General features: G+C 71.1%; 42 protein-coding genes (2 of these 42 only partly in view). 7 read left to right on the top strand and 35 right to left on the bottom strand.

Annotated features, from left to right (window positions below; genetic code table 11):
* The 3 genes in view from ACFWUY_RS01700 to ACFWUY_RS01690 are tightly spaced (at most 51 nt apart) and all read right to left on the bottom strand, a layout consistent with a single transcriptional unit that may run on beyond the window.
* Nucleotides 1-1,419, bottom strand: the 5' portion of a protein-coding gene (locus tag ACFWUY_RS01700; RefSeq protein ID WP_384100797.1) for an LCP family protein. Its footprint begins 348 nt before the window's first position; only the first 1,419 of its 1,767 coding nucleotides appear in the window; its start codon is at nt 1,417-1,419; the stop codon falls past the left edge of the window.
* A gap of 19 nt (nt 1,420-1,438) precedes the next feature.
* Nucleotides 1,439-2,059: a nicotinate-nucleotide adenylyltransferase gene (gene nadD, locus ACFWUY_RS01695; protein ID WP_384100795.1), complete on the bottom strand. Its 621-nt coding sequence runs from the start codon at nt 2,057-2,059 to the stop codon at nt 1,439-1,441.
* A gap of 51 nt (nt 2,060-2,110) precedes the next feature.
* A complete protein-coding gene (locus ACFWUY_RS01690) occupies nt 2,111-2,272 on the bottom strand; it encodes a hypothetical protein (protein WP_030550482.1) in 162 nt (53 codons plus the stop codon).
* Between the two features lie 205 nt (nt 2,273-2,477).
* On the opposite strand from ACFWUY_RS01690, the gene ACFWUY_RS01685 reads away from it, so the two are divergent.
* The gene (locus ACFWUY_RS01685; RefSeq protein ID WP_384100791.1) at nt 2,478-3,614 is read left to right on the top strand and encodes a M48 family metallopeptidase; all 1,137 of its coding nucleotides are present in this window, start codon (nt 2,478-2,480) and stop codon (nt 3,612-3,614) included.
* Here ACFWUY_RS01685 and ACFWUY_RS01680 read toward each other — a convergent pair.
* From ACFWUY_RS01680 to ACFWUY_RS01650, 7 genes are all read right to left on the bottom strand, one after another.
* Nucleotides 3,599-4,684, bottom strand: a complete 1,086-nt coding sequence (locus tag ACFWUY_RS01680; RefSeq protein ID WP_384100789.1) for a hypothetical protein — start codon at nt 4,682-4,684, stop codon at nt 3,599-3,601. The genes ACFWUY_RS01685 and ACFWUY_RS01680 overlap by 16 nt on opposite strands.
* 135 nt (nt 4,685-4,819) lie before the next feature.
* The gene (locus ACFWUY_RS01675; RefSeq protein WP_384100787.1) at nt 4,820-5,380 is read right to left on the bottom strand and encodes a hypothetical protein; all 561 of its coding nucleotides are present in this window, start codon (nt 5,378-5,380) and stop codon (nt 4,820-4,822) included.
* A 76-nt stretch (nt 5,381-5,456) separates the two neighbouring features.
* Nucleotides 5,457-6,740, bottom strand: a complete 1,284-nt coding sequence (locus ACFWUY_RS01670) for a glutamate-5-semialdehyde dehydrogenase (protein WP_384100785.1) — start codon at nt 6,738-6,740, stop codon at nt 5,457-5,459.
* Nucleotides 6,741-6,845: 105 nt separating this feature from the next.
* A complete protein-coding gene (locus ACFWUY_RS01665) occupies nt 6,846-7,367 on the bottom strand; it encodes a hypothetical protein (RefSeq protein WP_384100783.1) in 522 nt (173 codons plus the stop codon).
* A gap of 155 nt (nt 7,368-7,522) precedes the next feature.
* Nucleotides 7,523-8,626 (bottom strand): glutamate 5-kinase, encoded by a 1,104-nt coding sequence (proB, locus tag ACFWUY_RS01660; protein ID WP_384100838.1) that lies wholly within the window; start codon nt 8,624-8,626, stop codon nt 7,523-7,525.
* Nucleotides 8,627-8,734: 108 nt separating this feature from the next.
* On the bottom strand, nt 8,735-9,262 hold the full coding sequence (locus ACFWUY_RS01655) for a GtrA family protein (protein ID WP_384100781.1): 528 nt from the start codon (nt 9,260-9,262) through the stop codon (nt 8,735-8,737).
* A complete protein-coding gene (locus tag ACFWUY_RS01650) occupies nt 9,262-10,257 on the bottom strand; it encodes a glycosyltransferase family 2 protein (protein ID WP_384100779.1) in 996 nt (331 codons plus the stop codon). The genes ACFWUY_RS01655 and ACFWUY_RS01650 overlap by 1 nt, the downstream gene beginning before the upstream one ends.
* 240 nt (nt 10,258-10,497) lie before the next feature.
* Between ACFWUY_RS01650 and ACFWUY_RS01645 the strand changes: the two genes are divergently transcribed.
* From ACFWUY_RS01645 to ACFWUY_RS01635, 3 genes are all read left to right on the top strand, one after another.
* Complete coding sequence (locus ACFWUY_RS01645) at nt 10,498-12,126, top strand: hypothetical protein (RefSeq protein WP_384100777.1); 1,629 nt, start codon at nt 10,498-10,500, stop codon at nt 12,124-12,126.
* 89 nt (nt 12,127-12,215) lie between these two features.
* Nucleotides 12,216-15,086 (top strand): CDP-glycerol glycerophosphotransferase family protein, encoded by a 2,871-nt coding sequence (locus ACFWUY_RS01640; RefSeq protein ID WP_384100775.1) that lies wholly within the window; start codon nt 12,216-12,218, stop codon nt 15,084-15,086.
* A gap of 62 nt (nt 15,087-15,148) precedes the next feature.
* Complete coding sequence (locus ACFWUY_RS01635; RefSeq protein WP_384100836.1) at nt 15,149-16,255, top strand: glycosyltransferase; 1,107 nt, start codon at nt 15,149-15,151, stop codon at nt 16,253-16,255.
* 118 nt (nt 16,256-16,373) lie between these two features.
* Here ACFWUY_RS01635 and galE read toward each other — a convergent pair whose 3' ends face one another.
* The 8 genes from galE to ACFWUY_RS01595 form a co-directional block, all read right to left on the bottom strand.
* Nucleotides 16,374-17,360, bottom strand: coding sequence for a UDP-glucose 4-epimerase GalE (galE, locus tag ACFWUY_RS01630; protein ID WP_384100773.1), 987 nt, complete (start codon nt 17,358-17,360; stop codon nt 16,374-16,376).
* A gap of 13 nt (nt 17,361-17,373) precedes the next feature.
* A complete protein-coding gene (locus tag ACFWUY_RS01625; RefSeq protein ID WP_384100771.1) occupies nt 17,374-18,957 on the bottom strand; it encodes a glycosyltransferase family 2 protein in 1,584 nt (527 codons plus the stop codon).
* Nucleotides 18,958-19,152: 195 nt separating this feature from the next.
* Nucleotides 19,153-20,592 (bottom strand): GTPase ObgE, encoded by a 1,440-nt coding sequence (gene obgE / locus ACFWUY_RS01620; protein WP_384100769.1) that lies wholly within the window; start codon nt 20,590-20,592, stop codon nt 19,153-19,155.
* 108 nt (nt 20,593-20,700) lie between these two features.
* Complete coding sequence (rpmA, locus tag ACFWUY_RS01615; protein ID WP_030317577.1) at nt 20,701-20,955, bottom strand: 50S ribosomal protein L27; 255 nt, start codon at nt 20,953-20,955, stop codon at nt 20,701-20,703.
* Between the two features lie 13 nt (nt 20,956-20,968).
* The gene (rplU, locus tag ACFWUY_RS01610; protein WP_015033583.1) at nt 20,969-21,289 is read right to left on the bottom strand and encodes a 50S ribosomal protein L21; all 321 of its coding nucleotides are present in this window, start codon (nt 21,287-21,289) and stop codon (nt 20,969-20,971) included.
* A 246-nt stretch (nt 21,290-21,535) separates the two neighbouring features.
* Complete coding sequence (locus tag ACFWUY_RS01605; RefSeq protein ID WP_384100766.1) at nt 21,536-25,438, bottom strand: Rne/Rng family ribonuclease; 3,903 nt, start codon at nt 25,436-25,438, stop codon at nt 21,536-21,538.
* Nucleotides 25,439-25,671: 233 nt separating this feature from the next.
* A complete protein-coding gene (locus ACFWUY_RS01600) occupies nt 25,672-26,463 on the bottom strand; it encodes a TIGR03936 family radical SAM-associated protein (RefSeq protein WP_384100764.1) in 792 nt (263 codons plus the stop codon).
* A gap of 124 nt (nt 26,464-26,587) precedes the next feature.
* On the bottom strand, nt 26,588-27,724 hold the full coding sequence (locus ACFWUY_RS01595; RefSeq protein WP_384100762.1) for a hypothetical protein: 1,137 nt from the start codon (nt 27,722-27,724) through the stop codon (nt 26,588-26,590).
* 156 nt (nt 27,725-27,880) lie between these two features.
* Between ACFWUY_RS01595 and ACFWUY_RS01590 the strand changes: the two genes are divergently transcribed.
* Nucleotides 27,881-29,890: a glycosyltransferase gene (locus tag ACFWUY_RS01590; protein ID WP_384100760.1), complete on the top strand. Its 2,010-nt coding sequence runs from the start codon at nt 27,881-27,883 to the stop codon at nt 29,888-29,890.
* A gap of 88 nt (nt 29,891-29,978) precedes the next feature.
* On the opposite strand, the gene ACFWUY_RS01585 is transcribed toward ACFWUY_RS01590, so the two are convergent.
* Complete coding sequence (locus tag ACFWUY_RS01585; protein WP_384100758.1) at nt 29,979-33,575, bottom strand: CDP-glycerol glycerophosphotransferase family protein; 3,597 nt, start codon at nt 33,573-33,575, stop codon at nt 29,979-29,981.
* A 365-nt stretch (nt 33,576-33,940) separates the two neighbouring features.
* Here ACFWUY_RS01585 and ACFWUY_RS01580 point away from each other — a divergent pair, with 365 nt between their 5' ends.
* Entirely contained in the window at nt 33,941-36,250 is a 2,310-nt protein-coding gene (locus ACFWUY_RS01580; RefSeq protein WP_384100756.1) for a CDP-glycerol glycerophosphotransferase family protein, read from the top strand.
* Nucleotides 36,251-36,322: 72 nt separating this feature from the next.
* On the opposite strand, the gene ACFWUY_RS01575 is transcribed toward ACFWUY_RS01580, so the two are convergent.
* The 12 genes from ACFWUY_RS01575 to ACFWUY_RS01520 form a co-directional block, all read right to left on the bottom strand.
* On the bottom strand, nt 36,323-38,251 hold the full coding sequence (locus ACFWUY_RS01575) for a TIGR03960 family B12-binding radical SAM protein (protein WP_384100754.1): 1,929 nt from the start codon (nt 38,249-38,251) through the stop codon (nt 36,323-36,325).
* 52 nt (nt 38,252-38,303) lie between these two features.
* Nucleotides 38,304-39,818, bottom strand: a complete 1,515-nt coding sequence (locus tag ACFWUY_RS01570; RefSeq protein ID WP_384100752.1) for a CHAD domain-containing protein — start codon at nt 39,816-39,818, stop codon at nt 38,304-38,306.
* Between the two features lie 19 nt (nt 39,819-39,837).
* A complete protein-coding gene (gene rodA, locus ACFWUY_RS01565; RefSeq protein WP_384100750.1) occupies nt 39,838-41,037 on the bottom strand; it encodes a rod shape-determining protein RodA in 1,200 nt (399 codons plus the stop codon).
* A gap of 4 nt (nt 41,038-41,041) precedes the next feature.
* Nucleotides 41,042-43,228, bottom strand: coding sequence for a penicillin-binding protein 2 (gene mrdA, locus ACFWUY_RS01560; protein ID WP_384100748.1), 2,187 nt, complete (start codon nt 43,226-43,228; stop codon nt 41,042-41,044).
* A 19-nt stretch (nt 43,229-43,247) separates the two neighbouring features.
* Nucleotides 43,248-43,916: a rod shape-determining protein MreD gene (mreD, locus tag ACFWUY_RS01555; protein ID WP_384100746.1), complete on the bottom strand. Its 669-nt coding sequence runs from the start codon at nt 43,914-43,916 to the stop codon at nt 43,248-43,250.
* Complete coding sequence (gene mreC / locus ACFWUY_RS01550; protein ID WP_384100744.1) at nt 43,913-44,941, bottom strand: rod shape-determining protein MreC; 1,029 nt, start codon at nt 44,939-44,941, stop codon at nt 43,913-43,915. The genes mreD and mreC overlap by 4 nt, the downstream gene beginning before the upstream one ends.
* An 86-nt stretch (nt 44,942-45,027) precedes the next feature.
* Entirely contained in the window at nt 45,028-46,047 is a 1,020-nt protein-coding gene (locus ACFWUY_RS01545; RefSeq protein WP_215065773.1) for a rod shape-determining protein, read from the bottom strand.
* A 224-nt stretch (nt 46,048-46,271) separates the two neighbouring features.
* A complete protein-coding gene (ndk, locus tag ACFWUY_RS01540) occupies nt 46,272-46,685 on the bottom strand; it encodes a nucleoside-diphosphate kinase (protein ID WP_384100741.1) in 414 nt (137 codons plus the stop codon).
* Nucleotides 46,686-46,751: 66 nt separating this feature from the next.
* Nucleotides 46,752-47,132 carry a DUF4233 domain-containing protein gene (locus tag ACFWUY_RS01535; RefSeq protein WP_384100739.1) on the bottom strand — a complete coding sequence of 127 codons (381 nt, stop codon included), beginning with the start codon at nt 47,130-47,132 and terminating at the stop codon, nt 46,752-46,754.
* A gap of 5 nt (nt 47,133-47,137) precedes the next feature.
* Nucleotides 47,138-48,637: a bifunctional folylpolyglutamate synthase/dihydrofolate synthase gene (locus tag ACFWUY_RS01530; RefSeq protein WP_384100737.1), complete on the bottom strand. Its 1,500-nt coding sequence runs from the start codon at nt 48,635-48,637 to the stop codon at nt 47,138-47,140.
* Nucleotides 48,638-48,734: 97 nt separating this feature from the next.
* The gene (locus tag ACFWUY_RS01525) at nt 48,735-49,880 is read right to left on the bottom strand and encodes a sensor histidine kinase (protein WP_384100735.1); all 1,146 of its coding nucleotides are present in this window, start codon (nt 49,878-49,880) and stop codon (nt 48,735-48,737) included.
* Between the two features lie 146 nt (nt 49,881-50,026).
* On the bottom strand, nt 50,027-52,648 hold the full coding sequence (locus ACFWUY_RS01520; RefSeq protein WP_384100733.1) for a valine--tRNA ligase: 2,622 nt from the start codon (nt 52,646-52,648) through the stop codon (nt 50,027-50,029).
* A gap of 137 nt (nt 52,649-52,785) precedes the next feature.
* Between ACFWUY_RS01520 and ACFWUY_RS01515 the strand changes: the two genes are divergently transcribed.
* Nucleotides 52,786-53,745 carry a hypothetical protein gene (locus tag ACFWUY_RS01515; RefSeq protein ID WP_384100731.1) on the top strand — a complete coding sequence of 320 codons (960 nt, stop codon included), beginning with the start codon at nt 52,786-52,788 and terminating at the stop codon, nt 53,743-53,745.
* A gap of 64 nt (nt 53,746-53,809) precedes the next feature.
* Here ACFWUY_RS01515 and clpX read toward each other — a convergent pair whose 3' ends face one another.
* The 4 genes from clpX to tig form a co-directional block, all read right to left on the bottom strand.
* Nucleotides 53,810-55,093 carry an ATP-dependent Clp protease ATP-binding subunit ClpX gene (gene clpX, locus ACFWUY_RS01510; protein WP_015033605.1) on the bottom strand — a complete coding sequence of 428 codons (1,284 nt, stop codon included), beginning with the start codon at nt 55,091-55,093 and terminating at the stop codon, nt 53,810-53,812.
* A 156-nt stretch (nt 55,094-55,249) separates the two neighbouring features.
* Nucleotides 55,250-55,912, bottom strand: a complete 663-nt coding sequence (locus ACFWUY_RS01505; protein ID WP_250763772.1) for an ATP-dependent Clp protease proteolytic subunit — start codon at nt 55,910-55,912, stop codon at nt 55,250-55,252.
* 62 nt (nt 55,913-55,974) lie between these two features.
* Entirely contained in the window at nt 55,975-56,592 is a 618-nt protein-coding gene (locus ACFWUY_RS01500) for an ATP-dependent Clp protease proteolytic subunit (RefSeq protein WP_384100728.1), read from the bottom strand.
* A 241-nt stretch (nt 56,593-56,833) separates the two neighbouring features.
* On the bottom strand, nt 56,834-57,671 hold the 3' portion of the coding sequence (gene tig, locus ACFWUY_RS01495) for a trigger factor (protein ID WP_384100726.1). It continues 548 nt past the right edge of the window; the window shows 838 of its 1,386 coding nt (coding positions 549-1,386); the start codon falls outside the window, past its right edge; the stop codon is at nt 56,834-56,836.

Raw genomic sequence — 57,671 nt, 5'->3', positions numbered from 1 at the left:
CTCGGTCAGCTCGCCGTCCTCGCCGACCGGGAGCAGGACCGTCTTGTGGTCGCCGATCTTGGCGTGCTCGGCGAGCCTGGCCAGGGAGGCCGCCAGGTCCTTCTCGGGGAGCGAGGGGTCGAGGATCTGCTGGAGGGTCTGGATGGTGACCGTGGCGGCCTCGGGGTCGGAGGAGATCTTGCGCAGCACGCCGTACATGACCTGCCCGAAGCGCTGGAGCTGCTCGGCCTCGGCCTCGCCGGGCGCCCGGTAGGTGGCGTAGGCGACGGCGGCGCGGCCGCTCAGCGTCTGCTTCTCGCCCTTTCTGACGAGCGGCTCGGCGCCCTTCTTGGTGTCGGGCACGTCCGTGTCGGTGTCGATCTCGATACCGCTGACGGTCTCGACGAGGTTCTCCAGGTACGGGGTGTCCAGGCGCCAGGTGCCGGTGATCCGGGTGCCGAGGAGGTTGTCGATCGCCTCCCGGGTGCCGCCCGCCCCGTCGTCCTCGACGGACTTGCCGAGGGTGGTCGCGGAGCCCTCGTCGTCGGCGACGACGACGGAGTTGGGGATGAGGACCGTGGTGCCCTGGCGGGTGGTCGCGTTGTCCACCAGCAGGGCGGTGGAGGTGCCGCCGTTCCTGGTGTCGTGGAGGTGGACGACGATCGTGTCGCGCTTCTGGGGGCCGGTCGCCGTGTTCCCCCCCTTCCGCTCCTCCTCGGACGCTCCCGGGAGGAGGCCCGCGGACCAGAGGTAGCCGACGCCTCCCACGACCGCGAGGACGAGCACGACGGCGAGCGCGACGACCCGGTTGCGGCCGCGCCGCCTGGCCTCCTCGCGCCGCTCGGAACGGCTCTCGGTGAACTTCAGCCAGTCGATGACGTCTTCGGAGTCCTCGTCGGGCTCCTCGATGAACGAGAACTGCTCGGTGCGGTACTCCCGGTCGTCGTCGGCCGGCCGGGCCGGGGCCGGCCGTTCGGACGCGGGGCGCTGCCCGGGAACACCTGCCGGGGCCGCGACGGGCGCCGCCGGAGCCTCGGGGGCGGCCGGCGCGGCCTGCGTCATGGGCCCGGGGGTGGAGGTGGGGCCGGGGGCCGGCTGGGTCTGAGTGGCCCACTGCTGCCCCGTGTCGTACGGGGAGGGATGGGCGTAGCCCTGCTGTCCGTACGGGTCGTACTGCGGTTCCTGGGGCTGCGGCGGCGGCTGCTGGGCGGCGTAGGGGTCGTAGCCGTACCCCTGCTGCGACTGCTGCTGCCCGCCGTACGGGTCGTACTGCTGCGGGTCGTAGCTCTGCGAGTCGTAGTGCTGCCCCTGCGTCTGCTGGGGCGGCTGCGCCTGCTGCGGCGCTTGCGGCTGCTGGTACACCGGCTGCCCGTACTCGTCGTAGCCGATGATCTGCGGCTGCGGATAGTACGGGTCGTACGGATGCTGCTGATCGTTCACCGGTGCCCCTCCCCGGAGCTCACTCGCCGCGGTACAACTGGCGCTTGTCGATGTAGCGCACCACGCCGTCCGGGACCAGGTACCAGACGGGATCCCCCTGCGCGACCCTCGCCCGGCAGTCGGTGGAGGAGATGGCGAGCGCGGGAACCTCGACCAGCGAGACGCCGCCCTTGGGCAGTCCGTCGTCGGTGAGGTCGTGGCCGGGCCGGGTGACGCCGATGAAGTGCGCGAGCGAGAAGAGCTCCTCGGCGTCGCGCCAGGTGAGGATCTGCGACAGCGCGTCGGCCCCGGTGATGAAGAAGAGGTCCGAGTCGGTGTTGAGGGCGCGCAGGTCCCTCAGGGTGTCGATGGTGTAGGTCGCGCCGCCGCGGTCGATGTCGATGCGGCTGACCGAGAACTGCGGGTTGGACGCCGTCGCGATGACCGTCATCAGATAGCGGTCCTCGGGCGCCGACACGGTCTTGTCGCTCTTCTGCCACGGCTGCCCGGTCGGTACGAACACCACCTCGTCCAGGTGGAACAGGGCGGCGACCTCGCTGGCCGCCACCAGGTGTCCGTGGTGGATCGGGTCGAAGGTTCCGCCCATCACGCCGAGTCGGCGCTTCCCGCGCCCGCCAGTAGGCATTTCCTGCTCTCCCATGCGTGCAGAGCCTACTGGCACGGCAGCGGACGCCTGATCAGGGTCGCCGGTTCAGCGGTCGCGGTTGAAGCGGGTGGTGATCCACAGCAGCAGCATCAGGGCGCCGAAGGCACCGAAGCCGGTGAGGTAGGGGCTGAGGCTTTCGTGGTTGCCGCCGTGCTCGGCGCCCTCGGCGAGAGAGACCAGGTTGGCGGCGGTGCTGTGGAGGCTCATCTTCGACAGACCTATCGATCGGGGATGGGAGCGGAGACTTCGCGCACATCGTATGCGGGCCGTTCCGGCACGCTCACGCCGACTCAGGCGTTGGCTCCGAGGAGACGGCCGAGTTATCCACAGGCTCCGGCACGCGGTAGCGCCAACGCCTAGGGTGGGGTGCGTCAGGGGGACGAGCACCGACTCGTACGAACAGGGGGCATCCATGACCGAGAACGACCAGGGGAACGTGCCGAGCAGGCAGCGCAGGCGGTTCCCCGGCATCTCCTCGCGGGCCTACGAGCATCCTGCCGATCGCTCGGCGCTGGTGGCGCTGCGCAAGCTCAGCGGCTTCGACACCGTCTTCAAGGCGCTCAGCGGGCTGCTGCCCGAGCGCAGCCTGCGACTCCTCTTCCTCTCGGACTCCGTCCGGGTGAGCGACGCGCAGTTCAACCATCTCAACGAGATGCTGCGGGACGCCTGTTACATCCTGGACCTGGAGAAGGTCCCGCCGATGTACGTGACGCAGGACCCGAAGCCCAACGCCATGTGCATCGGCCTCGACGAGCCGATCATCGTCGTCACCACCGGTCTGGTGGAGCTCCTCGACGAGGAGGAGATGCGGGCGGTCGTCGGCCACGAGGTCGGGCACGCCCTCTCCGGGCACTCCGTGTACCGCACGGTGCTGCTCTTCCTCACCAACCTGGCGCTCAAGGTCGCCTGGATCCCACTGGGGAACGTCGCGATCATGGCCATCGTGACGGCGCTGCGCGAGTGGTTCCGCAAGTCGGAGCTCTCCGCCGACCGGGCCGGGCTGCTCGTCGGGCAGGACGTGCGGGCCTCGATGCGCGGTCTGATGAAGATCGCCGGCGGCAACCACCTCCACGAGATGAACGTGGACGCGTTCCTCGCCCAGGCCGACGAGTACGAGAAGGCGGGGGACCTGCGGGACTCGGTCCTGAAGATCCTCAACCTGCTGCCGCGGACGCACCCCTTCACCACCGTCCGGGCGGCGGAGCTGAAGAAGTGGTCGGAGAGCCGGGACTTCCAGCGGATCATGGACGGTCACTACCCGAAGCGCTCGGAGGACAAGGACACCTCGGTCACCGACTCCTTCCGCGAGTCGGCGGGGCACTACGCCGACACGGTGCGGACCAGCAAGGATCCGCTGATGAAGCTGGTCGGGGACATAGCCGGAGGCGCCGGTGACCTCGCGGGCGACCTCGGTGGGCGGCTGCGCAACCGGTTCAGCGGCGGTCCCGGCCCGAAGACGGCGGACGACGGCGGGACGACGGCCGGGGGCGACAAGGGCACGGAGGGCGGCTCGGGCAGCGGCTCCGGTGGCGGTCAGAGCGAGGGCTGAGCGCTCGGCGCCAGCGCTCCGCACAGCGAGGGGGCGGCGGGTCGGTCCGTGGCGTACGGGTCGGTGACCGGGGGGCCGCCGCCGGTCTCGGGGGCCCGGGCTCCCGCCAGGAGCGGCTTCAGGGAGCCGGTGGTGTCCCCGCCGCACGCCTGCGGGCCGGCCTCGACGGTGCTGGTCACCAGCTCGGCGCGGTGCATGCGCAGGTCCTCGCGGTCGAAGCGGAAGTGCAGCTCGCGGTGGACGGTGAAGAGGGACGCCCCGGCGACCGGCCCCGTCCCCCGGACGGCCGGGCGGAGGGCGTAGGTGTACGTGTGGTCCGCGGTGACGTCCAGGGTGTCGGGGCCGGTCTCCTCGAAGCGGAGGGTGCCCTGGACCCGGACGGCGGGGTCGGCGAGGGCCACCTGGCGCGGGTCGAAGCGGACGAGCCAGCCGGCGAGGGCGTGTCGGCCGTCGTCGGCCGGTGCCTCGGCGCTGCGGTCGAACTGTGCCAGCTGGTCCGGGTCGATCAGCAGGCGCACGGGCCGGACGGTCGCCCCGGACAGGACGTCGGGTTCCAGGGCGGAGGCCACCAGGTAGTCCTTGGCGATGCCGAGGGCGGTGACGACCTGGCTCTCGGCGAAGTGGGTGGTGCGGCCGGTGACGGGCAGGTCGATGCCTGCGGCCCCGGTGCGGTGCTCGGCGGCGGGGCCGCGGTCGAAGAGCCGGGCCGGGACCCCGCCCACCACGGGGCCTCGGGGGGCGAGCGGGACCACGGTGGTCCGCAGCGGCTCGGCCGGCTGGTCGACGGGGGGCTGGTAGGGGTTGCGGACACCCAGGTAGATGGCGGTGCCGAAGGCGAGGAGGACCAGCAGGACCAGCAGGACGGCCTGGTGGGAACCGCTCCTGCCCTCCCAGGAGGAGGCGCGGCTGCGGACGGCCTGGGCGTGCTCCCCCATCCGTTCCTGGGCCGAGAACTCCTGGAGGTGGGCAGCACGGACGAACGCCTCGTCGAAGACGACGGATCGGTATTCGTCCTCACCGCCGGGGAGCCCCTCGGGCGTCCCCTCAGGCGGGTCGCCACGCCCTGCCATACCTTCAGGGTAGGTCCGCGGGAGCTTCGGTAAACGCCCAGGTACACGACAAGTTCCGAAGAATTCCGCCGTAGGGCGCGCCGGTGCCCGGTGGAGCCGGGGGCGGGGGTTCGGCCGCTCGGGGACGCCGAGCGGCTATTCGGGGGACGCCGACCGTGCCGCGGGGGCGTGGGCGGCGGGTGGGGCCGGATGCGGCTTGGGGGTGTCGACACCGGTCGTGGCCGGCGGAGGGACCTGGTCCTGGCGGTTGGCGGCGGCGCCCCGGTAGACGGCGCTGAAGGCCAGGGCGACCATGCCGACCCCCATGAGGACCGCGAGCAGCCAGGCGACGGGCCGGTGCCAGCGGGGGCTGCCCCGGTAGGGCCGCAGGGCGCCGCCGTGGCGGCCGTAGGGGCTGGCGTCGTCGCCGACGTCATCGGGCTCGTAGACGGGATCTGTGGGGTCGTGGAGGTCCTCGTAGGGGTCGTCATCGGCTGGTCCTCCGCCGGCGCGGGCGCGGGCCGCCTCGGCCTCGGCGCGGGCCTGGGCGGCTGCGAGGAGCCGCTCGACCGCGGTCGGCTCGTGCACGGCGGCCGCCCGTACGAAGTCCTCGTCGAACACCACGTCGGCGTAGACCTCGTCGGCGCCTCCGCGGTCGACAGAGTCCTCGGGGTCCCCGCCGTCCTGGAACGGCCTGCCCCCCACGTCGTCCGGCACGGATTCAGAGTAGACCGGGAAGGGGGTTTTGGGCAGGGAGAGTGCGAACCCTCCCCGCCCGTACCGAAAGGAGGGATTACCGCACGTGGCCGTCGCCGGTGACGATGTACTTGGTCGAGGTCAGCTCGGGAAGGCCCATGGGGCCCCGGGCGTGCAGCTTCTGGGTGGAGATGCCGATCTCGGCGCCGAAGCCGAACTCTCCGCCGTCCGTGAACCGGGTGGAGGCGTTCACGGCGACCGTGGTGGAGTCGACCAGCTGGGTGAAGCGGCGGGCGGCGGCCTGCGAGGTGGTGACGATCGCCTCGGTGTGACCGGAGGACCACGTCCGGATGTGCTCGACGGCCTTGTCGAGGGAGTCGACGACGGCGGCGGCGATGTCGTACGAGAGGTACTCGGTCTCCCAGTCCTCGGGCGTGGCGGGGACGACGGTGGCCTTGGAGCCCTCGGCGTGGGCGAGGACCCGCTCGTCGGCGTGGACGGTGACGCCGGCCTCCGCGAGGGCGTCGAGGGCCCGGGGCAGGAAGGCCTCGGCGACGTCCTGGTGGACGAGGAGGGTCTCGGCCGCGTTGCAGACGCTGACCCGGTGGGCCTTGGAGTTGAGCAGGATGTCGACGGCCATGTCGAGGTCGGTCTGCGCGTCGACGTAGACGTGGCAGTTGCCGGTGCCGGTCTCGATGACCGGGACGATGGACTCCTCGACGACCGTCCGGATCAGGGAGGCGCCGCCGCGCGGGATGAGGACGTCGACGAGGCCGCGGGCGCGCATCAGCTCGCGGACCGACTCGCGGGACTCGCCGGGGACGAGCTGGACGGCGTCGGCGGGCAGCCCGGCGCCGCCGACGGCGTCCCGCAGGACCTTCACCAAGGCGGTGTTGGAGGCGTACGCGGAGGACGAGCCGCGGAGCAGGACGGCGTTGCCGGACTTGAGGCAGAGGGCGGCCGCGTCGACGGTGACGTTGGGGCGGGCCTCGTAGATGATGCCGACGACGCCGAGCGGCACGCGGACCTGGCGCAGGTCGATGCCGTTGGGGAGGGTGGAACCGCGGACGACCTCGCCGACGGGGTCGGGCAGCGCGGCGACGTCGCGGACGTCCGCGGCGATGGCCCGGACGCGCTCCGGGGTGAGGGTGAGCCGGTCGATGATCGCCTCGCTGGTCCCGGCTTCGCGGGCCTTGGCGATGTCCTCGGCGTTGGCCTCGACGATCTCGGCGGTGCGGACTTCGAGGGCGTCCGCGATCGCCAGCAGAGCGTCGTCCTTGGCCGCGCGCGGGAGTGGCGCGATTTCGGCGGCGGCGCCACGAGCCCGATAGGCGGCCCGGGTGACCGGGGAGAGGTTGTCGAGGGGCGTGAGCGAGGTCATGCCCGCAGGGTACTGGCACCCCTGCGGACATCCCTCACGTATCCCGCACTCCGAGACGTGCGTCCCCGCTCATGAGACGCACGCGCCGGGGCGCGCGGCCGCCGCTCAGTACGGGTGGACGCCGACCGGGGCGGCCGGGGGCGGGCCGTAGCCCTCCGCGATCCGCTGGTGATAGGTCTCGCGGTCGATGACCTCGAGTCCGACGATCTCCCACGGCGGCAGCTTGGCGGTCTGCCGGTGCTCGCCCCACAGGCGCAGGGCGACGGCCGCGGCGTCGTGCAGGTCGCGGGCCTCCTCCCAGTACCTGATCTCGGCGTGGTCGTTGGCGTACCGGCTGGTCAGCAGGAAGGGGTGGTCGTGGGCCAGCTGTTCGAGCCCGCGTCGCACCTCCGCCAGCGGCGACTCCACACCCGACACGCTGAGGGTGATGTGCCAGAGTTTGGACACGGGCTGTTCCCTGGCTCGCATCTCACGCGCCTCGCGAACCTCACATGTCTCGGTGGTGGTCTCGGTCTTCCTGTCCGTGGACCTGTCCCGTGCCTCGTCGAAGTCGGCTCCGGCCTCGACACTGGTCAGGGCGCGTTCGGCAGTCCCTCGGGGCGGTGCCCCTGGGCGCGCTCGTCTCACCGGCGGCCTCCTGTGTGATGCGTGTGGTGCTGTACCCCGCCCTGCTCTTACCCCCGAGACAAAGTTGACCAGCCCGAGGCGGCACGTGGGGCGGTTTTGGTAAACGTCCCTTCCGGATGGCCGCACTTTCAGCCGTTTCGGGAGGGACGGGAGGGTCAGCGGATGACGACCAGGTCGTCGCGGTGGACGACTTCGCGCTCGTACTCGGGCCCGAGGTCCCTGGCGAGCGCGGGGGTGGAGCGCCCGAGCATCCGGGGCAGCTCCTTGGCGTCGAAGTTGACGAGACCGCGGGCGACGGCCCGGCCCTCGGTGTCGCGGAGCTCCACGGGGTCGCCGGCCACGAAGTCGCCCTCGACTCCCGCGACACCGGCCGCGAGCAGGGACTTCTTTCCCTCGACGACGGCTCGTACGGCTCCGTCGTCCAGGGTGAGGGTGCCCTGCGGGGTGGAGGCGTGGGCGAGCCAGAGGAGCCGGTCGGCGGAGCGGCGGCCGGTGCGGTGGAAGTACGTGCCGGTGTCACGGCCGGTGAGGGCGTCGGCGGCGCGGCTCGCGGAGGTGAGGACCACGGGGATGCCGGCGGCGGCGGCGATCCGGGCGGCCTCGACCTTGGTGACCATGCCGCCGGTGCCGACGCCCGCCTTGCCGGCCGAGCCGATCTCCACGTGGGCGATGGACTCGGGTCCGCTGACCTCCGCGATCCGCGACGTGCCGGGCTTGGACGGGTCCCCGTCGTAGAGACCGTCGACGTCGGAGAGCAGGACGAGCAGGTCGGCGCGGACGAGATGGGCGACGAGGGCGGCGAGCCGGTCGTTGTCGCCGAAGCGGATCTCGTCCGTGGCGACGGTGTCGTTCTCGTTGACGACGGGCAACGCGCCCATCGCGAGCAGCTGGTCGAGGGTCCGGTAGGCGTTGCGGTAGTGGGCCCGCCTGCTGGTGTCGTCGGTGGTGAGGAGGACCTGTCCGACACGGACGCCGTAGCGGGCGAAGGAGGCGGTGTACCGGGCGACGAGGAGCCCCTGGCCGACGCTGGCGGCGGCCTGCTGACGGGCGAGGTCCTTGGGGCGGCGGGTGAGGCCGAGCGGTGCGAGGCCCGCCGCGATGGCACCGGAGGAGACGAGGACGATCTCCTTCTCGCCGCCGCTGCGGATCTTGGCGAGGACGTCGACGAGGGCGTCGACGCGGTCGGCGTCGAGTCCCCCGGAGGCCGTGGTGAGCGAGGAGGAGCCGACCTTGACGACGATCCTGCGGGCCTCCGTCACGTACTGCCTTGCCACGTCCGTCTGTCCCGTCACCTGCGTCGTCACCTGCGTCGTCCTCACTCGGCTGTCCCGCGCGACGCGTGCTCCCCGCCGCGGCTGCCAGGCAATCTACGCGAGCCGGGAGGGCTGCCGCTCGTCCGTTTCGCTCCCTGGACCCGAGGCGGAGGAATCCCGTCCCGCGCTCCGGGGCACCAGGATCCGCTGGGAGATCAGGTAGGTGAAGGGGATGGCGACGACGGCCGCGACGAGTGGCGCGATCCTGTCGTCCATTCCGGCCCAGGTGACGAGCGCGTACAGACCGACGCTCTGCACCAGGTAGTTGGTGACGTTGGTGAGGGGGAAGAGGGCGAACTTCTTCCAGGTGGGCCGGGTGCGGTAGGTGAAGTACGTGTTGAGGAAGAAGGAGCCGATCATGCTGAGGAGGAAGGCGAGGGAGTACGCGGCGAAGTACGGCATCCAGGGGTGGAGCAGCAGGTAACACCCGAAGAAGGTGCCGGTGTTGACGCCGCCGACCAGGGCGAAGCGGAATATCTCGGCGAGCCGCCCGCGCCGCGTGACGCCGGACCGGGCACCGGACTTCGCGCCGGACTTCTCGTCGGGCTCGGCACCGGGCTTCGCGCCGGGGCCCGTCCCCATCAGCGCTCCCCCTCGGTGGCCACGACGCGGATCCGCTCGGCGGCGGCGCGTTCGGCGGCCGCGCGTCCGAAGGAGCGGTGGGTCTCCTTCACGAGGAAGTGCGGCCGGCGCTTGGTCTCGTAGTAGATGCGGCCGATGTACTCGCCGATCAGCCCCAGCATCACCATCTGCACGCCCCCGAGGCCGACGATGATCGCCACCAGGGTGACGTAGCCGGGGGCGGTGACGCCCTGGGTGAGGGCGTTGGCCGTCACCCAGACGGCGTAGAGGGCGGCGAGGCCGGTGAGCATCATCCCGAGCCAGAGGGCGATGCGCAGCGGCCGGTTGTTGAAGGAGATCAGCCCGTCCATGCCGTAGTTGACCAGGGAGCTGAACTTCCACTTCGTCTCACCGCCCTCGCGTGCGGCGTTCTGGTAGTCGAAGGTGACGGTGTCGAAGCCGATCCAGGAGAAGAGGCCCTTGGAGAAGCGGTTGTACTCGGGCAGGGAGAGCAGCGCGTCCACGGCGGGGCGGGAGAGCAGCCTGAAGTCGCCGACGCCGTCGGTGAGTTCCACGTCGACCCAGCGGTTGACGGCCCGGTAGTACATACGGCTGAACGCGGAACGGAGTTTCTTGTCGCCCTCGCGGGTCCGCCGCGCCATGACCTGGTCGTGGCCCTGCTGGTGCAGGTCCAGCATGCGCGCGAGGAGTTCGGGCGGGTGCTGGAGGTCGGCGTCCATGATGACCACGGCGTCGCCGGTGGACTTGCGGAGGCCGGCGAGCATGGCGGCCTCCTTGCCGAAGTTGCGGCTGAAGGAGGCGTACTGGGTGCGGTGCGGGTGCCGGGCGGCGATCGCCCGGAGCTTGTCCAGCGTTCCGTCGGAGCTGCCGTCGTCGACGTAGCAGATCTCGTAGCCGACGGGGAGGGTGTCGAGCACCTGTCGCATTCGCGCGTCGAAGCGCTCGACGACGTCTTCCTCGTTGTAACAGGGGACGACGACGGAAAGCCTGGTCATGAACGGTCACTCCAGAGGGATGGGCGAGAGTACGTCCTGAGGGGACCGCCGCCGGACTTCCTTGAGCAGCGCGGCCAGGGTACGGAGCGGCGGTGACCGACCGGCGTCGCCCGAGTGACCGCCCCCGGTCGGCATGTCGTCCATGCAGCAAAGCATGTGGGGAAGATATTGGTATGCGTGACAGTTTCACCCATTTGTCACCCATAGAGGCGACCTTCGGGTCAGCGGGAGCGACCACCGGTGAGCAGGACGACCATCTCGGAGCGCGGCGAGGTACGAAGGCCGGAGGACGGCGAGGACGGCGGGACCGCCTACGGAGGGCGGCTCCCCCGGGCGCTGCGCGGCGTCTCGTTCGTCGTCGCCGTCTGCGCCGGGGCCCTGCTGTCGGTCGGCGCCTTCCTCGGCGTCTACGTACGCCCCACGTCGGACGACTGGTGCGCGCTGTGGAAGGCCCGGGACATGGGCGTCCTGGGCATCACCGCGGATTTCTACCGTACGCAGAACGGGCGCGTGACGAACGCCTTCCTGACCGGTCTGCTCTACTCCGAGGACATGCGCGGGCCGAAGCTGCTGCCCGCCTTCCTGGTGGTCGCGCTCGCCGCCGGCCTCTTCCTCCTCGCCCGCGAGGCGCTGCGCGCGCTGCGCCTGCCGTTCCCCCCGGCGGCGACCGCGGCGGCCGTCCTGGTCCTGGAGGCGCTGCTGCTCTTCGCGGGTACCCGCCCGTACCAGGCGCTGCTCTGGGCTCCGGCCACCGTGTCCCACACCGTGCCGAGCATTCTCGGTGTCTGGGCGGTCCTCTCCGCCGTGTGGGCGGCCCGGAGCCGGTGGCGCTGGGCACGCAGTACCGCCGTCGGCTCGGCGGTCGTGTTCGGCACCGCGGCCGGCACGCTCAGCGAGCCCTTCGTCGCGATGTCCGGACTGATCGCCGCGGCGGCGGGCGTGCTCTGCCTCCCCCGGCTCGGTCTCACCCGTGACCGGTACGCCTCGACCTGGTGTGCGGCCTGGTGCCTGGGCCTCGTGGCCGGTCTCGTGGTGCTCTCCACGTCGCCCGGCGCCCGCTGGCGGCGCTCCCAGCAGCCGGAGAGGCCGCTGTCGCTGTCCGAGCTCGGGGCGACGCTCCGGGACTGGAACCGGATCTGGGAGACGATCGGCGGGCAGTGGGCGTACGCGGGCGCCCTCGCCGTCGGGGTGCTCGTCGGTCTGGCGGTGGCGTTCCCGGACCGCCGCTCCTCGCCGCGCGAAGCGGCCGACCGGCCGCCGAGGGGAACGTTCCTGGCCGCCGCCGTCCTGCCGGTGCCCCTGATCGCGCTGGGGAGCCTGGTGGCCACGTACGGCCTGCGCGGCGGGTACGGGGCGGGCGGCTGGACGTACGCGCGCGCGTGGACCAGCTTCCTCGTGGCGTTCCTGATCGCACTCTGCGGCTACGGGGCCTGGCTCGGGCACCGCCTCGGGCGGTGGCTCGCGGCGCGCCCCGCGCCCACGGACATCCACCCCACATCCCCCGGCACCCGCCCGGCGTCCCCCGGCGCCCACCCCACGCCCGCAGGTGCACGTCCCGCGCCCCGAGGCGTCCGTGCCGCGCGCTGCGCGGCTCTCGTCGCCGCCGGGGCCGTCGCCGTGGCCGGTACGGCCGCGCTGGTGCCCACGGTACGGACGCTGACCACGCAGACGGTGGCGCGCAGCCTGGCGTGGGACCGGCAGGACGCCCGCATCCGGGCGGAGGCGGCGGCCGGCCGGACGGACGTGACGTACCGCCCACTGCTGATCGGAGGGCTCGCGGAGCCCTTCTTCACCAAGGTGTACGCCCGGGACTGGGCCGCCCGGTGCACGGCCGCGTACTACGGCGTGGACCGGCTGAGCCGCCCCTGACCGAGGACCCGGCGGCATATGACACTGCGTGACCGACCCTGAACACAAGGTAGTTTGGGGGCGTCTGGAGGAAAGACAAGTGAATCGAGGTGCAAGTGCCTGACGTCTCCGTGGTCGTCATCGCCTACAACGACGCAGAGCGTCTGCCGACGGCCGTGCGGTCGGTTCTGGATCAGACCCTGCACGGCGTCGAAGTGGTGATCGTCGACGACTGCAGCAAGGACGACACGTACGCGGTCGCCCAGGCGCTCGCCGCCGAACACCCCGACCGGGTGCGGGCGTTCCAGCTGCCCCGCAACAGCGGTGGCTGCGGCGCGCCTCGCAACCACGGCATCCGGCAGGCCACCGGCACGTACGTCATGTTCCTCGACAGTGACGACGTGCTGGAGCGCAACGCCTGCCGCAACATGCTCGCCGCCGCCGAGAGCACCGGCTCCGACCTGGTCTCCGGCCTGTGCGTCCGGGTCCATCTGGACAGCCGCAACCGCAGGACCACCGAGTGGTACCCCTGGCTCTACTCGCGGACCCGGACGATCGACTCGATCACCGAGCTGCCCGACCTGCTGGTCTTCGACACCCTGTCGACGAACAAGTGCTACCGGCGCGCGTTCCTCCTCGAACAGGGGCTGGAGTTCCCGGTCGGGATCCACTACGAGGACCTGCTCTTCTCGGCCAGGGCCTACGTCGCCGCGAACCGGATCACGCTGATCCCCAACCACGTCTACTACTGGAACGTGCAGGAGAGCGCCGCCGCCAAGTCGATCAGCAACCGGCGGCACGAGATCGCCAACTTCGTGCACCGCATGGAGATCCACCGCCGGGTGGACGCCCTCCTGGAGAGCGAGGGCCACGACGAGCTCAAGTACCGCAAGGACATCAAGTTCCTCAAGCACGACCTGGTCCTCCACCTGCGGGACCTGCCGCTCCTCGGCGAGGACTACCGCCGGGAGTTCGCCGAGCTGGCCAACGGCTATCTCGCCGAGATCGACCCGCGGGCGTACGAGGAGGTCAACCGCCTGCAGGCCATCTGCGCCTACCTGCTGAGCAAGGAGGACTGGACCAACCTCCTGCCGGCCACCGAGGCGCTCACCAACCCGGGCCGGCTCACCAACCCGCTCGCCGAGCGGGACGAGCGGATCTACTGGTGCGCCGAGCACCTGGACACCGAGCAGGGCCGCCGGATCCTGGACGTCACCCCGTCCAACTACCACACGAGGCCGCTGACCTCGCTGGCCCTGGGCAACCGGCTGACCTCGTACTCCAGCCGTGACGGGGTCGTCAGCCTCGCCGGACGGGTGGTCAACCCGCTGGGCCGGATCGGCCCGGACGCGAAGCTCGAAGCGGTCCTGGAGTTCTCGCCCCGCCGCAGCGTCGGCGGCAGGACCGCCCGCGTCCCGGTCACCGCGCTCCGCCACGCCGGCGACTCGATCGAGTGGGAGGGCCGGGCGGACATCGCCCGTACGGTACGGCCCCTCGGCGTCATCGACGTGGTCTGGGACGTCCGGCTGATCCTCACGGTCGACGGTCAGCGCCTCAGGACCCGGGTGTCCGTCGGCGGCACCCCCGTCGACGAGGCCGAGAGCCTGCGGATCCGCCCCCGGCTGACGAAACTGGTCTCCGACCGCTTCGTCCCCGAGGTCACCAGGAAGGGCAACCTGTCGTACGTCCTCGTCGCCGAGGGCAAGGCGGCCGTGCGCACCTCGGCGATGATCGAGGGCGCCATGCACGGGCGCGCCGCCGGACTGGCGAAGACCGGGCTGCGGCGCCTGCTCAAGGCGAAGAAGGACCTGAACTCGGGCGAGACCAAGCTCCGCGTGTACCACGAGTTCTACAGCAGGCTGCCGATCCGCAAGGGGCTCGTCGTCTTCGAGAGCCACCTCGGCAGGCAGTACAGCGACAGCCCGAAGGCGATCTACGAGGAGATGCGCCGCCGGGGCGTCGCGTTCGAGGCCGTCTGGTCCTACGCGGGGGCGAAGCCCACCGGCTTCCCCGAGGACGTCACCCTCGTCCGGCGCTGGAGCTGGCAGTACCTGCGGGCGCTGGCGCAGGCCGAGTTCTGGATCGACAACCAGGGGTTTCCGCTGCGCCTCACGAAGCGGGCGGGCACCACGTACATCCAGACCTGGCACGGCACGGCGCTCAAGCGGATGGGTTTCGACGAGCCCCACACCAAGTCCCGGGGGCTGGCCGCGCAGGAGTCGTTCCAGAAGTCCCTGGACCGCTTCGACCACTTCCTCATCCGCGGCGAGCACGACCGGCACACCCTCGCCAAGGGCTTCCGGCTGCGCGACGAGGTGCTGCTGCCGGTGGGCTACCCGCGCAACGACGACCTCGTGCGGGCCCGCGCCGAGGAGAGCAGGACCGGGCGCCGGGAGCGGGGGCCGCTCGCGGCCGAGCTGGGCATCGACCCGGAGAAGCAGGTGCTGCTGTACGCGCCGACCTTCCGCGCCCACCCGGGCGGGAAGGTACGCCCCTTCACCTGGCCCTTCGACATCGAGGAGTTCGCGGAGCGCTTCGGCGACACCTACACGCTCCTGATCAGGACGCACTACCTGAACAGCGTGTGGATTCCGGCGTCGGTCCGGGGCCGGGTCGTCGACGTCTCCCGTCACCACGACGTCACCCCGCTGCTCGCCCTGGCGGACGGTCTCGTCACGGACTACTCCTCCGTGATGTTCGACTACGGGCTGCTCGACCGCCCGATGGTCTTCTTCGCGTACGACTACGACGAGTACGCCACGGAGAACCGGGGCACCTACTTCGACCTCAAGGAACGCGCGCCCGGCCCGGTCGTGGAGACGGAGGACGAGTTCTTCGACGCGGTCGCCAATCTGCGGGACGAGGCCGACATCAAGTACGCGGCGGCGCGCCGCCGGTTCAACGCGGAATTCAGCGAGTACGACCGGGGCGACGCGGCCCGTCGGATCGTCGACGAGTTCTTCACCAGGAGCGGGAAGTGACCAACCAGCCCACCGTGTCCGGCGGCCGTGACATCTTCATCGTCTCCAACAGCGTGGACGAGATGGGCGGGGTGACGACCTGGACCCACCAGATGGCCCGGGAGTTCACCGGCCGCGGCCACCGGGTCCACGTCATCGGCATCCGCCCGGCCCCCGCCGGGCGCGGACACGAGTTCCCCGACCCGCTGCCGTACGACACCACGACGCTGTACGACGCGCACCCGCCGAAGATCCGTACCCTGCGCGGCGTCAAGGGCAGGCTCAACGCGGCCGAGCGCCGCCGCAACGCGGTCCGTGCCGCCGGCATGCGGGAGCGGGCCGACCGGATGACGGCCCTCTTCGCCGCCGCCCGGTCCGGCGCCGTCGTGATCGTGACCCAGGCCTGGGCGATGGAGTGGGTGGCCCTCGCCGACACCAAGGGCCTCGTCGTCATCGGCATGAGCCACGAGTCGTACGCGGCCACCGCCGCCTCCTCCCGGTTCGCCCGGGTGAAGCGGTACTACAAGGACGTCGACCGGCTCCTCGTCCTCACCCCGGGCGACGCGGACCGGTGGATCCGGGCCGGCATGGACAACGTCGGCCACATGCCCAACGCCCTGCCCTTCATGCCCGAGGTCCCGGCGCCGCGCACCGAGAAGGCCGTCGCCAGCGTCGGCCGCCTCTCGCACGAGAAGGGCGTGGACATACTGCTCGACAGCTGGGCGGAGGTCGCGCCCCGGCACCCCGAGTGGAAGCTGCGGATCTACGGGACGGGTGACGAGGAGGAAACGCTGCGCCGCCGGACCACCGACCTCGGCCTCGACGGCTCCGTGGAGTGGATGGGACGCACCACCGACGTCCTCGGGGCGCTCTCCCGGGCCTCGGTCTTCGCCCAGGCCTCCCGGGCCGAGGGCTTCCCGATCACCCTGCTCGAAGCGATGGCGGCCGGAGTGCCCTGTGCCGCCTTCGACTGCGCGCCGGGCGTCCGGGAGATCATCCGGGACGGTGAGGACGGTCTGCTCGCACGGCTGGGCAACACCATGGAGCTCGGCGGCCACATCAGCACGCTGATCACCGACAAGGAACTGCGGGACCGCATGGGGGACGCGGCCTTCGAGAACGTGAAGCGGTACGCCGCCGACGAGATCACCGACCGCTGGGAGGCGCTCTTCGCCTTCCTGGAGCGCTGAGGGCCGGCCGGAACCGCGTACCGACACGGGGGAAGGGCCGGGGAGTGCGTACTCCCCGGCCCTTCCCCCGTCGTGTGCTCGCGGTGACCCGGGCGGTTGCTCGCGGTGACCCGGGCGGTCAGACCGCCGCGGCGCGGCGGGCGACCCAGCCCTCCCAGGCGGAGCCGATCATGTCGCGCACGTCGTGACGGGCCTTCCAGCCGAGCTCGGCGGCGATGCGGTCGGCGGCGGCGACGACCCGCGCCGGGTCGCCGGGGCGGCGCGGGGTGACCACGGGGGCGATGGTGTGGCCGGTGATCTCGTTGATCAGCTCGACCATCTCGGTGACGGAGACGCCCTCGCCACGGCCGATGTTGACCGTCAGGTCGCGCGGCTCGCCCGCCTCGGCCCACTCGGCGAGCTTGCGCGCGGCGACGAGATGCGCGTCGGCCAGGTCCTCGACGTGGATGTAGTCACGGATGCAGGTGCCGTCGGGCGTGTCGTAGTCGTCACCGAAGATCCGCGGGGACTCCCCCGCGTCGAGGCGCTCGAAGACCATCGGGACCAGGTTGAAGACGCCCGTGTCGGCGAGCTCCGGGGCCGCGGCGCCGGCCACGTTGAAGTAGCGCAGACAGGCCGTGGAGATGCCGTGCGCGGCGCCCGCGGCGCGGACCAGCCACTCGCCCACCAGCTTCGTCTCGCCGTACGGGCTGAGCGGCAGGCAGGGGGTCTCCTCGGTGACGAGGTCCACGTCCGGCATGCCGTAGACGGCGGCCGAGGAGGAGAAGAGGAAGTTGCGCACGCCCGCGGCGGCGACCGCCTCCAGGAGGACGGTGAGACCGATGACGTTCTCGCGGTAGTAGTGCAGCGGCAGTTCGACGGACTCGCCGACCTGCTTCTTGGCGGCGAGGTGGACGACGCCCGTCACGCCGTGCTCGGCGATCGTCCGGTCGAGGACCTCGCGGTCGAGGGTGGAACCGACCACCAGGGGAACGCCTTCGGGCACCCGCTCCTCGTATCCCGTGGACAGGTCGTCGAGGACGACGACCCGCTCGCCCGCCCGCGTCATGGCGCGGACCACGTGGGAGCCGATGTATCCGGCGCCGCCGGTGATCAGGTAAGTCATGCCCAAACCCCTTTCACTGAGAACTGCGGGAGAGCCTGCGGAGCCTGGCCCCCACCGCCCGGAGCCCGTCACGGACACCGGGTGCGAGCCGTACCGCCAGCGAGCCGTTCGCCGTGGTGTACTGCCGCACCAGCAGTACACCGTACCGGCTGCTCGGCACGACCGACCGTCGCTGCCGGTCCTCCGGCAGCCGCGGCGCCGTCGTGAAGGACGCGCCGTCCGCACAGGTCACCGTGATCCGGACGTCCCAGAGCTGGACGCCCCTCCGCCCCCGGCGGCAGCCCTCGCGGGCCAGGGCCGTGAGCCCCACGGGGACGTGGCCGGACCAGCCGCCCGGCACCTCGCCCAGCTCGGCCCGCTCGGTGCGGACGGGCGTGTCGGCGCCCCGGGGCAGGAAGTCGACGCGGGCGGTACGGGGAGCGTCCGCGCGCAGCCGTCCGTACAGGTCGCGGACCGTGAACCGCAGCCGGCCCCCGGCCGCCCCCCGCCTCAGTTCGCCGTCGACGAGCAGCGGAAGCCCGGCGAGCGGCAGGGTGTCCACGCCGTCGAGTTCCACGGGCAGGTCCTCGGACCAGACGGCGGCTCCCCCGCTCCGGGCGTACGGCGGGAGCAGCCGGGCGGGGTCCGCGGCGAGCCGGGACAGCCGGAGCAGGTCCCGGGGCTCCTCGGCGGCGAGGACGAACCGGGCCGCCCAGCGGGCGGGCGGGGTCGCGGCGGCGATGTCGCCCTCCCCGAAGGTCGCCAGGTGCTCCCGGGCCAGCTCCCACCATCCGGTGCGGTACGCGGCGTCGCGCAGCCTCAACTCCCGTGCGTACAGGAGCAGGTCGTGTTCGAGGAACTTGGTGCGGCAGGCCGCGGCGAGTTCCTTGCGGCCGGCCGACTCGAAGGTCTCCACGGCCATGCGGTGGGCGGCGATCCGCGCCCGCCAGTTCGCGATGCCGTCCCGGTCGAGGGAGATCGACAGCCGGGCCGTGGCCCGTCGCACGTGCCAGATGTAGACGGTGTCGGGGACGACGGCGACGCGCGGCGCGGCGGCCAGGACGCGGGCGGTGAAGAGGAAGTCCTCGTAGACGCAGCGGCCGTCGGGGAAGCGGATGCCGTGCTCGGCGAGGAAGGCGCGGTCGTACACCTTGTTGACGCAGAGCGTGTCGTGCACCAGCGGCGTGAGGTCCGCCGCCGTCTCCAGGACGGCGGGCTCGTGGTAGAGCGCGGGCTGCCAGCGCACGTCGCGGCCCTCGGGCAGCTCGCGCCGTACGCAGGCGCCGACCGCGACGGGGGCGCCGTGGCGTTCGGCCGCCGCCACCAGGGCCTCGGCGGCACCCTCGGGCAGGATGTCGTCGCTGTCGAGGAATATCACGATGGGAGCGGTGACGGCCCGGAAGCCGTCGTTGCGGGGGGTGCCGCAGCCGCCGCTGTTCTCCGCGCGGTGGACGACCCGGAGCCGGGGGTGCAGGGCGGCCAGTTCGTCCAGGACCCGGGCCGTGCCGTCGCTCGATCCGTCGTCGACGGCCACGACTTCGGCGACCACGGGGCCCTGGTCGAGCACGGACCGGATCGCCTCACCGACCAACACCTCGTCATTGTGTGCGATTACCACAACGCCGAGCTTTCCTGCCACCTGAGGGGAAGTGATACTACTCACACGGATGATGGTACGGGACTCCCGGGGCCGCCCCTTCCCGTCCTCCGGGAACGCCGACGGCCGCCCGCGCACCGCTCGGTCCCTGAGGACCTCGCGGGCGTCGGACGGCCGCAGAAGGGCGAACGGGCGGAGTGCGCCGCCCGGGCCCGGCTAGAACGGGTTGAACTCGTCGAACTCGCGCTGCGGGTCGTCGCGCTCCGCGTCGCGGTCACGGCGGCGCTGCGCCGCCGGACGCGGGGCCTCCAGACGGTGGTCCTCGCCACGACGGCCCAGCATCTCGGCGCCGGCCATCATCGACGGCTCCCAGTCGAAGACGACCGCGTTCTCGATGGAACCGATCGCGACGCCGTCGCCCGCGCGGGCACCGGCCTTCATCAGCTGGTCCTCGACGCCGAGGCGGTTGAGGCGGTCGGCCAGGTAGCCCACGGCCTCGTCGTTGCTGAAGTCGGTCTGGCGGACCCAGCGCTCCGGCTTCTCGCCGCGCACCCGGTACACCTCCTCGGCCTCGTCGTACGTGACCGTGAAGCCCGCGTCGTCGACGGCCTTCGGACGGATGACGATACGGGTCGCCTCCTCCTTCGGCTTGGACGCGCGCGCCTCGGCGACGATGCCGGCGAGGGCGAAGGAGAGCTCCTTGAGGCCGAGACGGGCCACGGCGGAGACCTCGAACACCTGGTAGCCGCGCGCCTCCAGGTCCGGGCGGATCATGTCCGCGAGGTCCTGGCCGTCCGGGATGTCGACCTTGTTGAGCACGACGACGCGGGGCCGGTCCTCCAGGCCGCCGTACTGCCGCAGCTCCTCCTCGATGATGTCGAGGTCGGAGACCGGATCGCGGTCGGACTCCAGCGTCGCCGTGTCCAGGACGTGCACGAGGACCGAGCAGCGCTCGACGTGACGCAGGAACTCCAGGCCCAGACCGCGGCCCTGGCTGGCGCCGGGGATGAGACCGGGCACGTCGGCGATCGTGTAGACGGTCGAGCCGGCCGTGACGACGCCCAGGTTCGGCACCAGGGTGGTGAAGGGGTAGTCCGCGATCTTCGGCTTGGCGGCCGAGAGGACCGAGATGAGCGAGGACTTGCCGGCGCTCGGGTAGCCGACGAGCGCCACGTCGGCGACGGTCTTCAGTTCGAGGACGATGTCCCGCGCCTCCCCGGGCTCGCCGAGGAGCGCGAAGCCGGGGGCCTTGCGGCGCGCGGAGGAGAGCGCGGCGTTGCCGAGGCCGCCGCGGCCGCCCTGGCCCGCGACGAAGGTGGTGCCCTGGCCGACCAGGTCGGCGAGCACGTTGCCCTGCTTGTCGAGGACGACGGTGCCGTCGGGCACGTACAGGACGAGGTCCTGGCCGTCCTTGCCGGAGCGGTTGTCACCGGCGCCGGGCTGGCCGTTGGTCGCCTTGCGGTGGGGCGAGTGGTGGTACTCGAGGAGCGTGGTGACCGCCTGGTCGACGACCAGGGTCACGTCGCCGCCACGGCCGCCGTTGCCGCCGTCGGGTCCGCCGAGGGGCTTGAACTTCTCCCGGTGAACGGAGGCGCAGCCGTGGCCCCCGTTACCCGCGGCGACATGCAGCTCGACGCGGTCCACGAAGGTGGTCATGGTTCTGTGCCTCCAGTTACTTCTGGGTGGAATGTCTATCTAGTAACACGCGAAAGGCGGACCCGCTTCCCGTTACGGGAAGTGAGGTCCGCCTCCGCAAAGATCCGATCAGGCGACCGGAACGATGTTCACGACCTTGCGGCCACGGTGGGTGCCGAACTGCACCGAACCGGCCTGCAGGGCGAACAGCGTGTCGTCGCCGCCACGGCCGACGCCGGAGCCCGGGTGGAAGTGGGTGCCACGCTGGCGGATCAGGATCTCACCCGCGTTGACGACCTGACCGCCGAAGCGCTTCACGCCGAGCCGCTGGGCATTGGAGTCGCGCCCGTTCCGGGTGGACGATGCGCCCTTCTTGTGTGCCATGTCTCAGTCCCTCTTACTTCGCAGCCGCGGGGATACCGGTGACCTTGATCGCCGTGTACTGCTGGCGGTGACCCTGGCGACGGCGGTAGCCGGTCTTGTTCTTGTAGCGCAGGATGTCGATCTTGGCGCCCTTGTGGTGGTCCACGACCTCGGCCGTGACCTTGATGCCGGCCAGGACCCACGGGTCGCTGGTCACGGCGTCGCCGTCGACAACGAGCAGGGTCGAGAGCTCGACCGTGTCGCCAACCTTGGCAGTGGAAATCTTGTCAACCTCAACGATGTCGCCGACAGCAACCTTGTGCTGGCGACCACCGCTGCGCACGATGGCGTACACGCGGATCTCTCTCTCACTCGGGATCGAAACCTCTGAAGCCAGCCACTCACACGGACCCGAGGGCCCGCGGCGTTCCGGAATCGGACGAGCGGCCTCTCCCGACGAGCGGGAGGGAGTTGCTCAGAGGCGCGGCGCGTCGATAGACACGCCGACGGTCTAGGTTACGGGCGGCTGCCTTCGAGGGTCAAATTCGCCCGATCGGCACGGGCCGCCCTCCCCGCGGGGAGGGCGGCCCGTGCCCGCCGGTCAGTCCTGGGAAGGCGCGGCGGTCTTCTCCGCCGCCTTCTTCGCCGGGGCCTTCTTGGCGGTGGTCTTCTTCGTCGCCGCGGTCTTCTTGGTCGCCGCCGTCTTCTTGGCGGCGGCCTTCTTGGCCGTGGTCTTCTTCGCCGCGGTCTTGCGCGCCGCCGTCTTCTTGGCGGGGGCGGGCTCGGCCTCGGCGGGTGCCTCGGCGACCGCCTCGGCCGGCGCTTCGGCGGTCCCGGCCGGAGCCGTGGTCACCACGACGACGGCGGCCTCCTCGGCGCCCGAGGGCGAACCGGCGGGCGCGGTGGCCTTGCGGACCACCCGGCGACGGGCACGCGGCGGGGCGGCCGCGGGGGCCTCCTCGACGACGGGCTCGGCGACCGGCTCCACGACGGGCTCCGGGGCGGCCTCGGCGACCGGCTCGGCGGCGACCGGCTCGGTCACCGCCGGCTCGACGACGACCGGCTCGGCGGCCGGCTCCGTGGTCGAGACGACCGGAGAGGTCGCCCGGCGCGTGGCGCGGCGACGGCCGCGCGGGGCCGGGGCCGCGGTCTCCTCGGCCACCGGCTCGGCGACGGGCTCGGGCGCCACGACGGGCTCCGGCGCGGCGACCGGCTGCTCCACGACCGGCTCCGGCGCGGCGACCGGCTCGGCCTCCGCGACGGGCCGCGGCTTCGCCTCGTACTCGACGGCCTCGGTCTCCACGACCGGCCGCGCGGTGGCCGGCGCCGACACCCTGCGGGTCGCGCGACGGCGGCCCCGGCCGCGGGTGGCGGCGGCCTCGGCCTCGGCGACGGAGCCGTACAGCTCCTCGTCGGGGGCGATCGGCTCGGGCAGGGCCACCGGGGCGGCCAGCTCGGCCGCGACCTCGGCCTCGGTCTCGACCAGGGTCTCGACGTCGGTCTCCGGGGCCTCGGCGTGCTCGTGCTCGTGGACGTGCTCGGCGCCCCCGCGGCCGCGCTTCTTCGCGCGCTTGCCGCCGCCACCGCCACCGGCGGTGGTCGGCTGCTCCATGTGCACGATGACACCGCGGCCGTTGCAGTGGACGCAGGTCTCGGAGAAGGACTCCAGGAGGCCCTGGCCGACCCGCTTGCGGGTCATCTGCACCAGGCCGAGCGAGGTGACCTCGGCCACCTGGTGCTTGGTCCGGTCCCGGCCCAGGCACTCCAGGAGGCGGCGCAGCACCAGGTCGCGGTTGGACTCCAGGACCATGTCGATGAAGTCGATGACGACGATGCCGCCGAGGTCGCGCAGCCGCAGCTGACGCACGATCTCCTCGGCCGCCTCGAGGTTGTTCCTCGTCACGGTCTCTTCGAGGTTGCCGCCCTGGCCGGTGAACTTGCCGGTGTTGACGTCGACGACGATCATCGCCTCGGTCTTGTCGATCACCAGCGAGCCGCCGCTCGGCAGCCAGACCTTGCGGTCGAGCGCCTTCATGAGCTGCTCGTCGATCCGGTACGTCGCGAAGACGTCGACCTCGCTGGTCCACCGGGACAGGCGGTCGGTCAGGTCCGGGGCGACGTGGTGGACGTACCCGTGGATGGTCTCCCACGCGTCGTCACCGCTGACGATGACCTTGGAGAAGTCCTCGTTGAAGATGTCGCGGACGACCCGGACGGTCATGTCCGGCTCGCCGTAGAGCAGCGTCGGGGCGTTGCCGCTCTTCGCCTTCTTCTGGATGTCCTCCCACTGGGCCTGCAGACGCTCGACGTCGCGGCGCAGCTCGTCCTCGCTCGCGCCCTCGGCGGCGGTGCGCACGATGACGCCCGCGTCCTCGGGGACGATCTTCTTGAGGATGGTCTTGAGACGGGCGCGCTCGGTGTCCGGGAGCTTGCGGCTGATGCCGGTCATCGAGCCCTCGGGCACGTACACCAGGTAGCGGCCGGGCAGCGAGACCTGGCTGGTCAGACGGGCGCCCTTGTGGCCGATCGGGTCCTTGGTCACCTGGACGAGGACCGACTGGCCGGACTTGAGGGCGGTCTCGATGCGGCGCGGGCCGTTGCCCATGCCGAGCGCCTCGAAGTTGACCTCACCGGCGTACAGGACGGCGTTGCGGCCCTTGCCGATGTCGACGAACGCGGCCTCCATGGACGGCAGCACGTTCTGGACCTTGCCCAGGTAGACGTTGCCGACGTACGAGGTGGCCTGTTCCTTGTTGACGTAGTGCTCGACGAGCACGTTGTCTTCCAGGACGCCGATCTGGGTGCGCTCGCCGTTCTGGCGGACGACCATGACGCGCTCGACGGCCTCGCGACGGGCCAGGAACTCGGCCTCGGTGATGATCGGGACGCGGCGGCGGCCCTGCTCGCGGCCCTCGCGGCGGCGCTGCTTCTTGGCCTCCAGACGGGTCGAGCCCTTGATGGACTGGACCTCGTCGGCGCCGGTGCCGGGCTCGGCCTTCTCACGGGCCGGGCGGGGCTCGCGGACCTTGACGACCGTACGGACGCCTTCCTCGTCGGCGCCCTCGACGTCGGCGGAGGCGTCCCCGCTGCGACGGCGACGGCGACGGCGACGGCGGGAGCTGCTGGAGCCGCCGGCGTAGGCCTCGGCGTCCTCCGGCTCCTCCTCGCCCTCCTCGGCCTCGTCCTCCGCGTGCGGCTCCTCGCCCTCCTCGGCCTCCTCGGCCTCGGAGAGCTCGCCGCGACGGCGGCGACGGCCACCACGGCGGCGACGGCGGGACGGGCGGTCCTCGTACTCGTCCGCCTCCTCGGACTCCTCGGCCTCGGCGGTCTCCTCGATCTCGTCGGCGACGGCCTCGACCTCGGGCTCGTCGGCGACGGTGGCCGGGACGGGCTCGACGGCGACGGGCTCGCCACGGCGGCGACGGCGACGGCGGGAGCCGGCCTCGGCGGGCTCAGGGGCCGGGGCGGCCTCGGCCTCGACGGTCTCGATCTCCTCGACCGCCTCCTCGTCCTCCGGCTCCACGGCGCCGGCGGCGGCCGCGGCGGCGGCGGTCTCCGGGGTCTGGAACATCGGCTCGGCGAAGACCGGGGCCTGGAAGACGGCGACGGCGGGGCGCGCGGCACGGCGCGTCTCCCGGACCGGGGCCGGCTCGGAGGTGAACTGCGGGGAGGTCGCGCGGCGGCGGCCACGGCCACGGGTGGCGGCGGTCTCGGCGGCGGCGACCTCGGCCTCGTCGGCGGCGATCTGCGCGACGGCGGCCGGGGGCAGCGACTCGCCCGCGGCGGGAGCCTCGGTGGCGACCTCGGCGGCGGGGGCCTCGGGGGCCGCCTCGGGCGAGGTGACCTTGCGGGTGGCGCGGCGGCGGGTGCGCGGCGCGGGTGCGGCCTCGGCCTCGACGGCCTCCGCGACCGGCTGTTCGGCGACCGGCTCGGCGGCGGGGGCGGCGACCACGGTCTCCTCGGCGGCGGCGGGCGCGCCGGCCGGGGCGGTGGCCTTGCGGGTGGCGCGACGGCGGGTGCGCGGCGGAGCGGCCTCGGGGGCCTCCTCCACGGCCTCGGCGGTCGCGGCCGGGGCGGGAAGCGTGGTCTCGGCGGGCTCGTCGGCGACGGCCGTGGGGGTCACCGGCGAGGTGGCCTTGCGGGTGGCGCGACGGCGCGGGCGGGCGGGGGCGGCCTCGGGGGCCTCCTCCGTGACGGCCTCGGCGGTCGCGGTCGCCGCGGCGGCCGGCTCCGGGGCCTCCACGCCGGGCGCGGTGGTCTCCGCGGCCGGGGCGGTGGCCTTGCGGGTGGCGCGGCGGCGGGTGCGCGGCGCGGGTGCGGCCTCGGCCTCGACGGCCGGGGCGGCCTCCGCGGCGGGGGCCGGGGCCTCGGTCGCCGTGGTCTCGGTGGAATCGGCGGCCGTACCCGTCACCGGCGGACCGGCGGGGCGGGAAGCGGCGCGGCGCCTGCGGCGCGGCGGCAGCTTGTCACCGGGCGCGTTGGTGTCTTCGTTGGACTCGAGCATGCGGGGTTCTCCCGTCACGCTCCCGGGCGCCGCGCCTTGTTCCGGTCCGGCGGCACGGTCGCGCCTGTGGCGCGGTGCCGTCGTCCGGGGCGCGGGCGCCGCACGGGAGCTGTATGTCTGGCTCGCCGGTTCCGTACGCCCTGTGCGCACGGCCTGGCGAAAGTCTCCTGGTCAGTGCGGTGCCCGACCCAGGTGGCTCCCGAGTACCAGGGCATCGCTACGACGACCGCTCCTTACGCGATGCCGGCACCCGGCGCCGTCGCAGAGGCGGTCGCGGCGGCCGTGGTAGATGCGGCCGTGACTGCCTCGCGGTCGGGCGCGAGCGGGTCGGTCACCGTGCCGGACTCCTCGTCGAAGAGCCCCTGCGCCAGCCTGGTCACCGCAGCGGGGACCGGCGGCGCCAGGTCGGCCACGGCTCGGAGACCGGACAGGACGTCGTCGGGTCGCACGGCAGGTGTTACGTGCCGAACAACCAGCCGCAGTATCGCACAGGCGCTGTCCAGCGGCCTATCACCCTGGGGATCGCCCTGGGGACGGGTCGCCGTCAGCTCGGTGACCGCGGAACGCGCGTCGAAGGTGCGGACGCCGTTCTTGGTCTTGCGCTGTACTTCCACGGTCTCGGCCGCGAGAAACGCCTCGACGGCCTTCTCGGCGTCCTCGACGCCGACGCCTTCGAGCCGCAGCTCCCACACGGAGGCGGTGAGCCGGTCGGCGAGGCCCGAGGTGCGGGCCTCGACGGCGTCGGTGATGTCGAGGCCGGCCGGGAGGGAGTCGTCGAGCAGGACCCGCAGGGTCTCCGGGTCGCGCGTCTCGGTGAGGGCGATCTCGAGGTATTCGGCCTCGGATCCCGTACCCGTCGGGGCGGCGTTGGCGTACGACACCTTGGGGTGCGGGGTGAAGCCGGCCGAGTACGCCATGGGCACCTCGGCACGGCGCAGTGCACGCTCGAAAGCGCGCTGGAAGTCACGGTGGCTGGTGAACCGGAGGCGGCCGCGCTTGGTGTAGCGCAGTCGGATGCGCTGCACCGCCGGTGCGGGCGGCGGGCCTTCGGGCTGTCGCTTGCCCAGTGGTTCTTCTCCTCGTTGCGGGGCGGGCGCGGGTGTCGCGCCGCCCTCGGACGTCCAGGGGGTTCCCTCGGGGCCGGCCGGCTCACCCTCGCTCGTGCAGGGAGATCTCGGTCTCGGCCGCCATGCCGGGAACGGTCTGTCGTGGTGCAGTACCTCCCAGGTTACGCGCCCGACCCGGTGAGGCGTTCACAGGATCGGGCCGCCGTGCTCCGCCGACCAGCGCGTGCCACGCCTCCCGGCGTGCCCGGCGTACGGTCTCGCGTGCCGAGGCGAGGGCGCCACGGACCGCTCGGCCGGTCTCCACGGCGACCTTTCGCGCGGGGCGCCACAGGGCGTCGCGCACGACGTGTCCGACCGGGGTGCACACGCTCCGGTAGAACCAGCCGACGGGGCGGCCGACCAGGTGCCACGCGAGCCACTTCAGGGCGCGGCCGACCGCGAGGGAGACGTACCCGGCCATGCGCCAGGCGATCGCGAGGGCGTCGGCGATCTCGCGGCCGATCACCGCGAGGGCGCGTCCGAGGGGGGTGAGCACCCGGCGGTACAGGAACACGGCGGGGATGACGACGAGGGTCTTCCCGAGCCACCCCAGGCCGACGGCGAGGCCCTTGACGAGCCGGGCGAGGCCGCGACCGAGGAACACCAGGCCGTGGCCGAGCGGGGTGAGGACGAAGCGGTACGCCGCCGAGGCGAGCGGCACGGCCGCGTACCGCCACAGGGCCGTCCACGGCCACACCAGGACCGCCCACAGCACCCGGCCGGTCCCGCGCCCGAGCGGCGTGAGCAGCCGGGCGTACACCCAGGCCGCCGCACGGCCCAGGCCGTGGCCGAGCGGTGCCAGGACGGCCCGGTACAGCCAGGCCGCCGGAGCGGCGATCAGGTGGACGGCGAGCGGCACGAGGACGTAGCGCCACAAGCCCAGCCAGGGCCAGTAGAGGACCGCTCTGCACAGCCACCACGTCGCCGTGGCGACGGCCTCGGCCGTCCGGGCGACGGCGCGCCCCACGGGGACGAGCACGTGCTCGTGGAGCCGGGCGCCCGCCCGGCCGAGCGGACGCAGCAGCACCCGGCCCAGGAAGGCGCCGCACAGCGCGAGGGCGTCCCACACGAGGCGCACGGGGACGACGACGACCAGCACCACGATCCGCACCGGAATCCTGATGGCCGCCGTCAGACAGCCTTCGGGTTCCGGGCGGGGGGCGGTTTTCTCCAGGTCCATGGGGATGAGGACGCGAAACGTGCCCCCGCGGTTTAGATCGGGCCGGACTGCCGGGCTCCGCCTCGGGGGGCGGGCCCGTAGCCTAGGGTGCCGACGTCCGTGCCGTACGTCCCTCTCGGCTTCCGCTCCTCCTACCCGTACACGTTGAGGCTTGGTATGAAAATATCCTTCCTTCTGGTCGACCGCTGTCACATCGGCGGTGTGGTCAGCGCCATCCACAACCTGGCCAAGGCGCTCGCGGACCACCACGAGGTCGAGCTGGTCGCCCTCCGCCGCAACCGCGACCAGGCGTTCTTCCCTCTCGACCCCCGGGTGAAGACCCTCGCCCTCTCCGACATGCGGAAGCACTCCCACACGTACGACGGCGACGACCCGATGATCGAGGTCTTCCCGCACATCTATCCGAACGAGCCCACGGACAAGAAGCCGTGGATCAGCCGTCTGGCCGAGAGGCGGCTGATGGAGTACCTGGCCACGACCGACGCCGACGTCGTGGTCAGCAACAACCCCAAGATCACCATCATGCTGGCCTACGCGGACCGCGACTTCCTGAAGGTCGCCATGGAGCACTCGCGGCCCGCGCGGTACGGCGCGCACATCCGGGACGCCCTCTTCAGGGACGCGTACCCGAAGATGGACGCGATCACCGCGCCGACGCCGGACGAGTGCCGGACCATCGCCGGGGTCGTCCCCGCCGTGAGCCACCTGCTCTCCCCGATGCCCAACTGCATCCCGGCCCACGAGGGCCAGATGTCCACCGGCGACAACAAGGTCGTCGTCACCGCCGGCCTGCTCAAGACCCACAAGGGCTTCGGCGACCTCATCGAGGCCTTCTCCACCGTGGCGCCGCGCCACCCGGACTGGAGCCTGCGGATCTACGGCTCCGGCCCCGAGCGCGCCAACCTGCGCAAGAAGATCAACGACACGGACAGCAACAACCAGATCTTCCTGATGGGCCCGGCCACCCCGGTCACCCCGGAGTTCGCCAAGGCCTCCGTGTTCGTCCTCCCCTCCCACCTGGAGGCCTTCGGCAACGTCACCGTCGAGGCGATGGCGGCCGGCCTGCCGGCGGTCTGCTACGACGCCCCGCACGGCCCGCGCAACATCATCACGCAGGGCGAGGACGGCTACGTCGTGCCGCTCGGCGACAAGAAGGCGCTCGCCGAGCACATCGAGAAGCTGATCTCCGACGAGGACCTGCGCCGGAAGATGGCGGCCGCCGCGGTGGCCAACGTGGTCCGCTTCCAGGAGGCCGAGACCGTCGCCCGCTTCGAGCAGCTCGTGGAGACCATGCGGGCCCGCCGGGCGATCCCGCGCACGGCCGCCGCCGTGGTCACCCCGCAGGGCGACGTCCGGGTGCGGGTCGAAGGGCTGCCCGCCGACAGCGACGCCGAGCTGGTCTGCAAGGACATCCGCAAGAAGGCCGACGAGGTCGTCCTCCCCTTCGTCGACGGCGAGGCGCTGGTCCCCACGCTCGGCAAGCTCGTCGAGGGCGACTGGGAGCTGGCGATCCGCGCCGCCGGCTTCGACATGCCGCTGCGGTCGGCCGGCTGCGACACCCTCCAGATCCTGTCGCTGAAGATGCCCCGCACCGAGGGTCCCGCCCTGTCCATGCTGCTGCCGCACACCCACACGGACGGCACCCTGCGGGTGCAGAGCCGGGTGCGCGCCCAGCACGTCGAGGTCGCGGCCCTGAAGGCCGGTGCCACCTCGATCGTCATCGACGCCGCGGCCTGGGGCGTCGAGCCCGGCACCGGCAGCGTGATCGAGGCCGTCCACCGCAAGGAGGCCGACCGGAACTTCACCTTCCCGGTGAAGGCCGGCGCCGACGGACGCTTCACGGCCACCCTGGACAACGCCGCCGCGGCCCGCCTCCACCAGACCGGCGCCGAGGACGTCTGGGACCTCTGGCTGCTGCCGGACAAGAACTCCGCCCGGATCCGCGTCTGCAAGCTGGCCACCGACGTGCTCACCCCGATGGACGTCTTCACCTACCCGTACCCGGTGGTGACGCAGTCCGGCACCCCGGTCCCGGCCGCCCCGGCCGCCAAGGCGAAGAGCGGCTGGCGCAGCCGGCTGTCCGCCGTCACCGGCGGCAAGCACGAGCTGCGCCCGTACTTCTCCAGCAACGGCCAGCTCTCGCTGAAGATCATCGACAAGAAGTGACCGGCACGCGGTAGAACGGGTCACGGCCCGCACGACGGAGCCCCGGCCCGCAGGGAGACCTGCGGACCGGGGCTCGGTCGTGTGCCCGCTAGAGCGGCGCGCCGTCCTCGGCCATCTTGAACATCAGGTCGGCCAGCCGCGCCGACGCGTGGCCGTCGTCGAGGTCGCAGAAGAGGTGGTGGAACTTGTCGTACTTCTCCTGGTACTCGCCCGCGACCTCGTCGACCTCGCGGATCGCCTTGATCAGCTCCTCGGAGGTGCTGATGAGCGGCCCGGGGGCGTCGTTCTCGAAGTCGAAGTAGAAGCCGCGCAGCTTGTCGCGGTAGTGCTCCAGGTCGTACGTGAAGAACAGCATCGGACGACGCAGGTGCGCGTAGTCGAACATGACCGAGGAGTAGTCCGTGATCATGATGTCGGCGGCCACGTAGAGGTCCGCGATGTCGGGGTAGTCGGAGGCGTCGAAGACGAAGCCGTTCCCGGCGCCGGGGATGCTGTCCACGATGTTGGAGTGGCGCCGGATGAGGAAGACGTGGTCGTCCCCCAGCTGACGGCGGGCGTCCTCGAGGTCGACGCGGAGGTCGAACTTGAACTGGCCGCGGCTGTGGGACAGGTCGTCCCGCCAGGTCGGCGCGTACAGCACGACCTTCTTGCCCTCGGGCAGCCCGAGCCGCTCCCGCACGGCCTTGGCCCGCTCCTCGCGGTCCTCGGCGTAGAGGTAGTCGTTACGCGGGTAGCCCGTCTCGGCGATCAGCCCGTCGTACCCCATGGCCCGCTTCAGGATCGGGGTGCTGAAACGGTTGGACGAGACGAGGATGTTCCAGTTCGCCGCCTCCTGGACGAGGCGCTCGTGGTAGTTCGGGTCGAACTTGGGCGCGTCGATGTCCAGGCCGATCTTCTTGAGCATCGTGCCGTGCCAGGCCTGCACGATCACCTGCCCCGCCCGGCGCTTGATCCAGTGCGGGAGGTGTCCGTTGGTGACGATGTAGCGCGAGCGCGCCAGCGCCTCGTACCACTCGGTGCCCTGGAACCGGACCGCCTTGACCGTGTCGGGGAGCTCGACCTGACCGTCCCTGACCGCCCACAGGTGCTCCACGTCCGAGCCGCGGCGCAGCAGTTCCTCGTGGACCGCGCGGGGGCTGTCGGAGAACTGCTTGCCGTTGTAGCTGACGTACAGCACCTGGTCGCGCAGCGGCAGCTCGCGGCCGGCCTCGTAGACCTCCTGGCGGAGCTGGTACTGGCGGTTGTCGCCCCGCTCCATCGGCGTGAGGTCGGACAGGCAGTTGAGCTGCGGGTGGTCCTGCCAGTGGACCTCCAGCTGGTACTCGCGGCCGTTGTGCGAGCCCTCCAGCGGGAACTGGGGCACGGCGAGCCGGTCCACGACGAGCGGCATCGAAGGACCGTCGCCCTCGGCCTCCAGGCGGAACACCCAGCGGCCGGCCTTGAGCGGCAGTCGCCCGTTGGTCCCCGACATCGTGGAGGGCCGGAAGGAGGCCTCGAAGCCGCCGTCGGGGCGGACGGTCAGCGGGACCCTCCGCTCGTCGAAGCGGTTCTTGGCGCTGACGACCAGGTGGTGGTCGGTCAGACCGACGGGGGCGGTGCCCCGGATCCGGAAGGTCCCGTCCTCGCAGTCGATCTCGGTGATCTTGGCGCGGAGGGGTCGTCCGGAGAACTTCAGATAGCCGTTGGTGCCGGAGAGGACGGCCACCTCGTTCAGCTCGGCGCCCTCTCCGAAGGAGGCGGGCAGGCCGATCTGGTGGTCGGCCACGCCGTCCTTGACGACGACCCGCACCCGGCGCGGCTGCTCCTTGTCCGGCTCGTCGAGCTGCAGCTGCGTGCTCCAGTTGCGGCGCATCTGCTTCGCGGGGTCGGCGCCGCCGGTCTCGGTGGTGTCCAGGTGCTCCGGCAGCAGGGCTATGTCACGCAGCGGGATCCGGATCCGCAGCGAGGTCCGCGCACCGGCGGACCCGACGGTCTCCGCCGGGTAGAGGAGCACCTCGCCACTGCTCTGGTTGAGGACCCGCAGGGAGAACTCGGTGCCGGCGGGGGCCGTCTCACGGAACACGCCGTCGATGACGATCTCCTCGCCGACCGACTCGAAGCCGGTGACCAGGAACTGCACCTTCTCGACACGCAGCTTGAGCGCCGCGCGCCGGAGCTCCGGGACCATCCGGTAGTCGTCGTCGAGCCACTGGTACGGAGGGTAGGCCAGCCGGTCCGAACCGTAGGAGTGCACGGAACGCGAGCGCACCAGGCCGCTGGACAGGACGCGCATGCCCACGTGCCAGAGGCCCTCCTGCCACTGGCCGCCCTTGCGGAAGCGGGCCGGGTCGATGACCGTCTCCCAGCCTGCCCAGTCGAAGCTGTGGCCGCGCCCCTTGTACCCGGAGGCCGTGGTGGCCTCGGCGGTGAAGATGTTGCTCAGCGGGATCAGCACACGGCGCTGGGTGCCGTCCTTCTTCAGCTGCAGCAGCTTGACGACGCTGCGCTTGCCGCTCTGGTCGACGCGGTCGACCCAGGCGTTGCCCGCCAGCCGCAGCTTGCCGTCCTGCCACGCCAGCTCCGTCAGCGGCGAGCGCAGCTGGAGGTCCTGGTCCATGCGCAGGACCTTCTTGGGCAGCAGGTCCCCGTCCAGCGACGGGAACTTCGCGTACTTGCGGATGGCGCCGTCGAGCTCGACGGGCTCGCCGAGCCGCTCGGCCTCGATGAACTCGAGGAGCTCGTTGAGCGCGTGCTTGCGGACGAGCAGCCACTTGACGCGCAGGGCCGTGGGCAGCAGCTTGACGGTCTTGAGGTCGACCTGGTCGAGGTACTTGTTGGCCACGCGCATGAACTCGGCGCGGTACTCGTCGTCACCGTCGGGCAGCACGTTGAGGAAGATGCGCAGGTCGCCGGTGAGCACGGTCCTGTCGTACTCGCGCTTCAGCTCGTCGGCGAGGGGCTCCTTGCGGGAGGCGAGGAACCTGCTGACGGACTCCACGGCGGACGCGCGGTCGCGGGCGGCCTTGGGCTCGTTCCTGCGCTGCGTGATGGAGGGGCTCGCCTCGCCCTCGCGCAGACGCCAGTAGTACGTGGTCTGGCTGATGATGTCGACGGACTCGGCGAGGTACTGGGCCGGCACGATGACCGGGGTGTCCTCGTACAGCACGCCCTCGGGGAAGCGGAACTCGTTCGCCTCCCAGAAGTCACGGCGGAACACCTTGTTGCAGGCGATCCGGTCCGTCAGGAGCATCCGCTTCTTGCTGACGTGCGTCCGCTTGACCGCGCCCCGGGAGAGGAACCGGTGCATCGGGGACTGCCACACCTTGGTCGAGTTGATGTGCTCCACGTTGCCGGTGGCGAAGGAGGAGCCGGTCTCGTCCAGGGTCTCGATCATCAGCCGGTAGGCGTCCGGCGGGATCATGTCGTCGCTGTCGACGAAGGTCAGGAACTCGCTCCCCGCGGCCAGGCTGTCGAGACCCGTGTTGCGGGCGGCACCCAGGCCGGCGTTCTCCTTGCGGATCAGCCGGAAGCGGGAGTCCTTGGCAGCGAACCCCGCCGCTATCTCGTTGGACTCGTCGGTGGAGCCGTCATCGATCATGAGCACTTCCAGGTCCTGGAAGGTCTGCACGGCCAATGAATTGAGGCAGGCGGGCAGGTACTGCGCCACGTTGTAGATGGGGACGATGACGCTGAGCCGGGGTGCCATGAAGTTCTGCGTTCCTTTCCGTTTCAGACCCGCTCGACAAGCCGAGCGCCTGAGGGGTGACGGGGCGTGCTTTCGGTTTTCCAGCGGACCGACGGTGGGCGTACGACGCCCTCCGAGGAAGACCCGCCTGACGGCCGCACGCCCGCCGTCGAACTGCAGTACTTCTCCCGGTACCCGGTCCGCAGCTTAGCCGCCGACTCATCCGCCCCGGCGTGGGAGCACAGGACCTCGGCCTCCATGACTCTGCGGTGGCCGTCGGCCACCGCAGCTCTCCAGGATAGACGATCCGCCCCCTCGGGCGTTCTGCCGCCGTTTGTGCTCCTGTCATACTGCGTTCGAGCGGTTCGACTGAGGAGACACACGGCATGCCGGCTGCAGCTAACCCCCGATTCAGCGTGATCATCCCTGTCTACGGGGTCGAGGGCTACATCCGCGAGTGCCTCGAGTCGGTGACCTCACAGGGTTACCAGGACTTCGAGGTCATCGCGGTCGACGACTGCTCCGTCGACAGCAGCGGCGCCATCATCGACGAGTTCGCCGCCCGCGACCCCCGGGTCCGCGCCGTCCACCGCGCCGAGAACGGCGGCATCGGAGCCGCCCGCAACACCGGCGTCGAGCACGCCCGCGGCGACTACCTGCTCTTCGTCGACGGCGACGACTCGATCCGCCCCGGCTCCCTGCAGGCCATGGCGGACCGGCTCGCCGAGGCCGAGGACCCCGAGATCCTGCTCTTCGACCACGTCCGCACCCACGTCGACGGCAGCGTCGAGGCCAGCAAGACCGGCCCGTACCTGGCCGGCATCCGCGGCCGGGTGGTCCGCCCCGTCGACCACCTCGAACTCCTGCGGATCTTCGCCGTGGTCTGGAACCGCGTCTACCGCCGCGACTTCTTCACCGGCGAGGGGTACGCCTTCACCGACGGCCTGTACGAGGACGCGCTCATGGTCTACACGTCCATGGCCGACGCCCAGCGCGTCGCGGGCCTGGAGTACGTGGTCGTCGAGTACCGGCAGCGCCGCCAGGGCAGCTCCATGCGCAGCAGCTCCCCGCGCAAGCACTTCGTGATCTTCGACCAGTACCAGCGGGTCTTCGACCACCTCGAAGGCCGCCCCGGCCTCGACGAGTACCGCGAGGTCGTCTTCGAGCGGATGGTCTCCCACTTCCTGTACACCTTCGCCCGGGGCTTCCGAATACCCCGCAGCCACCGGCGCGCCTACCTGAAGCAGGCCGGCAAGGTCTACCGCCGCAACGAGCCCGCGGGCTACACCCCGCCGCCCGGCATGGTCGGCCTGAAGTTCAAGGTGCTGAGGACCGGCTCGTACGCCGCCTTCGAGGCCCTCAAGACGGTCAACGGCACCCGTGAGACGACCGTCCGCACCCTCGGCCGCACCAAGCGCTGGGGCGGCCGCAAGGCCCTGCGCACCTACTACGCCGTGCAGCGCCGGCTCCCGCTCGACGAGAGCCTCGCCGTCTACTCGGCGTACTGGGGCCGCACCCCCGGCTGCAACCCGCTCGCCGTGCACGAGGCCGCCAAGAAGCTCGCGCCCGGCGTCCGCGGGGTGTGGGTGGTGAACCAGGCGTACGCCGGCTCCACCCCGGCCGGCCTGACCCGGATCGCCCCGGCCACCTTCGGCTACTGGAAGGCCATGGCCCGGGCCAAGTACCTGGTCAACAACGTCAACTTCCCGGACGCCGTGGTCAAGCGCCCCGGCCAGGTCCACCTGCAGACCCACCACGGCACCCCGCTCAAGCGGATGGGACTCGACCAGCAGAACTACCCGGCCGTGGCCCGCAGCATGGACTTCGACAAGCTCCTCGAACGCGTCGACCGCTGGGACTACAGCGTCTCGTCGAACCAGCACTCCACCGAGCACTGGGAGCGGGTCTACCCGGCCGCCTTCCGGTCGCTCAACACCGGCTACCCCCGCAACGACGTCTACTACCGCGCCACCGCGGCGGACGTCCGCCGGATCCGCGGCGACCTGGGCATCGGGCACGGCAAGAAGGCGCTCCTGTACGCCCCCACCGTGCGCGACCACCAGAAGGACGCCTTCGTCTCCCGGCTCGACCTCGCCCGCTTCGCCCGCGAACTCGGCCCGGACTTCGTCCTCCTGGTCCGCGCCCACTACTTCTACGGCGGCGACCCGGAGCTGAACGCCCTCGCCGAGCGGGGCGCTCTCGTCGACGTGTCGCGGCACCCGTCGGTGGAGGAGCTCTGCCTGGCGGCGGACGCGCTGATCACCGACTACTCGTCGATCATGTTCGACTACGCCAACCTCGACCGGCCGATCGTGACGTACGCCGACGACTGGGAGGCGTACCGGACCTGCCGCGGTGTGACCTTCGACCTTCTTTCCGGCGAGCCCGGCGAGACCCCCGGTGTGATCACGACCACCGAGGACGAGCTGATCGAGGCGTTCTGCGGCGGCGCCTGGGAGGGCGAGCGGGCCACCGCGCTGCGCCAGGCCTTCCGGGAGCGGTTCTGCGCGTGGGACGACGGCTCCGCGGCCGAGCGGGTCGTCCGCCGCGTCTTCCTCGGCGAGGAGAAGCTCCGCCCGCCGGTGGTCCCCGTGGCCGAACGCACCCCGGCCCCCTCGCCCCGCGTGGCCGAGAGCGTCGCCCCCTTCGCCCCCCGCCTGGCGGACCACGACGAGCTCGCCGAGGCCGACCGCTAGGTTTTGTGAACGAGAAGGCGCCCGGAGGAGGAATCCTCCGGGCGCCTTTTCCGTGTCCGTCGTGGCGGTGTGCTACTTCACGACCGTCAGCGGCAGCAGCTTCTTGCCGGTGGGGCCGACCTGGATCTCGGTCTGCATCGCGGGGCAGACACCGCAGTCGAAGCACGGCGTCCAGCGGCAGTCCTCGACCTCGGTCTCGTCGAGCGAGTCCTGCCAGTCCTCCCAGAGCCAGTCCTTGTCGAGACCGGAGTCCAGGTGGTCCCAGGGCAGGACCTCCTCGTAGGTGCGCTCGCGGGTCGTGTACCAGGCGACGTCGACGCCCACGGACGGCAGCGTCTTCTCGGCGCAGGCCATCCAGCGGTCGTACGAGAAGTGCTCGCGCCAGCCGTCGAACCGGCCGCCGTCCTCGTACACCGCGCGGATGACCGCGCCGATGCGGCGGTCGCCGCGGGAGAGGAGGCCCTCGACGATGCCGGGCTTGCCGTCGTGGTAGCGGAAGCCGATCGAGCGGCCGTACTTCTTGTCGCCCCGGATCTTGTCGCGGAGCTTGCGCAAGCGCTCGTCGGTCTCCTCGGCGGAGAGCTGCGGGGCCCACTGGAAGGGGGTGTGCGGCTTGGGGACGAAACCGCCGATGGAGACGGTGCAGCGGATGTCGTTCTGGCCGGAGACCTTGCGGCCCTCGGCGATCACGTTCATCGCCATGTCGGCGATCTGGAGGACGTCCTCGTCGGTCTCCGTCGGCAGGCCGCACATGAAGTACAGCTTCACCTGGCGCCAGCCGTTGCCGTACGCGGTGGAGACGGTCCGGATGAGGTCCTCCTCCGAGACCATCTTGTTGATGACCTTGCGCATGCGCTCGGAGCCGCCCTCGGGGGCGAAGGTGAGGCCGGAGCGGCGCCCGTTCCTGGTCAGCTCGTTGGCCAGGTCCACGTTGAAGGCGTCGACACGGGTGGACGGGAGGGACAGGCCCACCTTGTCCTCCGTGTAGCGGTCCGCCAGACCCTTCGCGATCTCACCGATCTCGGAGTGGTCCGCCGAGGAGAGCGAGAGGAGGCCGACCTCCTCGAAGCCCGTCGCCTTGAGACCCTTCTCGACCATCTCGCCGATGCCGGTGATGCTTCGCTCCCGCACGGGGCGCGTGATCATGCCGGCCTGGCAGAAGCGGCAGCCGCGGGTGCAGCCGCGGAAGATCTCGACGGACATGCGCTCGTGGACGGTCTCCGCGAGCGGCACGAGGGGCTGCTTGGGGTACGGCCACTCGTCGAGGTCCATGACGGTGTGCTTGGACACGCGCCAGGGGACGCCCGACCTGTTCGGGACGACACGGCCGATGCGGCCGTCCGGCAGGTACTCGACGTCGTAGAAGCGCGGGATGTAGACCCCGCCGGTCTTCGCGAGGCGGAAGAGGACCTCCTCGCGGCCGCCCGGCCTGCCCTCGGCCTTCCAGGCGCGGATGATCTCGGTCATGTCGAGGACGGCCTGCTCGCCGTCGCCGATGATCGCCGCGTCGATGAAGTCCGCGATCGGCTCGGGGTTGAAGGCCGCGTGGCCGCCCGCGAGCACGATCGGGTGGTCGACGGTCCGGTCCTTCGACTCCAGCGGGATGCCGGCCAGGTCGAGGGCGGTGAGCATGTTCGTGTAGCCGAGCTCGGTGGAGAAGCTCAGGCCGAAGACGTCGAAGGCGCCGACGGGCCGGTGGCTGTCGACCGTGAACTGCGGGACCTTGTGCTCCCGCATCAGCTCTTCGAGGTCCGGCCACACGCTGTAGGTGCGCTCGGCGAGGACGCCCTCGCGCTCGTTCAGCACCTCGTACAGGATCATGACGCCCTGGTTGGGCAGGCCGACCTCGTACGCGTCCGGGTACATCAGCGCCCAGCGGACGTCGGCGGACTCCCACGGCTTGACCGTGGAGTTCAGCTCTCCACCGACGTACTGAATCGGCTTCTGCACGTGCGGGAGCAGAGCTTCGAGCTGCGGGAAGACAGACTCGGCAGCAGACATCTCGAACCTTCGTGAGCTGGCAGGGGGGCGACTCTCAAGCGTACCCCGGTGCTCAGCGGGTCGGAGCCGCCCCCGCTCCGGGGTCCGCGGCGCGGGCCCAGACCTCGGGCAGCTCCCGCTCGGTCGCCGCGGCGGCGGCCTCCTCGCGTCCGTAGAGAAGTCCCCAGGTGAAGGACGATTCGCCGACCCCGTGGGCCTGCAGCCCGAGCTCGCGCAGGGCCGTGCGGGCGACGACGGCGTCCTGGTGTTCGCCGAGCAGGGACTGGACGGCCTTCACCCGTTTCGACAGCCGCTTGGCGGGCTTTCCGAGGGTGGGGCGGGCCGCGTCGGCCGCGTACCGGGCGCGCTTGGCGGCCTTGCGGGCCTCGTGGAGGGCGAGGTCGCGCTCGTGGCCGGGGTCGAGGGCGAGGGCGCGCTCGACCCTGCCGGCGAGCCGGGCGTGGTCCTTGCGGACGGCACGGGCGAGGACCTTCGGGGCGTCGCGTCGGGCGGCCTTGCGCAGCGGCGGAGCGGCGAGGAGCGCGTCGAGGCGGTCGAGGAGGGAGAGGTAGCGGGCGGAGTCGAGGGCGGCGAGCGCCTGCCGCCTGGCGTGCCGGCCGCGGGCGGCGTCCCGGCGGCGCAGCCGGGCCTTGACCGGGCCGAGGACGAGGGTGTCGGGCAGTTCGTCGACGCGGGCGCGCAGCCGTTCGTCGAGGACCTCCTGGTCACGGGCGACGCCGAGCTCTCCGGCGAGCCATTTCAGTTCCTCGCCGAGGGGGTCGGTGACGTCCCGGTCGAGGACGCGCCGGTACGTCTTGAAGGCGCTGCGCATCCGGCGGCAGGCGACCCGCATCTGGTGCACGGCGTCGGGCAGGTCGCGCCGTACGGCCGGGTCGTAGGTGACGAGCGCCTCGATCTGTTCGCGTACGTAGGCGAGGACGGCGGCTCCGGCGGTGCCCGGTTTCCCGGGGGCGGCCGCCTCCCGGGGGGCCGCGCCGGTCTCCGCGAGGGCCCTGGCCAGTTTGGACGCGGACGTGGCGGGGCGGATGCCGGCTTTCCGCAGGCGCTTCTCGACGGCGTCGAGGACGGCCGGGTCGGTGCCGTCGGCGAGTTCCACCTCGATCTCGGTCCAGGTGGCCTCGGTGCCGCCCGGCAGCCGTTCGGCGTGGACGGTGTCGACGGACAGTTCGGCGAGGAGGGCGCCGTCGTCGGTGAGGAGGTGGCGGACGTCCCGTGCGGATCGGAGCCGGACGACGGGGACCACCTCGTCGTGCCGGACCCGGGAACGCAGCAGCCCCGCCAGCTCACCCGGCAGGGTGTCGGCCAGTGGGGCGCTGATCTCGTCGCGGACGCCGGCGGCGACGGGGAACTTGACGTGCCAGCCGGCGTCGTCGCCTCCGGTGCGGCGGCGGAGGGTGAGCGAGTCGGCGGCGAGGCGCAGGTCGGGGGTGTCGTAGTAGACGGCGTCGAGTTCCATGACGCCCCGGTCCACGACCGCCGAGACCCCGGAGACCCGTGTCAGGTCCGGTACCGGGGTCTCTCCGGTGGCTTCGTACTTTCGCTCGATCTCGCGTTTCGTCTCGGCCATACCTCGAATCTAACCGCCGTCACGCCGTCATGGGGCGCTGCACCCTGATCGACTGGAGCAGTCCGATGGCCACCCAGACGGCGAACATCGACGAGCCTCCGTAGGAGACGAACGGCAGGGGCAGACCCGCGACCGGCATGATGCCGAGGGTCATGCCGATGTTCTCGAAGGACTGGAAGGCGAACCAGGCGATGATGCCGGCCGCGACGATCGTGCCGTAGAGCTCGGTGGTCTCGCGGGCGATGCGGCAGGCGCGCCAGAGGACGACGCCGAGGAGGACGAGGATGAGTCCGGCGCCGACGAAGCCGAGCTCCTCCCCCGCGACGGTGAAGATGAAGTCGGTCTGCTGCTCGGGCACGAACTGGCCGCTGGTCTGGTGCCCCTTGAAGAGGCCCGCGCCGTACAGGCCGCCGGAGCCGATCGCGATGCGCGCCTGGTTGGTGTTGTAGCCGACGCCCGAGGGGTCGAGCTCGGGGTTGGCGAAGGCGGCGAAGCGGTTGATCTGGTACTCGTCGAGCATGCCGAGCGCGGCGACGAGGACGGCGCCGCCGACGCCGGCGCCGATCAGACCGAGGACCCAGCGGTTGGAGGCGCCGGAGGCCAGCAGGACGCCGAGCACGATGACGGCCATGACCATGACCGAGCCGAGGTCGGGCATCAGCATGACGATGCCCATGGGCAGGGCGGCGAGCACGAGGGCCTTGGCGACGGTGCCGTGGTCGGGGTGGAGCTGGTCGCCCGCGTCGACCTTGGAGGCCAGCAGCATCGCCATGATCAGGATGATCGTGATCTTCACGAACTCGCTGGGCTGGAGGGAGAAGCCGCCGCCGATCACGATCCACGCGTGGGCGCCGTTGATGGTGGCGCCGAGCGGGGTGAGGACGGCGAGGATCAGCACGACCGAGAGGCCGTAGAGGACGGGCACGGCACCCCGCAGGGTGCGGTGACCGAGCCAGATCGTGCCGATCATCAGGACGAGACCGATGCCGGTGTTGAGCAGGTGACGGAAGAGGAAGTAGTACGGGTCGCCCTGGTTGAGCTCGGTGCGGCCGCGGGTGGCGGACCAGACGAGCAGGGCGCCCAGGAGGGAGAGCGTGAGCGCCGAGAGGAGCATCGGCCAGTCGAGCCGGCGCAGCACCGAGTCGCGGGCGGTCAGACGTGCGACCGGCCCGCGGTCGGGTGCGTAGCGGGACACGGAGAAGCTGGTGCGGGTCGTCATCGTGTCAGTCCCTCAGGTGGGGAGGCGGGCCCGCGACCGGCGGTACTCCGCCGTTCTCGGCGGGGTCGACCAGCTGCGCCTTCGGGTCGTACGGCTTGATCGCCGGGGCGTCGATGGTGCCGTCGGCGTTGATCTTCGGCAGGCCCTTCTGCGGCTTCGGCAGCAGGGCGCGCTTGAGGTCCTGGTTGCCCGCGTCGTCGAGGCCGTAGAGGGCGTCGTAGATGTTGCGCACGGCGGGGCCGGAGGCTCCGGAGCCGGTGCCGCCCTGGGAGATCGTCATGACGATCGTGAAGTCGTCGGTGTACGTCGCCAGCCACGAGGTGGTCTGCTTGCCGTAGACCTGGGCGGTGCCGGTCTTGGCCCGCATGGGGATCTTGTCCTGGGGCCAGCCGCCGAACCGCCAGGCGGCGGTGCCGCCGGGTTCGACGACGGAGCGCAGGCCCTTGTCGAGGTCGCGGACGGTCTGGGCGCCGACCGGCAGCCTGCCGTGGGCCGTGGGCTTGATCTCCCGGACCGTCTTGCCGTCGGGGCTGATCACGGCCTTGCCGACGGTGGGGTTGTAGAGGGTGCCGCCGTTGGAGATGGCGGAGTAGGCGGTGGCCATCTGGATGGGGGTGACGAGGACGTCACCCTGGCCGATGGCGAAGTTGATGCTGTCGTACGCCTTCAGCTGGTTGCCTTCGAGGCAGCTCTCGTACGCGATCTGCTCGACGTAGCTGCCGCCCTTCTTGCCCTGCTTGCACCAGGCGTCCTTGTTGGCCTCCCAGAAGTTCTGCTTCCACTGGCGGTCCGGGATGCGGCCCTTGACCTCGTTGGGGAGGTCGATGCCGGTCTCGGAGCCGAGGCCGAAGTCGCGGGCGGTCTTGTAGAACCAGTCGTGGGCGCCCGGCTTGGCCTTGAGGCCGCCGTCGCGCTGCCACTCCTGGTGGCCGAGGGCGTAGAAGACGGTGTTGCAGGAGAACTTGAGGGCCTCGCCGAGCGTGATGGGGCCGTGCCCCTTGGACTCGAAGTTGGCGAAGCTGCGGCTGCCGAGGCTGTAGGAGCTGCTGCAGTTGTACTTGTCGTTGAAGTCGTGGCCGGCCCGCACGGCGGCACTGGCCGACACCACCTTGAAGATGGAGCCGGCGGGGGCCTGGCCCTGGATCGCCCGGTTGAGCAGCGGGTAGTTGGATCCCTTGCTGGTCATCGCGGCGTAGTCCTTGGCGGAGATGCCGCCGACCCAGGCGTTGGGGTCGTAGTCGGGCTGGGAGGCCATCGCGACGACGCGGCCGGTCTTGGTCTCCATGACGACGACGGCGCCCGAGTCGGCCTCGTACTTGCGGCCGGTGATCTTGTCGGTCTCCTTGCGGACGGCCTTCATCGCCTCGTGGAGCTCGTACTCGGCGACCGCCTGGACCCGGGCGTCGATGCTGGTGACGAGGGTGGAGCCGGCCACGCCCGGGTCGGACTTCGTCTGGCCCATGACCCGGCCGAGGTTGTCCACCTCGTAGCGGGTCACACCGGCCTTGCCGCGCAGTTCCTTGTCGTACGTGCGCTCGATGCCGGAGCGGCCGACCTGGTCGGAGCGGAGGAACGGCGAGTCGGTGTCCTTGGCCTTCTCGATCTCCCCGTCGGTGACGGGCGAGAGGTAGCCGAGCACCTGCGAGGTGCGGGCCTTGCCGGGCGCGGGGTAGCGGCGGACGGCGGTGGGTTCGGCGGTGATGCCGGGGAAGTCCTCGGAGGCCTCGCGGATGGTCAGCGCCTGCTGGGTGGTGGCCTCGTCGGTGACGGGGATCGGCTGGTAGGGCGAACCGTTCCAGCAGGGCTTCGGCGTCTCGGAGTCGCAGAGCCGGATCTTGTTGATGACCTCGTCGGGCTTCATCTCGAGGACGCCGGCGAGCCGGGTCAGGACGGCCTTGCCGCGGTCCTTCATCTTCATCAGCTCGGTGCGGGACGCGGAGACCACGAGCCGGGTCTCGTTGTCGGCGAGCGGGACGCCGCGGGCGTCCAGGACGGAGCCGCGCACGGCGGGCTGCACGACCTGCTGGATGTTGTTGCTCTTGGCCTCGTCGGCGTACTCCTTGCCGTTGCGGATCTGGAGGTACCAGAGCCGGCCCCCCAGGGTCAGCAGCAGCGAGAAGACGAGGATCTGGATGACGACGAGCCGGATCTGGACCCGCGGGGTCCGTCCGGTCTCGGGGATGTTGCTCATACCGCCGGTGCCCCCTCGGTCACAGTCGCTTGACTCCCTTGATGCGTCCGGCCCGTGAGGCGCGGCTCCGGGCGGCCTTCACGCGCAGGCCGCCGCGCTGGGTGCCGATCCTCAGGCCGGTGCCGGAGGAGAGCCAGCCGGAGGCGACGTCGGTGCCGCCGCCCCCGCCGGCGTCGGCGATCGGGTCGTTCTCCGCGCGGCGGGCCAGCGCCATGATGAGCGGCACCGTGAAGGGCGCGAGGAGCAGGTCGTACAGGGCCGCCGTGAACAGCAGGAAGCCCAGGCCCACATGGCGGGCCGCGGTGTCGCCGACGAGGGCGCCGACCCCCGCGTACAGGAGGGTGGAGCCGACGGCCGCCACGACGACGACGGCCATGGGGCCGGTCGCGGAGGTCAGCCGGCCGTTCTCCGGGCGAGCCAGGCCGACGAGGTAGCCGATGACGCAGAGCACGAGGGCGTAGCGCCCGGCGGCGTGGTCGGCGGGCGGGGCGAGGTCGGCGAGGAGGCCGGCGCTGAAGCCGATGAGGGAGCCGCTGACGGGTCCGTAGACGAGGGCGAGGCCGACGACGGTGAGGAGGACCAGGTCGGGGACGGCGCCGGGGAGCTGGAGGCGGCCGAGGACGGAGACCTGGACGACGAGGGCGACCACGATCAGCGTCGCGGAGAGGAGGATGCGGTTGAACTTCACGGTGTCGCGTCCCCCTGCTCCTGCGGTGCCTGCTGGTTCTGACCCTGGTTCAGGTTTTGGTCCTGACCCTGGTTCTGTGCTTGGTTCTGCCCCTGGTCCTGCTGGTTCGCCTGGCCGTCCGGTGGCGGTGGCGTGACCGTGACCGTGACGGTCGGCGCGGGCTTGGGCTTCTCCGGCAGGACCATGTCGCGCGGGTCGGAGCGGGGTGCCTGGACGACGACGCCGACGATGTCGAGCTTGGTGAAGCCGACGTACGGGCGGACGTAGACGTTACGGGTCAGGCCGCCGCCCGCCGGGTCGACGCGGACGATCTCGCCGACCGGGACACCGGGCACGAAGGGCCTGTTGCCGGCGGAGCCGAAGGTGACGAGCCGGTCGCCCGGCTTCACCTTGGCCTTGCCGTTGAGGAGCTGGACGAGCAGGGGCCGGTCGCCCTGGCCGGTGGCGAAGCCGAGTTCGTTCGACTTCTCCATGCGCGTGCCGACCGTGAAGTCGGGGTCGTTGGCGAGGAGGACCGTGGAGGTCGAAGGGCCGACGGTGGTCACGCGGCCGACAAGACCCGAGCCGTTGAGCACGGTCATGTCCCGCTGGACGCCGTCGCGGGCGCCGATGTCGACGGTGACGGTCCAGGAGAAGCCCTGGGCCGCTCCTATGGCGATGACCTGGGCGCCCTTGATGCCGTACTGTCCCGCGCCGGCGGTCTTCAGGATGGAGTCGAGCTCGCGCAGCCGGTTGCGGTTGCGGTCGTCGCTGCCGAGCTCGGCCTTGAGTTCGGCGTTCTCCTTCTCCAGGGCGGCGATCCGGGTGTGCCGCTCGCCGGAGTCCCGTACCGCGCCTATGGCGTTGCCTACGGGGTCGACGGCGGCCGCCACACCGTTCTCGACCGGTCCGAAGACCGCGGCCGCGGCCTGCCGGGCACCGTCGACGGGTGACTCCTGACCGCCGCGGATGTCCACCGTGATCAGTGCGAACGCGATGGCGATCAGCAGCACCAGGAGCAGCCGGCTCTCTCGTGTGTCCCTCACGTGCGGCGGCCGTGCCTTTCCTCGTGGTTCGGTTGTTCGACTGTGCTGTCGTGCGACTGTGCTTTCCCGCGGTCCCGCGGTGGGGCCTAGCGGCGCGGCTGGGCGTCCAGGACCTGCTGGAGGGCCTCGAACTCCTCCACGCACTTGCCGGAGCCGAGCGCCACCGAGTCCAGCGGGTCCTCGGCGATGTGGATCGGCATGCCGGTCTCACGGCGGAGGCGCTCGTCGAGGCCGCGCAGCAGCGCGCCTCCACCCGTGAGAACGATGCCGCGGTCCATGACGTCACCGGAAAGCTCCGGCGGGCACTTGTCGAGGGTGGTCTTCACGGCGTCGACGATCGCGTTGACCGGCTCCTCGATGGCCTTGCGGACCTCGGCGGCGGAGATGACCACGGTCTTGGGGAGACCGGAGACGAGGTCGCGGCCGCGGATCTCGGTGTGCTCGTCCTTGTCGAGGTCGTACGCGGAGCCGATGGTGATCTTGATCTGCTCGGCGGTGCGCTCACCGAGGAGGAGCGAGTACTCCTTCTTGATGTGCTGGATGATCGCGTTGTCCAGCTCGTCGCCGGCGACCCGGATCGACTGTGCCGTGACGATTCCGCCGAGGGAGATGACGGCGACCTCGGTGGTGCCGCCGCCGATGTCCACGACCATGTTGCCGGTGGCCTCGTGGACCGGGAGGCCCGCGCCGATGGCCGCCGCCATGGGCTCCTCGATGATGTGCACCTGGCGGGCGCCGGCCTGCGTCGAGGCCTCGATGACGGCGCGGCGCTCGACTCCGGTGATGCCGGAGGGCACGCAGACCACGACACGGGGGCGGGCCAGGTAGCGGCGCTTGTGGATCTTGAGGATGAAGTAGCGGAGCATCCGCTCGGTGATCTCGAAGTCGGCGATGACGCCGTCCTTCAGGGGCCGGACGGCGACGATGTTGCCGGGGGTCCGGCCGATCATCTTCTTCGCCTCGGAGCCGACCGCGAGGATCCCGCCGGTGTTGGTGTTGATGGCGACGACGGACGGCTCGTTCAGGACGATGCCTCGACCCCTCACGTACACCAGCGTGTTGGCGGTCCCGAGGTCGACAGCCATGTCACGGCCGATGAACGACATTGAGTTCCCCTTGTTTCCCATGGCTGAGGGTGGTGCGGCGTGGAGTTTTCCATCGTAGTGCCGCCCGCCCGGATACCGCGCGGTGGTCCACCTCTGTACAGGTGACGGAAGGACGCGGCGATCCGTTCCCGCCATCGGCGTTCATATGCCTGGGGGCGACCGAATTCCTTCGGTCGCCCCACAGGGTCCTGCGTTCGGCTGACACGGAGTCAGAGCCGTCCGGGTCAGACGAGACCCGGGAAGAAGATCTTCAGCTCGCGGAGGGCGGACTCCTCCGAGTCGGACGCGTGGATCAGGTTCTCCCTGACGATGGTGCCGAAGTCGCCCCGGATGGAGCCGGGAGCGGCGGCGATCGGGTCGGTCGGGCCGGCCAGCCGGCGGACGCCCTCGATGACCCGCTCGCCCTCGACGACGAGCGCGACGACGGGACCGGAGGACATGAAGCCCATCAGCGGCTCGTAGAAGGGCTTGCCCTTGTGCTCGCCGTAGTGCTGCTCCAGGGTCTCCTGGTCCAGCTCGCGCAGCTCCAGGGCCGCCAGGGTCCAGCCGGCCTTGCGCTCGATACGGCCGATGATCTCACCGACCAGGCCACGGCGGACGGCGTCGGGCTTGAGCAGGACGAGCGTGCGCTGGCTCACGGGGGAACTCCTTCGGAAAAGCGGTGTGCGGGACCTCCGAGGCTACAGGCCCCGGACGCCCCACGATTACGCAGCGTCAGGCCCTGCCGAGGCCCCGGCGGCCTGCTGTCCGGCGGTCTGTGTCTCGGCCCAGCGCGCCTTGATGTCGTCGATCCGCCGCCCGTAGTGCACCGAGGCCCACCACAGGCCGGCGAAGACCGCGCCGAGGAAGAACATGGTCGGGACGACGAAGCCGCTGAGGACCAGGCCGATCTGCAGGGCCCAGCCGAGCTGGACACCGCCGGGACGGGTCACCATCCCGCACAGCAGCACCGAGAAGACCATCGCGACACCGCAGACCCACCACACGGTGGACATCGCGAGGCTGTCGTCCTTCATGGCGACGAGCCCGGCGAAGCCGATCACGAAGAACTCGCCGATGAGCGTCGACGAACAGAGGGTACGCATACGGTTCAGCCCCTTCGCAGCAGCAGCCGGGCGTCGCCGACCGTGAAGATCGAACCGGTCACCAGGACGCCCGCGCCACCGTACTCGGCCTCTTCCTCCGCGAGGGTGATGGCCGCCTCGATGGCGTCGGGCAGCCGCGGTTCGACGACCACCCGGTCCTCGCCGAAGACCTCGACGGCGATCGCGGCGAGCGCGTCCACGTCGGTGGCCCGCGGGTTGGAGTTCGCGGTGATCACGACCTCCGCGAAGATCGGCTCGAAGGCCTCGAGGAGACCCCTGGCGTCCTTGTCCCCGCTCGTGGAGACCACGCCGACGAGCCGCGAGAAACCGAAGGCCTCGCTGACGCCCTCCGCCGTCGCCCGCGCGCCGTGCGGGTTGTGCGCCGCGTCCAGGAGCACCGTCGGGGAGGTGCGGACGATCTCGAGCCGTCCGGGCGAGGCCACCTGGGCGAAGGCCCGGCGGACCGTGTCCACGTCCAGGGTCCTTGCGTGGTCGGCGCCGATCCCGAAGAACGCCTCGACCGCCGCGAGCGCCACCGCCGCGTTGTGCGCCTGGTAGGCGCCGTGCAGCGGCAGGAAGACGTTGTCGTACTCGCCGCCGAGCCCGCGCAGGGTGAGGAGCTGGCCGCCGACCGCGACCTCGCGGGAGGCGATGCCGAACTCCATGCCCTCGCGGGCGACGGTGGCGTCCGCCTCGACGGCCTTCTTCAGCAGGACCTGTGCCGCGTCCACCGGCTGCTGGGCCAGGATCACGGTCGCGCCCTGCTTGATGATCCCCGACTTCTCGCCGGCGATCTCGGCGGTCGTCCCGCCGAGCCGGTCGGTGTGGTCGAGGTCGATCGGGGTGACGACGGCGACGGAGGCGTCGATGACGTTCGTCGCGTCCCAGGTGCCGCCCATGCCCACCTCGACGACGGCCACGTCCACCGGGGCGTCGGCGAAGGCCGCGTACGCCATTCCGGTGAGGACCTCGAAGAAGGAGAGCCGGTACTCCTCGCGGGCGTCGACCAGCTCCACGTACGGCTTGACGTCCTGGTACGTCTCGATGAACCGCTCGGCGGAGATCGGCGCGCCGTCCAGGCTGATCCGCTCGGTGATCGTCTGCACGTGCGGCGAGGTGTACCGCCCGGTGCGCAGCTCGAAGGCGCCGAGCAGCGCCTCGATCATGCGGGCCGTCGACGTCTTGCCGTTGGTGCCGGTGATGTGGATCGAGGGGTACGCGCGCTGCGGATCGCCGAGCACGTCCATCAGGGCCGCGATCCGGGTGACCGACGGCTCCAGCTTGGTCTCGCCCCAGCGGGTGGACAGCTCGGTCTCGACCTCGCGCAACGCCTTGTCGAGCTCCGGATCCTCCGGACGGCTCGGCACGGGATCGCCCTGGGGCGGTCCGGCCTGGGTGCGCAGGGTACGGCTGCCGGCCTCGATCACCGCCAGGTCGGGGTCACGGCTTGTCTCGCTGTCGACGATGTCGTCGAACTGGTCACTCGGGTCGCTCGGCTCGCTCACGGGCCCAGTCTACGGAGCGGTACCGACAGGACCGCGGACCCACCCCTTTCGGGACTTTCGGTCCGCCGTCCGCCCTCCGCCGTCCGCCGCACCGGCCCTAGCGGACGGGGAGGCCCGTCGGGAGGAGCGCCGTCACCACGTAGCCGCCGTCCTCCGGGCGGGCCCTGAGCGTGCCGCCCATGCTGGTGACCCGTTCCTCCATGGAGAACAGGCCCGTGCCGGTCGAGACGGGCGCCGGGTCCGGCGGGCTCTTCGGCAGCGGATTGCGCACCTCGATCCGCAGATCGGGGCCCTCCACCGTGATCGCGACCGTCACCGGCAGGCCGGGCGCGTGCTTGGCCGCGTTCGTCAGGCACTCCCGGACGACCCGGTGGACGGCCGCCTGCCGCAGCGGCGACAGCGCCCTCGCCTCCTCGGCGACCGCCAGTTCCACGGGACTGCCCATCCGCTCGCTCTCCTCCGCGAGCACGGCGAGCCCTTCAAGGCAGGGGGTGCCCCCGTCCTCCCGGTCGGCGCGGCGCACGATCGTCTCGTTGAGCATGCGGTGGGCGCGCCTCGCGGTGTCCGCGAGCTCCTCGAAGTCCTTCTGGCGCGCGTCTCCCCTGGCCCGCACGGCGAGGACCTCGGCCCGGACCGCGAGGACGGTGAGTTCACGGCCGACCAGGTCGTGGACGTCCCGGCCGACGGAGATCCGCTCCTCCTGGACGGCCTGCCGGGCGGCGGCCTCCCGGCGCTGGACCTCCAGGGCGCGGACGAGGTCCTGCCGGTATGCGGCGACGCCGACGCCCGCCGCGAGGACGCCGATCGGGACGACCAGGCTCAGGAAGTCGCTCAGGGTGTCGCCGTGCCGGGCGGGCCAGCCGGGCGTGTGGAAGAGCGCGTAGGCCACGCCGACGTACAGCAGGGTCGCGGCGACGGCGTCCCGCCGTCCCCGGTACCGGCCGATGGAGTACAGCGCGAACTGGACCATGGTCAGCTCGTGCAGCCAGCCGAGCAGCCCGAGCGCCACGACGTACGGGAGCCACGGCAGCCTGCGCCGGAGCACCAGGGTGGCCGCCCCGGCCGCGAGGACCAGCGTCGCGGTGACCCCGGTGAGGGAGTTGTCGGCGCGGGCGAGCCCCGGCACGTCCAGGAGCATGAGGCCGAAGGCACTGAGCGCGGCGACGACGTCGAGCGCGCGGGGCGAGCCGGCCCACCGGTCCGCACGACGGCGCAGCGCGGGGACGGTGGGGAGGCGGGGCATGCCTTCCATCATCCAAGGTCTTTCGTCCCGACGCCGAGGACCTGAAATCCCGTCTGTTGTGACTTCGGGCACCTCGTCCCGCTTCGGGGTGTACGCGGAGGGGCCCGGAACCGTGTACCGGTTCCGGGCCCCTCCGTCATGCCGTCCTAGGCCTGCGGCAGGCTCGCCAGCTGGGCCTCGATGCGGGCGATGTCCTCGTCCGCCTTGGCGAGGCGGCCACGGATCTTGTCGACCACGTTGTCCGGGGCCTTGGCGAGGAAGGCCTCGTTGCCGAGCTTCCCGTTCGCCTGGGCCTTCTCCTTCTCGGCGGCCGCGAGGTCCTTCGCGAGGCGCTTGCGCTCGGCCTCCACGTCGATCGTGCCCGACAGGTCGAGCGCGACCGTGGCGCCGGCGACCGGCAGGGAGGCGGTGGCGGCGAAGCCCTCGCCCTCCGGCTGGAGGCGCAGGATCTGACGGATGGCCGCCTCGTGCGGGGCGAGCGGGGTGCCGGTCAGCGTGAGGCGGGCGGGCACCTTCTGGGCGTCCTGGAGGCCCTGCTCCTTGCGGAACCGGCGGACCTCGGTGATGACCCGCTGGACCAGCGCGATCTCCTGCTCGGCGGCCGTGTCGCGGAAGCCGCTGTCCTTCGGCCAGTCGGCGATGACCACGGACTCGCCGCCGGTCAGCGTGGTCCACAGCGTCTCGGTGACGAACGGGACCACCGGGTGGAGCAGACGCAGCATGACGTCGAGGACCTCGCCGAGGACGCGGCCGGAGACCCGGGCGCCCTCGCCGCCGGCGAAGAACGTCGTCTTCGACAGCTCGACGTACCAGTCGAAGACCTCGTCCCACGCGAAGTGGTAGAGGGCGTCCGACAGCTTGGAGAACTGGTAGTCGTCGTAGAAGGCGTCGACCTCGGCGACCGTCTTGTTGAGCCGCGACAGGATCCAGCGATCGGTCGCCGACATCTCCGAGGGGTCCGGCAGCGGGCCTTCGACCGTGGCGCCGTTCATCAGCGCGAAGCGCGTGGCGTTCCAGATCTTGTTGGCGAACTTGCTGGAGGCCTGGACCCAGTCCTCGCCGATCGGAACGTCGACGCCCGGGTTCGCGCCACGGGCCAGGGTGAACCGGACCGCGTCGGAACCGTAGGTGTCCATCCAGTCCAGCGGGTTGACCACGTTGCCGAAGGACTTCGACATCTTCTTGCCGTTCTGGTCGCGGACCATGCCGTGCAGGGCGATGGTGTGGAACGGCGGGGTGCCGTCCATCGCGTACAGACCGAACATCATCATCCGGGCGACCCAGAAGAAGAGGATGTCGTAGCCGGTGACCAGGACGGAGTTCGGATAGAACTTCTCGAGGCTCTCGGTCCGCTCGGGCCAGCCGAGCGTGGAGAACGGCCACAGGCCGGAGGAGAACCAGGTGTCCAGGACGTCCGTGTCCTGGTGCCAGCCCTCGCCCGTCGGCGGCTGCTCGTCCGGTCCGACACAGACGACTTCGCCGTTCGGGCCGTACCAGACCGGGATGCGGTGGCCCCACCACAGCTGGCGCGAGATGCACCAGTCGTGCAGGTTGTCGACCCAGTCGAAGTACCGCTTCTCCATCTCCTGCGGGTGGATCTTGACCTTGCCGTCGCGGACGGCGTCACCGGCGGCCTGCGCGAGCGGGCCGACCTTGACCCACCACTGCATCGAAAGACGCGGCTCGATGGTGGTCTTGCAGCGCGAGCAGTGGCCGACGGAGTGGACGTACGGGCGCTTCTCGGCGACGATCCGGCCCTCGGCGCGCAGGGCGGCGACGATGGCGGAACGGGCCTCCATGCGGTCCAGACCCTGGAAGGGGCCGTGGACGGTGATGACCGCGCGCTCGTCCATGACGGCGATGTTGGGCAGGTTGTGGCGCTGGCCGATCTCGAAGTCGTTCGGGTCGTGCGCCGGGGTCACCTTGACGGCGCCGGTGCCGAACTCGGGGTCGACGTGGGTGTCGGCGACGACCGGGATCGTACGGTCCGTCAGCGGCAGCTTGATCTGCTTGCCGACCAGGTGCTTGTACCGCTCGTCGTCGGGGTGGACGGCGACGGCCGTGTCACCGAGCATCGTCTCGGCCCGGGTGGTGGCGACGACCAGGGTCTCGTCACCCTCGCCGTACCGGATGGAGACGAGCTCGCCGTCGTCGTCCTGGTACTCGACCTCGATGTCCGAGATGGCCGTCAGACAGCGCGGGCACCAGTTGATGATGCGCTCGGCGCGGTAGATCAGCTCGTCGTCGTAGAGCTTCTTGAAGATGGTCTGGACGGCCTGCGACAGGCCCTCGTCCATGGTGAAGCGCTCACGGGACCAGGCGACGCCGTCACCCAGACGCTTCATCTGGCCGGAGATCTGGCCACCGGACTCGGCCTTCCACTGCCAGACGCGCTCGACGAACGCCTCACGACCCAGGTCGTGGCGGGACTTGCCCTCCTTGGCGAGCTCGCGCTCGACGACGTTCTGGGTGGCGATGCCGGCGTGGTCCATGCCGGGCTGCCACAGCGTCTCGAAGCCCTGCATGCGCTTGCGGCGGGTGAGGGCGTCGATCAGCGTGTGCTCGAAGGCGTGGCCCAGGTGGAGCGAGCCGGTGACGTTCGGCGGCGGGATGACGATGGTGTACGGCGGCTTCTCGCTCTTCGCGTCGGCCTCGAAGTACCCGCGCTCTACCCAGCGCTCGTACAGCGGCCCCTCCACCTCGGCCGGCGCGTACTGGGTCGGCAGTTCGGTGATGGGCGCTGTCTGCTGCTGAGTGTTCTCGGTCACGGGGTCAGTTTAGGGGTGTTGCGGCCCTGTCCTGAAACGCTTTGGTTCGGTAACGGTGTGGCCCCCGCCGCACTCCCCGCTCGGCGGTTCCGCCAGGATGTTCGGAGGCATAAACATCCTGTGAGGGGAACCTGTCGATGAGCTACAACCAGCCCGGCCCGTACGGCGGCCAGCCGCCCCAGCAGCCCGGGCCCTACGGCCAGCCGGGCCCGTACGGCCAGCAGCCGCAGCAGCCGGGCCCGTACGGCCAGCCGCCGCAGGCCCCGCAGCCGGGTTACGGCTACCCCCAGCAGGCCCCGCAGGGCGTCCCGCCGCAGCAGCCCCCCTACGGCTACCCCCAGCAGCAGCCCGGCCCCTACGGCCAGCAGCCCCCGTACGGCGCCCCCCAGGGCCCCGGCGGCTACGTCCCGCACCCGCCGGCCCCGAAGAAGTCCAAGGCGGGCTGGATCATCGGCGCGGTCGCGGTGGTGGCGGCGATCGGCGTGGGCGCGTACTTCGTGTTCGGCGGCGGCGCCGGCTCGTCGGTCGCGAACGACGGCCCGCACAAGCTGATCACCCCGGAGACGGTGCTCACCGAGTACAAGAAGGGTGCTGGCAGCGACAAGTCCAGCGGCGAGGACTCGCTCAAGGAGGCCCAGCAGAACGGCGTCAAGAACGCCCAGCAGGTCCGCGCCAGCTACAAGGTGGAGGACAAGGCCAACCCCCTCGCGGGCAAGTTCATCTCCTTCAACGGTCTCTACGGCGAGATCGACGACCCGGAGAAGGTCGTCGACTCCGTGTTCGCCAGCGCCAAGGCCGAGGCCGACAAGGACGCGGGCAAGGCGGGTTCGCCGCAGCTGGAAGGCAGCCCCCAGGAGTACAAGCCGGCCGAGCTCGACGGCGCGGTCCTCAAGTGCCAGCAGGCCAAGAGCCAGGCGGACGCCGCGACCAAGATGCCCGCCTTCACTGTGACGATGTGTGTGTGGGCCGACCACAGCACGGTGGGCTTCGTGGTCCCGTCCGACGCGTCCGCCCTGCTCTCGGGCCAGGCCGGCTCCGCCGAGGATGCCGCCGCCATCACCGCCAAGCTCCGCAAGGAAGTCCGCGTCAAGCTCTGACGCGCCGCACACAAAAGGGGCGCCCCACCGGTTCGGTGGGGCGCCCCTTTCCTGTCCGTACGGCTCAGGCCGACTTCTCGTGCCTGCCGTCGTTCTTCACGATCCGGGGGACCAGCGTCGGGTTGACGTTGTTGCGGACGACGTCCGCCGTGATGACGACACGGGCCACGTCCTTGCGGGACGGGACCTCGTACATCACCGACTGGAGGACCTCCTCCATGATGGCGCGCAGGCCGCGCGCGCCGGTGCCGCGGAGGATCGCCTGGTCGGCGATGGCCTCCAGGGCCGGGCGGTCGAAGTCCAGTTCCACACCGTCGAGTTCGAAGAGGCGCTGGTACTGCTTCACCAGGGCGTTCCGCGGCTCCACCAGGATCTGGAGGAGCGCCTCGCGGTCCAGGTTGTGGACGGAGGTGAGGACGGGGAGACGGCCGATGAACTCGGGGATCATCCCGAACTTCACCAGGTCCTCCGGCATGACCTCCTGGAACTGGTCGCTCGCCTCGATCTCGCGCTTGGAGCGGATGGTCGCCCCGAAGCCGATGCCCTTGGCACCCGCCCGCGACTCGATGATCTTCTCCAGGCCGGCGAAGGCGCCGCCCACGATGAAGAGCACGTTCGTCGTGTCGATCTGGATGAACTCCTGGTGCGGGTGCTTCCGTCCGCCCTGCGGCGGGACCGAGGCCGTCGTGCCCTCCAGGATCTTCAGGAGGGCCTGCTGCACGCCCTCGCCGGAGACATCGCGGGTGATCGACGGGTTTTCGCTCTTACGGGCGACCTTGTCGATCTCGTCGATGTAGATGATCCCGGTCTCGGCCTTCTTGACGTCGTAGTCGGCGGCCTGGATCAGCTTCAGCAGGATGTTCTCGACGTCCTCGCCGACGTAGCCGGCCTCCGTCAGCGCCGTCGCGTCGGCGATGGCGAACGGGACGTTGAGCATGCGGGCCAGCGTCTGCGCGAGCAGCGTCTTGCCGGAGCCCGTGGGGCCGAGCAGCAGAATGTTGGACTTCGCCAGTTCGATGGCGTCGTCACGGCCCTGCGCGCCGCCGTTCTCACCGGCCTGGACGCGCTTGTAGTGGTTGTACACCGCGACCGAGAGGGCCTTCTTCGCGGGCTCCTGCCCGACGACGTACCCCTCGAGGAACTCGTAGATCTCGCGGGGCTTGGGAAGTTCCTCCCAGCGCACCTCGCTCGTCTCCGCGAGTTCTTCCTCGATGATCTCGTTGCAGAGGTCGATGCACTCGTCGCAGATGTACACACCGGGTCCCGCGATGAGCTTCTTCACCTGCTTCTGGCTCTTTCCGCAGAACGAGCACTTGAGCAGGTCGCCGCCATCACCGATGCGTGCCACGAGGTGCTTCCCCTTCGCCTGGGAGTGCTTGGTTCAGCGACTCCTGGTGCCTCATATTCGACGGTACCTTGCCGGGCCCCCCGTTCGGGCCCCCCTTGGCACGGTTCACATGGTCGCGATTCGGCCACGCGGACCGTGCCAGGGGAAAGGTCGGCGTCAGTGTGCCGCGGCGGACGTGCTCTTACGGGTCGAGACGATCTGGTCGACCAGGCCGTAAGCGAGGGCGTCCTCGGCCGTCAGGATCTTGTCACGCTCGATGTCGTCGCGGATCTTCTCGATCGGCGTCGAGGAGTGCTTGGCCAGCATCTCCTCCAGCTGGCTGCGCATGCGCAGGATCTCCCGGGCCGCGATCTCCAGGTCGGAGAGCTGCTCACGGCCGGTGCCGCCGGAGGGCTGGTGGATCAGCACGCGGGCGTTCGGCAGGGCCATCCGCTTGCCGGGGGTGCCGGCGGCGAGCAGCACGGCCGCGGCGGAGGCCGCCTGGCCCATGCAGACCGTCTGGATGTCCGGCTTCACGAACTGCATCGTGTCGTAGATGGCGGTCAGCGCGGTGAAGGAGCCACCGGGGCTGTTGATGTAGATCGAGATGTCGCGGTCCGGGTCCATCGACTCCAGGCACAGCAGCTGCGCCATGACGTCGTTGGCGGAGGCGTCGTCGATCTGCACGCCGAGGAAGATCACGCGCTCCTCGAACAGCTTCGCGTAGGGGTCGTACTCGCGGATGCCCTGCGAGGTGCGCTCGACGAAGCGCGGCACGACGTAGCGGTTGTCCATCGGCGCGCCGGTGTAGAGGCCGCTCGCGGAGAGGTTGTTCTGCATCTGGGTGTTCACCGTCCTGGTGGCGTTCGGTGGGCTGGGGCTCTTGAGCGGACTGCCGGGGCTCAGGCGCCCGTGCCGCCGCCGCCCGGAACGCCCGAAGCGGCAGAGATGATCTCGTCGATGAGGCCGTAGTCCTTGGCCTCCTCCGCGGTGAACCAGCGGTCGCGGTCACCGTCGCGGATGATCGCCTCGACGGTCTGGCCGGAGTGGTGCGCGGTGATCTCGGCCATGCGCTTCTTCGTACGGAGGAGGTACTCGGCCTGGATCTTGATGTCCGAGGCGGTGCCGCCGATGCCGGCGGAGCCCTGGTGCATCAGGATGTCGGTGTTCGGCAGGGCGAAGCGCTTGCCGACGGAGCCGCCGGTGAGCAGGAACTGGCCCATCGAGGCCGCCATGCCCATGCCGATGGTGACGACGTCGTTCGGGATGTACTGCATGGTGTCGTAGACGGCCATGCCGGCCGTCACCGAGCCACCGGGGCTGTTGATGTACAGGTAGATGTCCTTGTCCGGCTCGGCGGCCAGGAGGAGCATCTGGGCGGTGATCTTGTTGGCGATCTCGTCGTCGACCTGCTGGCCGAGGAAGATGATCCGCTCGCCGAGCAGCCGGTTGTAGACATGGTCGCCGAGGCCGCCACCGATGGACGGCTCACCCGCGGCGTAAGGCTTCAGATTCGTCACGTATCCACCTGCTCGTCTCCGACGGCCGGGGGCCGTCTCAGCGTCTCGTTCAGAGGGCACTGCCCTCGTATTCATGGACCCTAACGCGCAGGTGGGACAGAGCCATCCCGGTTCCCGAACTGTTCGCTGGGAGCGCAAGGTAGTTGGGGCGTGCGGCGGGGGTCCGCGTACGTCCACGGGCCCGTACGCACAGGGGTGCGTACGGGCCCGTGGCACGGGGTCCGCGTGGGGCGGGGGCCCCTTACTTGTCCTCGGAGACCTCGGCCTCGCCGGTGACGGCCTCGACGGCGTCGGCGGCGGCCTCGACCTCGTCCTCGTCGTCCGAGAGGTCGACGACCTCACCGTTGGTGTCGACGACCTTGGCGGCCTCGACGACGACCGCGAGGGCCTTGCCGCGGGCGACCTCGCCGACGAGCATCGGCACCTGGCCGCCCTCGGCCACGGCCTGGGCGAACTGGTCGGGGCTCATGCCGGAGGAGGCGGCACGGCGGAACAGGTGCTCGGTGAGCTCCTCGCGGGAGACGTCGAGCTTCTCCTTGTTGACGAGCTCATCGAGGATGAACTGCGTCTTGATGCCCTTCTCGGCCTGCTCCTTGGTCTCGGCCAGGAACTCCTCCTCGGTCTTGCCCTGGATCTCCAGGTACTTCGCGAGGTCGAGGCCCATCTGGCCGAGCTGGTGGTGCTCCAGGTTGTGCTTGCGGGTGTTGATCTCGTCCTCGAGAAGCTTCTCGGGCATCGGGACCTCGACCAGCTTGAGGAGCTCGTCGAGGACGCGCTCCTGGGCCTGGGTGGCCTGGTCGAACTGCTTCATGTTCTCGAGGCGCTTGCGGCTGTCGGCCTTGAGCTCGTCGAGGGTGTCGAACTCCGACGCCATCTGCGCGAACTCGTCGTCGAGCTCGGGGAGCTCACGGGCGGCGACGGTGGTGACCTTGACGGTGACCTCCGCGTCCTTGCCCTCGGCGGAGCCGCCCTTCAGCTGCGAGGTGAAGGTGGCCTCGCCACCGGCCTCCAGGCCCTTGACGGCCTCGTCGATGCCGTCGAGCAGCTCGCCGGAGCCGATGGTGTACGACACGCCGTCG

The organism is Streptomyces sp. NPDC058664 (assembly GCF_042716635.1).
Classification (GTDB): Bacteria; Actinomycetota; Actinomycetes; order Streptomycetales; family Streptomycetaceae; genus Streptomyces.
Note: the sequence above shows the minus strand (reverse complement) of the source record. Positions and strands in the feature narration are given on the sequence as shown.

Excerpts from the sequence above, each read along its gene's own strand:
- ACFWUY_RS01680 (WP_384100789.1), bottom strand. The coding sequence starts at position 4,684 with ATGGCAGGGCGTGGCGACCCGCCTGAGGGGACGCCCGAGGGGCTCCCC.
- ACFWUY_RS01590 (WP_384100760.1), top strand. The coding sequence starts at position 27,881 with ATGAAAATATCCTTCCTTCTGGTCGACCGCTGTCACATCGGCGGTGTG.
- obgE (WP_384100769.1), bottom strand. The coding sequence starts at position 20,592 with ATGACCACCTTCGTGGACCGCGTCGAGCTGCATGTCGCCGCGGGTAAC.
- ACFWUY_RS01525 (WP_384100735.1), bottom strand. The coding sequence starts at position 49,880 with ATGCCCCGCCTCCCCACCGTCCCCGCGCTGCGCCGTCGTGCGGACCGG.
- ACFWUY_RS01535 (WP_384100739.1), bottom strand. The coding sequence starts at position 47,132 with ATGCGTACCCTCTGTTCGTCGACGCTCATCGGCGAGTTCTTCGTGATC.
- rpmA (WP_030317577.1), bottom strand. The coding sequence starts at position 20,955 with ATGGCACACAAGAAGGGCGCATCGTCCACCCGGAACGGGCGCGACTCC.
- mrdA (WP_384100748.1), bottom strand. The coding sequence starts at position 43,228 with ATGAGCAACATCCCCGAGACCGGACGGACCCCGCGGGTCCAGATCCGG.
- galE (WP_384100773.1), bottom strand. The coding sequence starts at position 17,360 with ATGACTTACCTGATCACCGGCGGCGCCGGATACATCGGCTCCCACGTG.
- ACFWUY_RS01595 (WP_384100762.1), bottom strand. The coding sequence starts at position 27,724 with ATGGACCTGGAGAAAACCGCCCCCCGCCCGGAACCCGAAGGCTGTCTG.
- ACFWUY_RS01605 (WP_384100766.1), bottom strand. The coding sequence starts at position 25,438 with ATGCTCGAGTCCAACGAAGACACCAACGCGCCCGGTGACAAGCTGCCG.
- nadD (WP_384100795.1), bottom strand. The coding sequence starts at position 2,059 with ATGGGAGAGCAGGAAATGCCTACTGGCGGGCGCGGGAAGCGCCGACTC.
- ACFWUY_RS01580 (WP_384100756.1), top strand. The coding sequence starts at position 33,941 with ATGCCGGCTGCAGCTAACCCCCGATTCAGCGTGATCATCCCTGTCTAC.
- ACFWUY_RS01690 (WP_030550482.1), bottom strand. The coding sequence starts at position 2,272 with ATGAGCCTCCACAGCACCGCCGCCAACCTGGTCTCTCTCGCCGAGGGC.
- ACFWUY_RS01570 (WP_384100752.1), bottom strand. The coding sequence starts at position 39,818 with ATGGCCGAGACGAAACGCGAGATCGAGCGAAAGTACGAAGCCACCGGA.
- ACFWUY_RS01515 (WP_384100731.1), top strand. The coding sequence starts at position 52,786 with ATGAGCTACAACCAGCCCGGCCCGTACGGCGGCCAGCCGCCCCAGCAG.
- ACFWUY_RS01655 (WP_384100781.1), bottom strand. The coding sequence starts at position 9,262 with ATGGGGACGGGCCCCGGCGCGAAGCCCGGTGCCGAGCCCGACGAGAAG.
- ACFWUY_RS01575 (WP_384100754.1), bottom strand. The coding sequence starts at position 38,251 with ATGTCTGCTGCCGAGTCTGTCTTCCCGCAGCTCGAAGCTCTGCTCCCG.
- ACFWUY_RS01650 (WP_384100779.1), bottom strand. The coding sequence starts at position 10,257 with ATGACCAGGCTTTCCGTCGTCGTCCCCTGTTACAACGAGGAAGACGTC.
- ACFWUY_RS01635 (WP_384100836.1), top strand. The coding sequence starts at position 15,149 with ATGGGCGGGGTGACGACCTGGACCCACCAGATGGCCCGGGAGTTCACC.
- ACFWUY_RS01585 (WP_384100758.1), bottom strand. The coding sequence starts at position 33,575 with ATGGCACCCCGGCTCAGCGTCATCGTCCCCATCTACAACGTGGCGCAG.
- rodA (WP_384100750.1), bottom strand. The coding sequence starts at position 41,037 with ATGACGACCCGCACCAGCTTCTCCGTGTCCCGCTACGCACCCGACCGC.
- ACFWUY_RS01670 (WP_384100785.1), bottom strand. The coding sequence starts at position 6,740 with ATGACCTCGCTCACGCCCCTCGACAACCTCTCCCCGGTCACCCGGGCC.
- ACFWUY_RS01545 (WP_215065773.1), bottom strand. The coding sequence starts at position 46,047 with ATGTCGTTCATCGGCCGTGACATGGCTGTCGACCTCGGGACCGCCAAC.
- ACFWUY_RS01505 (WP_250763772.1), bottom strand. The coding sequence starts at position 55,912 with ATGCAGAACAACCTCTCCGCGAGCGGCCTCTACACCGGCGCGCCGATG.
- ACFWUY_RS01685 (WP_384100791.1), top strand. The coding sequence starts at position 2,478 with ATGACCGAGAACGACCAGGGGAACGTGCCGAGCAGGCAGCGCAGGCGG.